The organism is Streptomyces sp. NPDC016851 (assembly GCF_055562795.1).
Genome location: NZ_JBVHEP010000014.1, coordinates 168084 through 223396, shown reverse-complemented (window position 1 = coordinate 223396; position 55313 = coordinate 168084). Strand labels below are relative to the sequence as shown.

Below are 55313 nucleotides of genomic sequence, written 5' to 3'. Positions count from 1 at the left end.
CGGAGGCGCTCTGCGCAGGACGGTGCACAGGGTCGGGCGGTCCAGGGCCCTGCGCTGGTCGATCGCCGGACTGGGGGAGTTGCCGGAAGGCAGAGCGCGGGCGGCCGGAGTGACCGGACCGGCGCTCGCCGCGGACGGGGACGCGTACGACCGGCTGCTGCTGTGGCTGAACGAGGTCGAGCGCGGCCTCGAAGAGCTCGACGACGCACGGCCGTTGGCGCGGGATGACCGGACCGGCCCACGTGGCCGGCTGGACGGACCGCGGCCGCCGTCGCAAGCGTTGCTCGACGTCCTCCCCGAACTCCTGACCGGCGCCGAGTTCGCGTGCGCACGGATCATCGTGGCCAGCCTGGACCCCGACCTCGACGAACTCGCCCTCGGGCCCGTGCCCGGAGCGGCCCATGCCTGACGCAGCGCCCCTGTGGGCGACCGTCGTCCTTCCTGTCGCCCTGGCCGTGGCCGCCGTGGCCACCGCCGGGTTCGACGCGATGCTGTCCGGGTCGGCCGAGCGCGGTCCCGCCGGGAGTGTCCGGGAGGCCGGGCTGAGGGCGACGGCTCCGTTGCGCGAGGCCCTGCGCCTGCTCGTTCAGCAGCCGCGCCGTACGACGGCCGCCGACCGGCTGCTCGGAAGGCTGGGCGTGGTGCTGGTACCGGTGGCCGCTGTGCTCGCGGGTGCCGTCCTGCCGTGGGGCTTCCGTGCCGTGAGCGATCCGTCCGTCGGCATCGTGTGGTTCAACGCGATGGAGGCCCTGGCCTGGGCGGCGGTATGGCTGGCGGGCTGGGGAGCGAACTCGGCGCTGTCACTGATCGGCGGGTACCGGTTCCTCGCGCAGGGTCTGGCATACGAACTTCCGCACATGTTCGCGATCACCACCGCCGCTCTCGGCGCCGAGTCCCTGCGGGTCGGGGACGTGGTCGCGGCCCAGGACGGACTGTGGTTCGCGGTGTGGATGCCGGCCGCGTTCGTCGTCTATCTGCTGAGCGCGCTCGCGATGGCGTTCTGGGGGCCGTTCGGGCATCCGCTGTCGAGGGACGCGGCCGGTGGGGCCGCCGCCGAGCTGGCGGGTGTGGACCGGCTGGTGTTCCTGGGCGGGCGGTGGCTGCTGCTGGTGGTGACCGCCGGTTTCAGCGTGCCGCTGTTCCTCGGCGGAGGGCACGGACCGTTGCTGCCGGGCTGGGCGTGGACGTTGCTGAAGACCGCGGCGGTGCTGGCGCTACTGGTGGCCGGGCGCCGGCTGCTGCCCATGCTGCGGATGGAGCGGTACATGGAGCCGGCGTGGATGGTGCTGGTGCCGCTGACGCTGCTTCAGGTGCTGTTCGTGGCCGTCGTCGTCCTGAACCGATGAGGAGGTGAGGGCCCTGCTCGACGACGTGATCTTCTGGGCGCTGGCCCTGCCGGCGTTGGCCAGTGGCGTCATGGTGTTCCGGTTCGACTCCATGGCCCGGGCGACGTACGCGCTGCTGACCTCGCTGCTGTGCGTGGGCGGTGAAGTGCTGCTGCTCGGGCTGGACTACCTCGGGGTCGTGATCGTGCTGATGATGACCATCGAGATGGCCATCATGGCCGTGTTCATGGTGATGTACATGATGAACCCGGCGGGGCTCATGCCGATGACCATGGTCCACAACAAGAAGGGTGCGGCCGTCATCTGCGCGGCGGTCTTCACCGCACTCGCGGCCGGCATCCTGCTCACCCCGTGGCCCTCCCGGCGCGGCAGGCCGTCGGACGATCCCACCATGGATCTGGGGCTGTCGCTGATGGGTCCTCAGATGCTCACCATGATGACCCTGGGGCTCGCCCTGTTCGCCACCATCGTCGCCACGGTCGTCCTGGCGACCCGCCGGGGCCGCTACGACCGCTTCGGTGACGACCTGAAAGCGCGGAGGGCCGACGACCCGGTTCAGGGAGGGACGGGCCGATGAGCCTGGAACTGTTCCTGCTGCTCGCCGCCGCGCTGTTCTGCATCGGTCTGTTCGGCGCGCTCACCCAGCAGTCGATCGTGATGCTCATGATGGGGCTCGAACTGATGCTGGGCGGCGTCATCGTCGGCGCCGCGGCCATCTGGCACTACATCGCCCCGGCCGCCGCAGACGGGCAGGTACTGGTGGTCCTCGCAGTCACGGTGATGGCGGTGGAGATGGCCATCGGTTTCGCCGTGGTCACGGCGCTCTTCCGGGCTCGTGAGGTCGACATGACCGACATGGCGGCGGAGCTGAAGGAGTGAGCGCGCTGCTGTGGGCGCTCGTCGCGCTGCCGCTGACCGTGGGGACGCTGCTCGCGCTCGCAGGCCGCCCCGTGGACCGGTACGCCCCTGGTGTCGCGGTCGGCACGGCCGTCGGCGCGCTCGGCCTCGCCGTCGCCGTGGCGTTCGGGCACCCGCGGGTCGAGGCGCCGCTGCTCGAAGGGCTTCCCGCCGGGCTCGCGGTCGACGGGTTGTCGGGTCTCATGGTCGTGACCGTCACGGCGGTGATCGCGGCCGTCCTCCTGTTCAGCGTCGCGGACATCGGACCCGGCGAGGCACGCGCCCGCTTCTTCGGGCTGATGCTGCTGTTCGGTGGCGCGATGCTGACCACGGTCACCGCGACCACGCTGCCGGTCCTGCTGATGGCGTGGGAGGTCATGGGCGCTACCTCCTGGGCGCTGATCGGCTACTGGTGGCGCGACCCCGAGCGCGGCGATGCCGCCACCACGGCCTTCCTCACCACCCGCGCCGCCGACCTCGGTCTTTACCTCGCCGCCGGAGCGGCACTGGCGAGCGGGCAGGCCGGTTCCCTCGCCCTCGAGGACCTCACGGCCACGACCGGCGCGTGGTCCGACACCATCACCGCCGGTGTCATCGCGGCCGCCTTCGGCAAGTCGGCCCAACTGCCGTTCAGCTTCTGGCTGTCCAGGGCCATGCAGGGTCCCAGCCCGGTGTCCGCCCTGCTGCACTCGGCGACCATGGTCGTGGCCGGGGCGTATCTGCTGCTCCGGTCGGAGCCGCTGCTCGCGCAGTCCGGCTGGGGCGGACAGGTGGTGGCGTGGACGGGCGCGGTGACGGCGGTGGTGCTCGGCCTGGTCGCCGTGGCGCAGACCGACCTCAAGCAACTCCTCGCCGCCTCCACCTGCGCCCAGATCGGCTTCATGGTGCTCGCCGCCGGGGCCGGTGCGATCACCGGCGGAACGCTGCAGCTCATCGCCCATGCCGCCGCGAAGAGCCTTGCCTTCCTCGTCGCGGGCGCCTGGCTGACGGCCCTCGGCGCCAAGGCGCTGCCCGTCCTGCGCGGCGCGGCCCGGCGACACCGTACGGCCGGGATCACCTTCACCGTCGCGGCCCTGACTCTGGCAGGAGTCCCGCCCCTGTCCCTGTGGGCGGCCAAGGACGTACTCCTCGCCGGTGCTCTGGAGGACAACGCGGCGCTGTACATCGTCGGGTCGGCCGGTGCGGTGATCTCCGCGGTCTACAGCGTGAAGGCCCTGTGGTTCGTCTGGCAGCCCGTTGCCGTACCGGACGCCCGTGAGCAGCCGCTGCCGTATGCGGCTCGGCTGCCGCTCGCCGCTCTGGCCGTCGCCTGCGCCGCGCTGACCGTCACGTCCTTCCCGCCCGTACGGGACGCGGTGGAGCGGGTGCTCGGCGGCGAGGCGCAACCGAGTCCGTACGTATGGGAGTTCGCCCTGTCCGGCGCGCTGGCGGTGGCCGTCTCGGCCGTGGTCTGGATCCGCGGTCCTCAGCTCCTCGCCCTGCCCAGTGCGATCACCGTCCTGGCGTCGGAGTGGCTTCGCCTGGAGACCGCCGCGCGCACGCTCCTCGTGACCCCGGTACTGCGCCTCGCCGACGCGCTCGCCGCCTTCGACGACCGGGTGCTGGATCGCGCCGTCGAAGGCACCGCCCGCGGGTCGGTCCGGCTGGCGCAGTGGACCGATGCCCAGGCGGAGAGGCTGGTCGACGGCACCGTGGAGGGCGTGGCCGGCGGCGCCCGTGCGCTCGGCCGGTGGGCGCGCCGACCGCAGACCGGGCAAGTGCACCAGTACCTCGCTCAGGCGGTCGCCGCCTTCACCGTCCTCGCCGTCGTCCTCGTCCTCGTGAGGTGACCGCCGTGCTCACGGCCATCGTCCTGCTCCCGACCGCCATGGCGACCCTCCTGCTGTGCCTGCCGCGCAGGGCGCCCCGCACCCTGTTCCTGTCGGCCTGGGCGACGACCACCGCCGCCGAACTGGTACTTACGGTGATCGTCTGGGCGGGACACCGGGCCGACGGCGGCATGCAGTACGAGACGCGTGCCCGCTGGATCCCCAGCGCCGGCATCAGCTACCACGTCGGCGTCGACGGCCTGTCCTTGCCGCTGGTGGCCGTCACGTGCGTACTCTTCCTCGCCTGTGCGGCGTACGCGTGGCGCGAGACGCGAAAGGTGCGGGAGTTCGCGGCGCTGTTCCTGTTCCTGCAGACGACGTGCCTCGGCCTGTTCGTGGCCCTGGACCTGATCCTGTTCTTCGTCTTCTTCGACCTGTCCATCGTGGCGATGTACTTCATCATCGCCGGGTGGGGACACCAGGGCGCCGCCCGCGCCGCGCTGAAGTTCTTCCTCTACACCTTCATCGGCTCCCTCGCCCTGCTGCTCGGCTTCATCGGCCTGTACCTGGCCGCCGACCCGCACACCTTCGACATCGTCGAACTGACCGACGCGAACCCCCTCGCCGGACGCTCCGCCTACGGAGCACTGGTCCTCCTCGCCGTCGCCGTCGGGCTGGCGGTGAAGACCCCGACGGTGCCCTTCCACACCTGGCTGCCGCCCGCCCACACCGACGCTCCGGCCGCCGGGTCGGCGATCCTCGCCGGCGTCCTGCTGAAGATGGGCACGTACGGCTTCCTGCGCATCGCGATGCCCGTCCTGCCCGGCGCCTGGCGCGACTACGCCCTGGTGTTCGTGGTCGTCGGCGTGGTCTCCGTGCTCTACGGAGCACTGGTCGCTCTCGCCCAGACCGACTTCAAGCGGATGGTCGCCTACACCTCCGTGAACCACATGGGCTACATCGTCCTGGCGATCGGCGCGGCCGGGGCCGTCGGCGCGGACCAGGAGGAGGCCCGCCGCCTCGCCATCACCGGCTCGGTCTTCCAGATGGTCAGCCACGGCCTGCTGACCGGGGCGCTGTTCCTGCTGTCCGGCGTGCTGTACGAGCGCGGGCGCACGTACGGGATGTCCGCGTACTCGGGTGTGGCCGGGCGGGCGCCCGTCTTCGCCGCGCTGACCGGCGTCGCCGCCTTCGCCTCGCTCGGGCTGCCCGGCTTCTCCGGCTTCATCGCCGAGTTCCAGATCCTCACCGGGAGCCTCGGGCCCGAGCCGGTCGCCACCGGCCTTGCCGTCCTCGGGATCCTGCTCACCGCGGGCCTGTTCCTGCGCGCACTGCAACAGGTCTTCCTCGGGCCGCTGCGGCTGCCCGCCGCCGCGCCCGGTGCCGGCCGGCCGTTCCCCGACATCCGCCGCCACGAAGGGCTCGCGATCGTCCCCCTGCTGGCCCTGGGGGTCGTCCTCGGTCTCGCACCCCGGTTCGTCCTCGACGTCATCGAACCCGCCTCCCGCGCCGTGCTGGAGCTGCTCGCGCGATGAACGAGATGACCGGGATGAACGAGAACCCCCTCGATCTCCTGCCCGAGGTGCTGCTCGCCGCCTCCGCCGTGCTCGGGCTGCTGCTCGGGGCCTGGCTGCCGCGCCGCCGCCAGTGGCTGACCGGTGCCCTGGCGGGCGCGGCCTGCACCGGGGGGATCGTGGCCGCCGCCATCGCCGCGGCCGGCCCGGTGGAGACGGCCTTCGGTGCGTCCTTCGCCATCGATCCGGTCACCGCCACCAGCAGGATCGTCATCCTGTGCGGCACCCTGCTCGTCCTCGCGCTCGCCATGCCGCGCCTGTACGCCCACCCACGCGAAACCGAGTTCTACGTCCTGCTCCAGCTCGCCGCCGTGGGCGCACTCGTACTCGCCGGAGCCCAGGACCTGCTCCTCCTCGCCGCCGGCTACCTGCTGGCCAGTGTGCCCGCCTACGCGCTCGCCGGATTCCGCAAGGACGGTCCCGGCACCGAAGCGGCCTTGAAGTACTACGTCGTCGGCGCGCTCCTCGGCGTCCTGATGCTCACCGGCATCACCGTCCTGCTCGCCGCCGGCCGGGCGACCGCCTACCCCGTGCTGCGCTCCGAGCTCGCCGAGGCGCCGGCCGGACTGGTGGCGGTCGGCACGCTCGCCCTGCTCGCCGGTGTCCTGTTCAAGGCCGGAGGCGTGCCCGGACACTTCTGGGTACCGGACGCCGTCCAGGGCAGCTCGGCCCCGGTCGCCGCCTTCCTCACGACCATCCCGAAGGTCGGCGCCCTGGCGGCCCTCTACCGGCTCGGCGCGGTGCCGCTGGCGGACGCCGACCTGCCCTGGGCCGACCTGGTGGCGGTCCTCTCGGTCGCCTCCATGACCCTGGGCAACCTGGCGGCCTTCTTCCAGCAGGACGTCAAACGGCTGCTCGCGTACTCCACCGTCAGCCAGGTCGGCTACCTCCTGCTCCCGGTGGCCGTCGCAGGACGCACCGACCTCGACCAGGAGGCGCTGCTGTACTACCTGGCCGGGTACGCGCTGACCAACCTCGGGGCCTTCGCCGTCGTCTGCGCACTCCCCGGAGCCCACACCATCGACGACTACCGGGGCTTGGCAGGGGCGCACCCGGCCCTGCTGGGCTCGCTCGTCGTCTGCCTGCTGGGCCTGGTGGGCACGCCTCCGACCGCGGTCTTCCTCGGCAAACTGGAGGCCTTCAGCGCGGCCTTCGACGGCGACTACGCCTGGCTGGCCGTCGTCGCAGCCGTCAACACCGTCGCGTCCCTCTTCTACTACCTGCGCTGGATCGCCCCGGCGTTCCTCGCGCGCGGACCCGCGGGCGACTCCCGTACGACGTCACGGACGGCCGCTGTGATCGCCTACGGTGCGGCGGCCGGATCCGTCGTTCTGGGACTGCTCGGAGGGACCGTCCTCGACGTACTGGGCGGTCCGCTCGCGCCCTGACCGCGCAGGCCGTGTCGCCGCCGCAAGCAGACGATCATGGGCGGTGGAAATCTGATCCGCTAAGCCCTGTCCGCCCGGTCATGTGAGTCGGGTGGTCCTTCCGCGGCGCCGAGGACCCGGAGGACCGTGGTGCGGAGCGCGGTCTCGGCCTCGGTGCTCGTCATGCGGCCGGAACCGACCTCGTCACCGGCCGCATGGCCGAGGGCGACCGTCATGGTCACCAGCCAGCGCGGAGGCAGTCCCGGAGCGAACTCACCCGCGCGCTGGCCACGTTCGACGAGACGGGTCAGCCGCTCGGCGACAGGTTCGTGGCGTGCCTGCTCCCCGTCCCCCGGGGTGCCGGCCGGAGCCGCCTGGAGCAGCGGCGCGTTGTCCTCGAACGACCGCCAGGAGGCGTCGAGAAACCTGAGAAGCGCGGCTCTGGCCGGTCCTTCATCGAGTGCGGCGGCGTCCATCGCGGCGACGGCGTCCTCGGTGATTCGGTCGACGGCGGCCACGAGGAGCGCGTCGCGCGACGAGAAGTGGGCGTAGACCGTCTGCCGGGTCACCCCCGCCGCCGCCGCGATGGCCTCCATGCCCGCATCCGGGCGCTGTCGCAGCAGGCGGACCGCCGCGTCGAGGATGGCGGCTCTGCTGCGCTCGGCATCGGCGCGGCGCCGGCGGCGTGGTTCTCCCGAGGAAGTCATCTCTTACAGCCTTGTCTAAGGTATCGAGGGGCTTATATCTTACAAGCCTGTCAAAGATCGTGATCGGGCTGCGGCCTCTCCGTCATGCCCTTCCTCGCCGGCCTCACCAGATCGGAGCGCCATGGAACCCTTCACCGGCACCACCCCTGAGCGGTTCGTCTCGGAATTCTTCACCTCTCTCACCGAGTCCACGGTCCGGGGGGACACCCCGGAATCGGTGATGGCCCGCCACTTCACGCCGGACATCGTCCAGTTCAGCGATGGGATCCGACTCGAACACGACCGGCTCCTCGCTCATCTGCGACCGGTGCGCAAGAACGTGGTCGGCTGGCGGTTCGAGGTGCACGAGGCCATCGCGGACGGTAACCGGATCGCCGCCCGGCTCACGATCCACGCGCGGACGCGCAAGGGCGGCGCCACCGCGACCGAAGTGCACCTCCTCGGGGAGTTCACCGACGACGGACGCATGCGCCGGGCCCACCAGCTCACCAGAACCCTCCCCCCGGCACCGGCCGATGCGGGCGGGCGAGCCTGATGCCCGCCCGGCCCGAACTCGCCCCTGCGTGCACCCGTCCGCCACAGACCATGCGGGTCCGGCTCATCCAAGGACTCTCCCTGCTGTCCACCGGTCTGCTCGCCGGCGCGTTCGGCTACGGCGCCGCCAACCTCGTCCCGACGTTCAACTCCGTGCCCATCGGCATGCGGCTCGACTTCCACACCGAGTTGATGAGGATGAACGGGATCACCGTGCAGGGCGCGATGGCGGTCTCGACTCTCAGTTCCTTCACCCTTGCCGTGCTGACCCGCGCCCGGGCCCGCGCCCTCGCAGGTGTGGCGTGCACCCTGACCCTCGCGTCTTTCCTGATCACCCGGTTCGGGAACGTCCCGATCAACGGCCGCATCAAGCAGTGGGCCGCCACCGCTCCACCGGCCGACCACATGGAGATCCTGCGCCGCTGGGAGCTGTTCAACAACGCCCGCACGCTCAGCGCCGTCGCCGCCTTCGTGATCCTTGCCGTCCTCGTCCTCGGGCCGACCGCAGCCGGGCGACGACGGGTTCGCTGACGGGGCCACGCCGTGAGAGTAGCGCCAGGAAACCCGCGCTGACCTCCGTGAATGGAACGTTTTCCGCGCACAAAGATGCGTCAGCTCGTCGTTGACCGCCACTCCTCGGCGGGGTCAGGGTGAGGGAGCCGGACCGGATGTCTGACACCCCTTTTCCGGTCCCGCTTTTCCGGTCCTTTTTCCGGTCATCGAACTGAGCGCAGGAGGTCGTGATGCTCCACACGGACACCCGTGAAGCCACCGAGTGCGGGGAGCACGAAGCGGCTGCCGCCACCAACGAGCTGTTCTTCCAGCGGTGCCTCTGGTGCGGCACCCCCGCCTACCGCCGGTCGTTCTGCCGGGCCTGCGGATCCACGGCCTTCCGACGCGAGCGCAGCGCCGGCGCCGGAGCCGTCGTCCGCCGAACCGGCCACGCTCCGCATCACACGTGGTTCGTCGCGATGGACGAAGGCTTCAACCTGCTCTGCCAGGTCACGGGGACGGAGCCGGTCGTAGTCGGGATCGGCGCCAGGGTGAGGGTCCTACGGACGGCCGCCCCTGTCGGTCAGGGCCTGCCCGTCGTCGAGCTCACCCACCCGGCGACGTCTTCGGAGCGCTGGTGGTGAGGGCTGACCGCTCGGACGGAGCGGTGTTCGCAGGCCGGTACGACGAGAGAGGAGGGTGCGTGGGCACCCAGGACGACGCGCCGGACGAACGAGCCGGCACCGGCCGCGAAGGTGCGGGGCGCGGTGCGCTGGAAGGGCTGCGCATCGCCGACTTCTCCCGGGTTCTCGCAGGGCCCTACGCCACGATGCTCCTCGCCGATCTCGGCGCCGAGGTGGTGAAGGTGGAGAGGCCGGGCGCCGGGGACGAGACCAGGGCCTGGCACCCGCCGGCGGACCACGACGGCACCTCCACGTACTTCCTGGGCGTGAACCGGAACAAGAAGTCCGTCGCCCTGGACCTCACGACCGAGGCCGGTCTGGAACAGGCCCGTGCCCTGGTCGCCGAGTCCGACGTGCTGGTGGAGAACTTCCGTCCCGGCACGATGGAGCGGCTGGGGCTCGGTCCTCGCGAACTGCGCGCCCGGCATCCCGGGTTGGTCTACTGCTCGATCAGTGGCTTCGGCAGCGGTGCGGGCGCGGCGATCCCCGGATACGACCTGCTCGTGCAGGCCGTCGGCGGTCTGATGAGCGTGACCGGAGACGCGGCCGGGGAGCCGGTGAAGGCCGGCGTGGCACTCGTCGATGTGATCACCGGCCTGCACGCCTCGCTGGGCATCCTGGCGGCCCTCCGGCACCGGGACGCCACCGGGGAGGGCCAGTTGGTCGAGGTGAACCTGCTCGGCTCGCTGCTGTCGGCCATGGTCAACCAGGCGTCGGCGTTCGCCGTCGCCGGCGTGGTGCCGGGCCGCCTGGGCAACGCGCACCCCAGCATCGCCCCGTACGAGACCTTCCCGGCCGCCGATCGCCCGATCGCGATCGCGGTGGGCAACGACCGGCAGTTCGCGGCGCTCGCCGAGGTCGTCGGTGATCCCGGCCTCGCGCTGGACGACCGCTTCCGCACCAACGCCGACCGCGTCGCCCACCGCGCCGAACTCAGGGACCTGCTGACCGAACGGCTGGGCGTCGCCGACGCCGACCACTGGTCGGCCGTCCTGCTGGCCGCGGGCGTGCCCGCCGGACCGGTCAACACCCTCGACGAGGCATTCGCCTTCGCGGCGGAGCTCGGCCTTCCCGGCATCGTCGACATCCCCGCCGCACCCGCCGACGGGGCGGAGGGCAGGCCCTTCCGTCAGGTCGCGAGCCCCATCGCGCTGAGCGGCACGCCCGCGCAGTACCGCCTGCCGCCGCCACGTCTTGGTCAGCACACCGCGGACGTCCTCGACCGTCTTTCCGACTCCGCCACCGAACCGGAGGGATCGGTCACATGACCGATCCCCGCCCCGACACCAGCCCCCCGGGTCTCACCCACCACCATCACCGCCAGGAGCCCACGATGAGCCGCAAGCCGCTGAAGGACCCGCTCGACCTGCTCGACTTCTCCTCCACTCTCACCGACGAGGAACGGGAGATCCAGTCCACCGTCGCCAAGTTCCTCGCCGACCGGGTGCGCCCGCACCTCGGCGAATGGTTCGAGAACGCGCACTTCGCCCGCGAACTCGCCCCTGAACTCGGCAAGTTGGGCGTACTCGGCATGCATCTGGAGGGCTACGGCTGCGCCGGCACCAACGCCGTCTCCTACGGCCTGGCCTGCCTGGAACTGGAGGCGGCGGACTCCGGTTTCCGGAGCTTCGTCTCCGTGCAGGGATCGCTGTCGATGTTCTCCATCTGGAAGTGGGGTTCTGAGGAGCAGAAGCTTCAGTGGCTGCCCCGGCTCGCCGCCGGTGAGGCGATCGGCTGCTTCGGCCTGACCGAGCCCGACTTCGGCAGCAACCCCGCCGGGATGCGCACTCGCGCCGTCCGCGACGGCGGCGACTGGATCCTGAACGGCTCCAAGATGTGGATCACCAATGGCGGCATCGCCGACGTGGCCACCGTCTGGGCGCAGACCGAGGACGGCGTCCGTGGCTTCCTCGTGCCGCGTGGCACCCCCGGCTTCACCACGCAGGACATCAAGCAGAAGATGTCGCTGCGCGCCTCGGTCACCTCCGAGCTGTACTTCGACAACGTACGGCTGCCGGAATCGGCGCGGCTGCCGCTGGCGGAGGGCCTGCGCGGACCGCTGTCCTGCCTGAACGAGGCCCGCTTCGGCATCCTGTTCGGCGCGGTCGGCGCCGCCCGTGACTCCCTCCAGGCGGCCATCGAGTACGCCGACTCCCGCGTGCAGTTCGACAAGCCGATCAGCGCCTTCCAGCTCACCCAGAAGAAGCTCGCCGACATGAGCGTGTCCCTGGGCAACGCCGCACTGCTCGCCGTCCATCTGGGCCGGCTCAAGGACCAGCACCGCATCCGGCCCGAGCAGATCAGCGTCGGCAAGCTCAACAACGTGCGGGAGGCGATCGCCATCGCGCGCGAATGCCGCACCGTGCTGGGGGCCAACGGCATCTCCCTGGATTACTCGCCGCTGCGCCACGCCAACAACCTGGAGTCGGTGATGACCTACGAAGGCACCAACGAGATGCACACGCTGGTCGTCGGCCAGGCGATCACCGGATTCCCGGCGTTCCGCTGACCGCCCCGGCTGAAGGAGGACGCGTGCGCCGGGGCCCTGCGGCGGATGGCTGTCCCGCCGGAGGCGGCACTGCGATGCGCCGCGGCGTGGGCGGAGGCCACCGGTTCGCTGTTCGGTCTCCACCCCGACCCGCCGCCCCGTGCGGATAGCCAGCGGGAGCCCCTCGGCCTGCGTTGCGTGCATTGAGCAGGCCGGGGTGCCCCCGCGGGCCCGTCAACCGGTCGTCATGCGGCCAGGCGCCGGAAGCGGCTGCCGTGGAAGACCAATGGCGCACGCTCGGGTTCGGCCTTCAGGCCGTGGATCTCCAGCACGACGATGGTGTGGTCCCCTCCGGGGAACTCCGCGTGGAGCGAGCAGTCCAACCAGAGGTTGGCACGGCGGATGTACACGCTGCCGTCCTCGCCGGCCTCCCAGTCGACGTCCGCGAACCGGTCCCCGCCCTTTCCGGCCAGTGAGCGGCAGACCAGGTCCTGCCCCTCGGCCAGCACGCTCAGGCCCAGACGGCTCTGCCTGCGCAACCTCGGCCAGGTCGAGGAGGTGTCCTGGACACAGACCGACACCAGCGGGGGGTCGAGGGAGACCGGGGTGAACGTACTCGCGGCCATGCCCACCGGCGTCCCGGAGTCGAGCGCGCACAGGGCTGTCACTCCGGACGGGAAACAGCCGAACGCCTGGCGCAGCACGGCGGGATCCATCGGTGTCGCGACGAGCGGGCTCATCCGGTGACCTCCTGACCCGACAGGACCGCGCCCAGGCGACGCATCGAGCCGTTGTTCCCTGCCACATGCTGGGAGACACAGCGGACATCGCGCCAGCGACGCTGCAGGGGGCTGGAGCTGTAGAGCCCGGAGCTGCCCGACAGCGTCATGACCTCGTTGAGTATCCGGATGCCCTCGTGATGGATGTGCTGATGGCTGCCGGTGTAGCCGAACCACTCGGCCGGGGTGGGCTCCTCTCCCGCCAGGGTCCGGTCCATGACCGTACGGCCGGTCCGCTCCAGCAGGGCGTTGAGCGCCGCCGTACGCAGGTACAGCTCCGCGAACGCCTCCTGGAACACCGGATCCTCACCGATGACGACCCTCGGGTCGAACGCCGGCCGCTTGGTGGCGGCCAGTTCGGCCAAGTCGCCCAGCGCACCCTCCAGACAGCCGACGATGACGGCGTCGTGCGAGGCGCCCGTGGCCGTGTACGGCAGGTCGTAGAAGGGGGCGGGGATGTTGTTGCCGCCCATCAGAGGGCCCGTGAAGCGCTCCGGCACGAAGACGTCGTCCATGGTGAAGTCGGTGCTCTGCGTGGCACGCAGGCCCACCGCGTCCCACGTGTCGAGGAAGGTCACGTGCTCTGGGCGGATCAGCGCGACGCGCATGTCGGGGCGCCCGTCGGGCAGCGGGGGCGCGCCCTCGACCACGAAGCCCGCGAGCATCCAGTCCGGGCTGAACGAGCCGCTGGCCAGCGGCCAGCGGCCACTGATCCGGTAGCCGCCCGCCACCGGCGTCGCCGTCCCCTTCGGGGCGATCGCCCCACGGAGCATCAGGTCGGCGCCGTCGCCGAAGACCTCTGTCTCGAGCGTCTCCCGCGGCAGCGACCGCACGAAGAACCAGGCCATCGAGGCGGCCTGAACGGTCCAGCCGGTCGAGCCGTCGGCCCGGGAGATCTCCCGGATCACCCGTGCGCTCTCCACCAGGTCGAGCTGCGAGCCGCCCCATGCCGTGGGCAGGCTCATGCGGAACACGCCGGCATGGCGCAGGGCCGTGATGATCTCCGCGGGAACCGACCGGGCCGCCTCGGCCTCGGCCGACCGTGCCGCGATCTCGGACAGGTGCGCGCGGACACGGCCGAGCAGGCTGTCGTCGGTTGCCCGATCGGAGGGTGCGGGGGGCTGGAGCAATGTCGTCATGATGTGTCCTTGTACGTGGCCGCGGTCGGAGACGACCGCCGATGGCTGAAGGGGGAATCCCGGGTGTCGCTGGCTGCGGAACGTTGTGGCGAAGCACCTTCCGGGCCGTGCGGGGCGGTCCGGGAGGTCGGCACTGCCGCTCCCGCGTGAGGCGCAGGGCGGTCCGAGAGCCGCCGACGCGTCCCGTTCGCTGCCCGAATGATGTGGGGCGGAGCACAGGCGCTGCTTGTATGCGGGGGCACAGGTTTTTGCTTGGGTGAGAACAGCTCCCGGCCGGCCACAGCGGCGGAACGTCCCGCACAAATGGCCGGTCGCAGAGCGGGTCGAATATCGCCCGGAGCGTCCTACACTCCGGCCAGGAGGAGGGCCATATGCCCCGGATGACGACGCCGAGCGATGCCACGGCCGGCGAGCGACTGGAATCCTGGCGGGACGCCGTCAGCCGGAGTCTCGTCCCCATGGCGGTCCTGCCACGCGAGTGCTCCGACTTCCGCGCATCGCTGCACGCCGCGCAGGTGGGCCAAGTACAGATGTCGGTCATCACGGCCGAACCGCACAGCGTCGCGCGCACCCGACGCCACATCGCCTCCGACGCGCCCGACCTCCTCCAGCTCACGCTGCAGCTCAGCGGGCAGGGAGTGCTCACCCAGAAAGATCGTCAGGCCCAGGTGCGCCCGGGGGAAATGGTCGTCTACGACACCCGCTCGCCCTTCACCTACGACCTGCGGCAGTCCCACACCGGCCTCGTCCTGATGTTCCCCCGCGCCATGCTGCGCATCACGGAGCGTGATCTGGCGCGGGTGACGGCGAGACCGGTGCCGTGCCGCGACGGGCTCGGCAAAGTCGTACAGCCCCTCCTGTACGGGCTGGCGCGGCAGATGGGACACCTGGAGTCCTCCGGCACGCCCCGGCTCGCCGACCACGTGGTCGGCCTGATCGGAGCCCTGCTCGCGGAGCAGGCAGGGGCGGACCGGACAACCGGGGAGGACGGCCCGGACGTGCTCACCCAGCGCGTCCTCGACTACATGGAGGAGCGGCTCACCGACCCCGGGCTGAGCCCCGAAGGCATCGCGACCGCCCACCGCATCTCCCGCCGCTACCTGTACAAGTTGCTGGCCGCACAGGGACACACCGTCTCGGGCTGGATCCGGGAACAGCGTCTGGAACGGTGCCGCCGCGACCTCGCCGATCCGGCCATGGACCACCTTCCGGTCGGCGCCATCGGCGGACGCTGGGGCTTTTCCGACCCGGCCCACTTCAGCCACGCCTTCAAAGCGGCCTACGGCATGAGCCCACGGGCTGCGCGGGCGGCTGGTCGACGGCGTCAGCGGCCGTAGTGGTTCGGGGCGGCCGGCGCCCTCAGGCCGCCTGGTAGTCGAAGAACCCCTGCCCCGACTTGCGGCCCAGCAGGCCCGATTCGACCATGCGGCGCAGCAGCGGCGGCGGGGCGTACAGCGGTTCGCGGTACTCCTCGTACAGGGCCTCGCCTATCGCCGCCACCGTGTCCAGGCCGATGAGGTCGGCGAGGCGCAGCGGGCCCATGGGATGGGCGCAGCCGGCGGTCATGGCCGTGTCGATGTCCTGGGCCGTCGCGGCGCCGGAACCGACCATGCGCACCGCTGCCAACAGGTAGGGAATCAGCAGGGAGTTGACCACGAATCCTGCGCGGTCCTCGGTGACGATCGTCTTCTTGCCCAGGGTCTCGGCGGCGAAGGCGCGTACGCGCTGTTCCGTGGCCTTGGAGGTGTGCATCGAGGGGATCACCTCGACCAGCGGCATGGCAGGGACCGGGTTGAAGAAGTGCAGGCCCACCACCGCCTGAGGACGTCCGGTCACGGCCGCGAGCCGGGCGATGGGGATCGAGGAGGTGTTGCTGGCCAGCACGGCGGACGGGTTGGTGAGCACCTTGTCCAACTGCTGGAACAGCTCTGTCTTGGCCCGCTCGTCCTCGACGGCGGCTTCGATCACCAGATCGGCGCCGGACAGCCGGGAGAGGTCGGCGGTGACCGAGATTCCTGCGAGGGCGTGGGCGCGGTCTTCCGGGCCGATGGCGCCGTGCTTCTCCGCCTTGAGCAGTGAGTCGGCGACGCCCGTCAGCCCGGCGCGGGCCCTGTCCTCGGTGACGTCGCACAAGGTGACGTGCAGCCCGGCCCGGGCGCAGACCTCGGTGATGCCCCGGCCCATCTGCCCGGCGCCGACGACGCCCACGTGCTTGATCGATGTCATGTGCTCCTCCGCCTGTTCCCGTGTCCGACGGCGGTTTGCCGACGCCGTGACGGCCTGTGCCGCGGTGTCGAGACTAGGCCGGGAACAACCCCTCTGACCTGCTGCGATGATGCGTTTTCCGCGCACAAACATGCGCCGGCACGGTGTCGGTCAGGCGCGTCGAGAGGAGCCGGTGCCGGAAAGCGGCGGCTTCAGCCGGTGGTGACCGTGGCGGCAGCCGCCTCCCGCAGACGGCGGATCACACCGCGCACCGCGGGCGAGGTCTCGCCCCTGCGGAAGGCGCCGACCAGACTGGTCGTCAGCGCCACGTCGGCCAGCGGACGGTAGGCCACTCCCGGGATCTGGACGCGGCGCAGCGAATCGGGGACCAGGGCGACCGCGAGACCTCCGCCGACCATGGTCAGAGCGGCGATGAAGTCCCGTACCGGGGGAGCACACCGTGGGCTGAAGTCCCCTCGCTCCGCCACTTCGAGGATCTGGTCGCGGCAGCCGTACTCCTCGTCGAAGTGCGGGGCGACGAAGCACTCGTCGCGCAACTGTGCAGCCGGTACCGCCTCGTAGGCCGCCAGCGGGGCGCCGGCCGGCAGGGCCAGGACGACGTCCTCGGTGAGCAGGCGGGTCGCCGTGACCTCGGGCGGGTACTCCGGCCTGAAGCGCAGGAACCCGACGTCGACGTCCCCGCAGACCAGCGCCTCCAGTTGGGCGGGTGTCTCCAGCTCGCGGACCTGGACGGTCAGTTCGGTGCCGGGAGCGGCGCAGCGGGTGAGGACGTCGGTGAGCACCCCGGAGAACGCGGCCGAGGCGACGTAGGCGATCTGTGCGTGACCCAGTTCTCCGCGACCGGCGCGCCGGCCTATGGCCTCGGCCCGGGCGGCCTGGGCGAGGGTCAGCCGAGCCTCCTCGAGGAAGAGCAGCCCGGCGCTGGTGAGCGCGGGGCGGGTACGCCGTCCGCGGTCGATGAGCCGCACACCGAGGTGTGACTCCAGTGCCCTGACCTGGGCGCTGAGAGCCGAGGGGGCCAGGTGCAGACGGTCGGCCGCCCGTGCGAAATGCAGTTCCTCCGCGACGACGACGAACGATTCGAGCCAGCGCAGTTCCATCGGCTCCTCCATCCCGCCGGGCCCGTTCCGAGGAGGGAACGGGCTGGGCGTACGGCCTGTGGTGAGAACACCCCGCGGCGCTCGTCAGGGCAGAACAGGATCGCCGCGGGGTGAGTATGGGGCAGGGGCCGTCGGCAGCATGGCCGGTGGCGGTTCAGGGGATGACGACGTAGTTGCTGAATCCGCCGTCGCGGTCCTCGAGTCCCGAGATCGCCTCGTTGACCCTGGCCAGTGGGAAGGGCTTGGTCTGCAGGTACGACAGGTCCAGGGCACCGGTGGCCACCATGTCGGCGAGTTCCTGCCCCTGTGCGGTGGAGAACCAGTTGGAGCCGATCAACTGCACCTGTTCGTCCATGAGCCACTTCACGTCCACGGGCAGCCGGTCGGCGACGCCGCCGACGTTGACGACCCTGCCGCCGCGGCGGACGCCCTGCATGGAGTCGAGCATCGTCTCCACCGGGGCCTTGGCGCCCAGCGCGCTGATCACGTAGTCGGCGCCCTCGCCGCCGGTGCGGGACTTGGCCCATTCACCGGTGGAGCCGTCGCCGAGCCGCATGACCTCGATCCGCCCCGGGGCCAGTTCCTCGACGCGCTTGAGGAGTTCCTCGTTGCGGCCGGTCCCGAGGACCCGGGAGGCGCCGGAGGCGAGCGCGAGCAGGGTCGACGCGACACCGAGGGTGCCCGTGATCCCGTCGATGAGGGCGACCTGGCCGGGGCCGGCGGCGGCGTTCCTGAGGGCGCCGTAGGACGTGCCGATGTAGCCGAGCTTGCCGGCCTGCTCGAACGTCATGTTGTCGGGAAGGTTGACGATCGAGGACTGGGGGGCGGTCATGTACTGCGAGAACCCGCCGTACGGATACAGGTCGAAGATCCGCTGGCCGTCGCGGGAGGTGCTGAAGTAGCCGTTCAGCGTGAAGTAGCGGCAGCGGCTCAGTTCACCGCCCCGGCACACCTGGCAACTGCCGCACCCGCGCAGCGGGTTGACGTACACCCGGTCGCCGGGCTTGGTGTGCAGCACCGCCTCGCCGACCGCCTCGACCACACCCGCGGCGTCCAGACCGAAGATCGCGGGGAACTCGGGCAGTGGCTGGTGCGGGAACCAGGTGGGCCAGTTGTTGATCACGTTGGCCATGTTCGGCACGATCCCGCACGCCTTGACCCGTACCAGCACGTCGGTCGCCCGCGGGGTGGGCACGTCGATGCTGTCGATCGACATCGGCTCACCGAGCGCGTGCAGTCGTGCAGCGAGCATTTTCGCCATCGAAATACTCCTTGGAAATACTCCGTCCCGACGGTCGGGGGGCGGAGGAAACTTTTCGGCGACCGAGGCGGCGTCCCGGCGGCTCGGCAGTCACTTCTCACGTTCTGAGGGGCCTTTACGGCGCCGAGTTCTACGATTTCGGGAAGGGATTCGGGTAATTTACCTCGAGGTCGATGTCCAGCAGCCCCATGATGCGGACGCCGGAGTTGTACCAGGCGATGGACAAGGACAGTTCGACCATCTGCCGGTCCGTCAGCAGGTCGGCGGCGGCACGCCAGGTCTGCTCGGAGACGTCGACCTGGAGCGTGGACTCCTTGGCGAGGCGCATCACCGCCTTCTCCGTGTCGTCGAACAGGTCCGAAGACTCGAAGTCGGCCACCGCCGCGAGCTGTTCCTCGGTGAGTCCGGCCTTGAGCCCGTGCGACTGGTGGTGCGCGACCTCGTACGCGGACCGGGTCGCGTATCCGACGGTCAGGATCGCCAGTTCCCGCAAGCGGGCGCTGAGATCGGCGGCGCGCAGCGAGTTGGCGTAGGTCAGGAAGGCGTCGAGCTGGGCCGGCGCGTTGGCCAGGGCGAGGAAGATGTTCGCCGTCGGTACCTTGCGTTCGGCTTCCAGCCGGTCGTACAGGGGTTTCTGTGCCGGGTCCGCGTCCTCGCGGTTCAGGTAGGGCACGCGTGCCATGGTGTCTCCTCGGGTGACGCAGGGGTGAAAGGGCCGGACCGGGCAGGGGTGAAAAGGCCGGACCGGGTCACGGGGCGGACTGCTCCAGCAGGAAGCGTTCGAGTGACATCGGCTTCGGCAGCTCGGCCGGCGGGATCAGCGGCGCGCCGAGGAAGGGCGACGCCTCGAAGTACCACTTCTCCAGGGCCGGCAGACCCCAGCGGGCGTTGGTGCTCAGTGACGCTGCGTCCCAGCGGACGGGCTCGATCTCGGTGTCGATCGTCTGGTAGTGGCTGTTGAAGACCTCCACCCGGTGCCCGTCGGGGTCGCGGAGGTAGACGAAGAGCATCCCGCCCGGCCCGTGCCGGCCGGGGCCGCGCTCCACACCGTCGCCATAGCCGAGGATGCCCGCCCAGTCGCAGGCGGTGAAGATGTCGCGGCTCTCGGAGACGGTGTAGGCGAAGTGATGCAGGGCCGGCCCGGTGTTCTCGACGATCGCCAGGTCCAGACAGGTGCCCTTGCGGTACATGAAGGCGCCCAGCAGTTTGTCGCCGTGCTCCAGGTACTCCGAGTTGCGGAAGCCGAGCTCGCTGTAGAACGCGCACAGCTCGTAGGTGTCGGGCGCGAAGATCTGGTAGTGGTCCAGCCGCTGCGCGTGGGCGCCCTTGTAGGAGGCGAAGTCGATGTGCAGCCGAGGCCGGGTCTCCATGTGCGCGCACAGTTCGAGCGGGGTGCCGATGGGATCGCTGACGTGCAGGGTGCGGCCCTGGTAGGGGGCGTCGACCCACTCGGCTGGCAGCCCCCGCTCACGGAACCAGGCGTACGCGAGATCCAGATCCTCGTCGAAGAAGACCCGGTAGCCGACCCGCCTGCACGATCCGGCCCCCTCCTCGTCCAGCTCCAGCACGAGGCTGTGGTGGCACGCCTCGGCCAGGCCGCGGAGGTAGCAGGTGCGTTCGTCCTCGTCGCTGACGACGAGACCCAGCGCGTTCACGTAGAAGTTCCGGCTCTCGGCGAGATCGGCGACCGTGAGACGGACGTGACTGGAGCGGGTGATGTTGAAACTCGGGCGCAGATTGACGGGTGGCAGCATGCTGGTCTCCGTGCTCGGATCGGCTTTGGAATTCGAATGACCTTAATGCTCCGAAGCCGATTCATGGCCTGGGGGCAAAGGACGTGGGGTCGGCGAACGGGAAAGCGGACCAGCCGCTGAATTCTGCGGAATCACCGAGGGACTCCTCGATGCGCAGAACCTCGTTCCACTTCGCCATGCGCTCGGAGCGGGTGAAGGATCCGACCTTCAGCTGGCCGGCGTCCCAGCCGACGCTCAGATGGGCGATGGTGATGTCCTCGGTCTCCCCGGAACGGGCCGAGACGATCGTGCCGAAGCCGGCCTCCTTTCCGGCCCGCAGGGCCTGGAACGCCTCCGTGACCGTGCCGGCCTGGTTCGGCTTGATGAGGACGGCGTTCACCGCTCCGCCGGTGGCCGCGGCCTCCACCCGCTTGGCGTTCGTGACGAGGTAGTCGTCGCCGATCACCTGGCAGTGGCGGCCGTGGCGCCGGGTGAACTCCAGCATTCCGTCGTGGTCGTCCTCACCCACCGGATCCTCGACGGACAGGATCGGGTACTGCCGGATCCAGCCGCCCAGCATGTCGATCAGCGCCTCGGTGTCCAGTGTGCGGTCGTCCAGGGCCAGGGTGTACTTGCCGGCACTGCCGAACTGCGAGGCCGCGACGTCCAGGGAGATGCCGACCTGGGTGGCGGGGGCGAACCCCGCGCTTTCGATGGCGAGGCTCAGCGTCTCCAGCGCTTCCTCGTTGGTGTCGAAGGCGGGCCAGAAGCCGCCCTCGTCGGCGACGCCCTGGGCCTTGCCGGCGGCGCGCATCAGGCTCCCGGCCGCCCGGTAGATCTCCGCCGTCCAGTCCAGTGCCTCGGAGAAGCTCCGTGCCGCGGGACAGACCACCATGAAGTCCTGGACGTCGACGCGGCGGTCCGCGTGGGCGCCGCCGCCGAAGATCTGGATCTCCGGCAGCGGGATGTGGACCGGCCGCCCGCCCGCCAGGTGCTGCCACAGTGGTACGTCCGCCGAAGCGGCGCCGGCGTGCAGGACCGCCATGGACGTGGCCACGATCGCGTTGCCGCCGAGACGGCCGCGGTCGGGGGTTCCGTCCAGGTCCACCAGAAGGCGGTCGACGGCCTCCTGGTCCGCCGCGTCGAGGTCCAGCAGAGCGGGCGCGATCTCACGGTTGACCGACGCCACCGCGCGCCGGACGTCGAGCCCGCCGAATCGGTTGCCGCCGTCGCGCAGGTCGAGCGCCTCGCCCTGCCCCGTCGAGGCCCCCGCGGGTGCGATGGCACGCCCGATCGCGCCGTCCGCGAGGTGGACCTCGACCTCGACGGTCGGCCGGCCGCGTGAGTCCCACACCCTGCGACCGTGGAGCTTGGCGATCCGCGTGTCTGTCATGACAGTGCGACCTTTCGGAGTGGGGAGCGATGAGCGCGGGCCGGTGCCGCCGTTGCCGGCGTCCGTGCCTGGCGTGGCGGGACGGATCGCGGGAGAGGGCGGACCCGACGGTGCGACACCCCGGACCAGTACCGCGACGCCGGGCGCGGGAGAAGGGCCGTACAGCTCTCTTCGTGGTCCCGGCGCGGCCGGCGATGGAATCCGGGGCACAGGGAGATCACGGGGTTGCCCGACCATCGCGCCCGAAGAATGCTAACGATAGCGCAATCCTGCGAAGAGCTGGCGGTCCTGTCAAGGGGCAGGCAACCCCAGGATCGGTGCGGCCGTTGATCGTCTCGCGGCGTTGGCGCGCCTGGGCGTGAGTGCTATCGTTCGCACAATCTGGTCGCACCCCCGGCAGGGTCCGCCGGCTCCGGTCGTTGCCGACGTCGAAAGTGAGCCCCCTATGGCATCCGAACCCTTGGCGACGCCGATGACCCTCACCACGGTTGTCGCCAGCACGCGCCCCGGACGCGTCGGCAGATCCGTCGCGGACTGGTTCACCGCCAGGGCCGCGGAACACGACGGGTTCGAGTCGCACCTCGTCGATCTGCGCGAACTCGCTCTGCCCTTCTACGACGAGCCGCACCCGCCGGCGCTGCGGCAGTACACCAAGAGCCACACCGTGGAGTGGAGCCGGATCGTGGACGCGTCGGACGCGTTCGTCTTCGTCACCCCGGAGTACAACGGCGGCTTCCCGGCCCCGCTGAAAAACGCTTGGGACTACCTCGTCGTGGAGTGGCAGCACAAGCCGGCCGCGTTCGTCAGCTATGGAGGGGTGTCGGCGGGCACCCGGGCGGTGCAGATGGCCAAGCAGGTGGTGGCGAACCTCAGGATGCTGCCGATCGGTCCTACCGTGAGCATTCCGTTCGTCAACGAAGTCGTCGCGGAGGGCGTCTTCCGGCCCGGCAAGATGCACGAGACCGCCGCCGAGCAGGTGCTCGATGAACTCGCCCGTACCGCCGGCGTCATGCGCGGGTTGCGTGGCGGAACGCACTGAAGACGTACCGACGTGAACCGGCTTGACCGAAGTGACCGGGCAAGTCGGGTGGGGGCCCCGCCCCGAACCGAGGGCCCGGCAGCGCCTCAGCCCCGCCCGGAGGCCGTCGTCACCGCGCCAGGGGGTGCCGTGCTGCCCCGCAGGACAAGCGACCCGAGGGAGACCGACGTGTACGGCCCGTCGTTGTCCGGCTTGGTCTTGAGGCGGCGCATCAGCCACAGTGCGCAGCCGGTGGCCATCTCCTGGATCGGCAGGCCGGTCGTGGTGAGGCCCGGCCCCCACCAGGAGAAACCCGGTTCGTCCCCGAACCCGACCACGGACAGCTCCCCGGGTACTTTCACGCCCTGTTCGGACAACTCCTCCAGCACGCCCAGGGTGAGCTGAGTCGATCCCAGGACGAGTGCCGTGGGCCGGTCCGGGCCGTCCAGCAGCCGGCGCGTCGCCCGGCGGCCGTGGTCCACGGACGAGGGGGGCCACAGCTCTGTGCGCCCGGCGTCGTCCGGCAGGCCGCCTTCGCGCAGGGCGCTGCGGAATCCGCGCAGCCGCTCGGCGCCCGTGGGAAGCTCCTCGGGACCACCCATATAGGCGATGCGAGTGTGGCCCAGCTCCACCAGGTGGGCGGTGGCCTGACGCAGGGCCTCGTGATCGTCCACGCCGAACCACTGGGAGCCGAGGGCGGGGTGACGGCGCAGTAGTTGCAGGTGCGGCAGGGTGCGCAGGAGCTTGACGGAGTCGCCGTGCGGGCGCGCGGTGGGCACGATGATGACGCCCGCGACGCGGTTGGCGGACAGTTCCCGCAGGTGGCGCAGCTCCACCAGCCGGTCGTCGTCGGTCTCCGAGAGCATCAGCTGGAAGCCCTCGGCCTGCATGTTCTTCGACAGTTGATGCGCGATGGTCGAGTAGAAGCTGTTGCGGATGTCCGGGATCACCAACGCGACCACGTTGCTCGACGCTCCCCGCATCATCCGCGCCGCACGGTTCCCCACGTAACCCATCTCGGACGCGGCCTGGCGGACCCGGAACTTGGTCTCCTCGCTGATGCGGGGATCGTCGGAGAGCGCCCGGCCGACCGTCGAGACGGAAACCCCGAGGCGTTCGGCGATGTCCCTGGTCGTGATCACGTAAGCGACTCCCTCGGGCGACTGGTCCGGTGCCACTGCTTCCCGCGTGCCAACGATAGCAATCCCCTCGCGCTCCGCGGTCGGAATGCGGGGACGTCGGAGTCGATCACTGCTTTATGCTAACGTTAGCACTCCTGGAGGGGCCCTTGCAGCCGTCTGCGGCTGCCTAGTTGCGGAGGTTTCCGTGAGGATCGTCAGGTATGCCGTCGACGGGGCGCGCCATTACGGGGAATTCGAAGAGGGTGACGCCAGGATCGTGCGATGCGAAGGCGATCCCTTTACCGGGATGTTCCCCACGGGGCAGGTCGACGAAGTCGGTGACGTGGTCGTTCTCCCGCCTCTCGAAAGGCCGCGGATCTTCGGGTTCGCCTACAACTACGCCGCACACGTCGACGAAACCGACCGGGACGTCCCGGAAGTTCCCGTGTGTTTCATGAAGCCGAGCACCGCTGTCGTTGGACCCGGCGATGCCATCGTCTATCCGGCGGACGGTGAACTCATTCATTTCGAAGGCGAGTTGGTGGCCGTCATCGGAAAGGAAGCCCGCCATGTGAACGCTTCCGAGGCCCATGAGTACATCCTCGGCTACACATGCGGCAATGATGTCAGCGACCGTATCGTCCAGCGCAGGGAAAGCGCCTTCGGAACACTGCTGATCGGGAAGGGCCAGGACACGTTCGCTCCTCTCGGACCGCTCATCGCCACCGGACTCGACCCCTCGGACCTGGCACTGACGACCCGGGTGAACGGCGCCGTGGCACAGTCGGCGAGCACGGCCGACCTGCTGCTCGCCGTGCCCGACCTCGTCGCCTATCTGAGCCGCTACCTGACGCTGCTGCCCGGAGACGCGATCATGACCGGAACGCCGTCCGGTGTCGGGCCGATCCGTCCCGGGGACGAGGTCGAGGTGGAGATCGAGGGCATCGGCGTCCTGCGCAACCCGGTCGTGGCCGAGAGCCGCTGAACCGCGGATGCCCGCCAAGTGACCGCTCGCCAGGGCCTGTTCCACCGCTCGGTGGTGGAACAGGCCCTGCGGTGTGTCGGCGCAGGGACCTCGCCCTGTCACCGGAGAACCCGTGTCGCACCAGCAGATCGGCTGGTGCGACACGGGTTCTCCGGTGACAGGGAAGCCGGCCCGTCAGCGGACCGCGTTGTTGAACAGCGAGGTGCGGACGAAGGCCAGGGCGGCGACGCCCACCAACGGCAGGGCCGTGACCTGCAGCAACCCGGCCCGGCTCCAGCCGAAGGAGTCCACCAGGGCGGCGAAGAACAGGCCCGAGAAGGCTGCCGTTCCGTAATAGCTGGTGACGAAGAGGCCGGAGGCGCGTCCGATCTGCGCGGGACGGACGGCCCGCTGCATCGCGTTGTTGGTGTTCGGATAGATGAAGCCGAGACCGAAGGCGCCCATGAGGAAGGCGAACACGCACTGCAGGCCGACTCCGGCTTGTGTCGTGTAGATGCACACGCTGACGGCGGATACGGCCAGCAGGCTCACGATCAGCAGAGTGCGCTGGTTGACGCGGTCACCGAGCCAGCCGCCGAAGAGGGCCGTCATGCCCCCGAAGCCGAGGAGGCTCATGGCCAGTGCGGCCTGTTCGGGGGAGTAGTGCAGCGAGGTGATGAGGTACGTCGGGTAGAGGCCGAGGAACCCGTAGATGGCCACACCGCTGACGATCGAGTGGACGACCAGCGCGATGGTGTTGCGGTTGTAGGGGGAGGCCGGCATGTACTCGTAGGTCCTGGTCGAGACGGTCTTCTCCACGGAGTGCTCGGTCAGGCCGGCCTTCACGAGGAACAGGGAGGCGGCGGCGATCAGCAGCCCGGCCGCGCCGAAGAGATAGAAGGGCGAGTGCCAGGTGCCGTGCGCGTTCATCAGGCGGACGCCGATGAGCGGGGCGATGAACACGCCGAGGGAGTAGCCCACCCCGATGATGCCGAAGGCGAGGCCGCGGCGGTGGGCGAAGAAGGCGCCGATCGCCGCGAAGATGGCGGCGGACTGCATGCCCTCGCCGAAGCCGGAGACGACCCGGTACAGGGTCATGTCGGCGAATCCGGTCGCCAGCGGGGTGGCCATCGTGCCCAGGGAGTAGATCACGATGCTGGCCAGCAGCACGGTCTTGCGGCGGAAGCGGTCCAGCAGGTAGCCGGCGGGCAGGCCCGCCAGGGCCATGCCGAGAGTGAAGTTCGTCGCCAGCAGCCCGCCTTGCTCGAGGGAGAACCCGTACTCCGCGCGGATGGCGGGCAGCAGCGGGGGAAAGACCTGGCGGTCCATCGCGTTGACCATGTAGGAGAGGACCACCAGAAGGAAGCCGACCCCGATCATGACGCGTGAAATGGGGGGACGGCTGCTTTCCTGTGCGTCGCCGACGGGCACTGCACTGGTGTCGACTTGCGCTGCGTGAGTCATAGCGGCTCCTGAGAGGAAATGGGCCGCGGCGTGCCGCGGCGGAGCTACCACCGGTACGGGGCGCGTACGGGCGGTGACGAGAAGCGGTGAGCTGAACACGGACTCGTGCCGGCGAGGGCGAAATGCTGCCGACAACCGGCGGATCGGGGGGCGGTGGGCTGCCGCGCGGTCGGACACCGTCAGCGGAATACAGCCCGACTTCGCCCGTCGGGGACGTCCGTGGCTATGGCGTCTTCGACGGCCGGACATCGTGCGGACACTTGGCGGTCACACGGTCGGCGCTGGCAGAAACCATGGAGGCAAGTACCCGGCGAGTCAAGACGTGAGGGGAGGATTTCTTCGCCGGTATTCGCTTTCACCAGGAGTATCGGCATTCGGGCTGCGGCAGAGGCCCGCCGGAGGATGTCGTCCCAGGAGCACATGCCGAAACCTTGACGTCCCGCAAGTCCTCGGTGCTATCGTTAGCACCGCGTGGCTATGACAGAGTGATGCGACGTGCCCCGGCTTCTCGTGACCCGTTCCAGGGACGTACCGCGACGCCCGGACCGACCACAAGTCGGCGAGCGCCGGCATCGAACCGAGTCCAGCGACTCAATTCCCTCTCCGCTCCACCCGGGGTGGCCGGCAGTCCCGTCGGACAGGCTGCCGGCCACTCGCGGGTGGCGATCACACCGATCACCGGTCGCGACCGGGCCTGACGCTCGCCGCCTGCCGCGGCCGTACGAGTTCTGCGAGGACGACCTGCCATGACTTCACCGAGCCGTCTGGGCACCGTGCTGCTCACCGACTACGCCTGGCCCGACGACTCCGTCGAGCGATCCGTCATCGAGAAGGCGGGCCACACCCTGGTGACCGGCCCCGCCGAACCCGCCTCCGCCGAGGCGATCGAGGAACTGGTCGCCGAGCACCGGCCCGCCGGAATCCTCACCTGCTGGGCCCCCGTCTCCGCCACCGCGATCGGGGCCGCACCCGACCTGCGCATCGTGGCCAGACTCGGCGTCGGCCTGGACAACATCGCAGTGGAAGCCGCCACCGAGCGGGGGGCGTGGGTCACCAACGTCCCGGACTACTGCGTCGAGGAGGTCTCCGACCACGCCGTCGGCATGGTGCTCGCCTGGACGCGGGGCCTGGCGGTGTTCGACCGCGAGGTCAGAGCCGGACGATGGAACCCCGCGAGCGCCCGGCTGCGCCGGTTGTCCACGCTGACCTGCGGCATCGTCGGCTACGGACGCATCGGACGGGCCACCGCGGCCAAGCTCGGCGCGTTCGGCTGCCGGATCCTGGCCCACGACCCCCACCCGCCGAAGGACGCCCCCGGCGTGGAGCAGGCGGGCCTGGAGGAACTGCTGCGCCGCAGTGACGTGGTGATCCTCCACGTGCCGCTCACCCCCGGCACGCACCACATCATCGGCGCCGAGCAGCTGGCGCTCATGAAACCGGGCGGCCTGCTGGTCAACGTCAGCAGGGGCCCTCTGGTGGACACCGACGCGGTCGTCAAGGCGCTCGACAGCGGGCACCTCGACTCGGCCGCGTTCGACGTACTGGAGTCCGAACCGCACGTGCCCGCCGCGCTGCTGGACCAGCCGGGCGCGCTGATCACCCCCCACGTCGCCTTCTCCTCCGACGCCTCGGTGACGGAGCTGCGCCGCCGCGCTGCCGAAGAAGTCGTACGAATCCTGGCGGGCGAGCCGCCGGCCCACGCCTGCAACAGCCCCCGTGGCCTGACCACCGGCGCGGGTGAGCGGCGATGAGTCCCGCCTCCGCGCAGGCATGTCCGGACTCCGTGCTGTCCGGCTTCCTGACCGCCCATGGACTCGCCCGCCCTGGTGAGAGCGCACGCTGGACCCCGCTCGCCGGCGGTGTCTCGTCCGACCTGTGGCGGGTGGACCTGCCGGGACGCTCCCTCTGCGTCAAGCGCGCCCTGGCCCGGCTCAAGGTGGCCGCCGACTGGCAGGCACCGGTGTCGCGCAACGCCTACGAGTGGGCGTGGATGCGGTTCGCGTCCCGGCACCGACCGGAGACCGTGCCGGAGCTCCTGGCCCACGACCCCGGAGCCGGCCTCTTCGCCATGGCGTATCTGCCCCCCGAGCGGTACCCGATGTGGAAGGCGCAACTGCTCCACGGAGAGGTGGACGTGACGACCGCGGCGGCCGTCGGAGAGGCGCTCGGCATGCTGCACGCGGCGAGCGCGGGCGACGCGTCCCTGGCCGCCGAGTTCGCCACCGACGACAACTTCCACGCACTGCGCATCGAGCCGTACCTGCTCGCCACCGCGGCAGCCCACCCGGCCCTGAGCGACATCCTGCACGGTCTCGCCGAGCGCACGACCGCCACCCACCTGGCCCTGGTCCACGGTGACGTCAGCCCGAAGAACATCCTCGTCGGCCCGTCGGGGCCCGTGCTGCTGGACGCCGAGTGCGCCTGGTACGGAGACCCGGCCTTCGACCTCGCCTTCTGCGTCAACCACCTGCTCCTCAAGAGCCTGGTACTGCCCGGGCACCGGACCGGCCTCCTGCGGTCCGCGCGCACATTGGCCGAGGCATACGTGCGGTGCGTCGACTGGGAGCCCCGGCCTGCCGTCGAGGCACGAGCCGCCGCCCTGTTGCCCGCGCTGCTGCTCGCCCGCGTGGACGGCAAGTCCCCGGTGGAGTACCTGACGGAGGACCGGCACCGGCTGTTCGTCCGCACGGCGGCATCCGCCCTGCTCCGGGCACCGGCCTCGACGGTGGACGACGTGCTGGACGCCTGGACCACCGCGCTGACGACCCTGACCGAGCCCGGCGCCGACCGGCCCGACTGACCGACGGGTTCGACGCGTCCGGCGGACCCGACCGAGGAGAGACACATGCGCAGAGTCGTCACCGGCCACGACGAGGACGGAAGGTCGGTCGTCGTCAGCGACGGCCCCGTCCCGCGCAGCCGCGAATTCAGCAGCCTGCCGGGCTGGGTGTCCCGCCTGCCCTGGGCCACCGACCCCGGCGAACCGGTCGGCCGGGCGGGGGAGGACCCCACGCCGAAGGTGACCAGCCTGCTCCCGGCCCCAGGAGGCACACGGTTCATCGTGCTGACCTTCCCACCGGACACCGCGATGGCCGACCCGGCCTTCGACCCCGTCGCCTTCGACCGGGAGCAGCGGGCCGACTCGCCCGGTATCGCGGAACTCATCGGGCCCGACGGCATGCACACCACGCCGACTGTCGACTACGGCATCGTGCTGCAGGGCGAGATCGTCCTCGAACTCGACGACGGCCACCGCACCCGGCTCTCGGCAGGGGACATCGTGATCCAGAACGGGACCCGCCACGCCTGGCGCAACCACGGCGACCGACCGGCCACGGTGGCCTTCGTGCTCATCGGCGTCCCGCACGACGGCGAACGAATCTGAGCGGGGCTCGTGCGGTCACACCGTGGCATCCGGCTCGGGGTCGGGGACCGCCTGAGCCCAGGTGGCCATGGCCTCGAGGACGTCGCGCAGCTCCTCACCGAGAGGGGTGAGGCGGTACTCCACGCGCGGGGGGACCTCCGCGTAGGTGGTACGGGTGACGATGCCGTGGGTCTCGAACTGGCGCAGCCGGCTGGTCAGGGTGTGCGGACTGATACCGGGCAGGGCATCGCGCAGTTCGGTGAAGCGGTGGGGGCCGTGCAGGAGTTCGCGCACGATGAGGGTGGCCCAGGGGCCGTTGAGGAGGGTGAGGAACCGGGCGACACCGCACTCAGGAAGGCAGGGATTGGTCACTTTTCGAGAGTAGCCCATTAGTGCAGTTGATGTAACTGGTGCAGTGTGTGCACTAATGACTCCATGACCTACGTGATCCATGGCGCCACCGGCGCCCAGGGTGCCCCTGTCGTCTCCGCTCTCGCCGCCGCGGGAAGGCCCGTGACCGCTGTGACCCGCAACGCCGACGCCGCGGTGGACGGCGCGCGTGTCGTGGCCGCCGCCTACTCCTCCTCCGCCGACCTGACCGACGCCTACCGTGGCGCCGACGGAGTGTTCGTCCACCTGCCGGTGGCCGCGGAAGAGGACCGCCAGGTCTTCGCGGGCAACATCCTCACCGCCGTCCGCGCGGCCCGGCCGGCCCGCGTGGTGTTCTCCACCAGCGGCTTCTCGATCGATCCGGCCACCGGCGGTGCCGCCGCGACGCTGGCTTCCGGCCTGGCCGACAGCGGCGTGTCCCATGCGGTGATCGCGCCCGAGCTGTACCTGGAGAACCTGCTCATGCCCTACGTCATCGACTCGGTCCGGGAGCGCGGTGTTCTGCCTTACCCCATCCGGGCCGACTTCCCCGTCTCCTGGGCGTCCCACCTGGACATCGCCGACACCGCCGTCGCCCTGTTCGAGCGCCCGGACGTCACCGGTGTGGTCTCTGTCGGGCAGTACCCGGCGATCACGGGGCCGGATCTGGCCGAGGCGTTCGGCGCCAGGCTGGGGCGGGACGTGGTCTTCGAGCCGATCACCCCTGAGGAGTTCCGTACTTCGGTCGCGCCCCTGATCGGCGAGGGCGCGGCTGCCGACGTCGCGGGGGCCTACGAGGCGATGAGTGCCATGCCGGGCCGCTCGATCGCGCCGGAGACCTCGGCCCAGAAGCTGCTGGACGTCACTCCTCGGACCACGAGCCAGTGGCTGGCCGACGTCGGGCTGTGATCACCTGACCACCTTCGCGCGGGGTGGATAACCCCGCATCCAAGCCAGGCGCTGGGCTCCATGAGGTGCCCGGCGCTGCGGCGTCCCCGGAATCGCCTTCGATTCAGAGTGGAACGATCCCCAATCGGATGCCGAGCCCGATGAGTGCGGAGCCCATGACCCTGTCCAACACTGCCGCGAGTCCGGGGCTCGCGAGTCGGCGGCCCACTCGGGTCAGCAGATAACTCATTCCCGGATACCACGTCATGAGCACCGCGGTGTGCGCGGCGAGCAGTGCAGTGGCCGCCGGGACGACCGCATCGTCCGGCCCGATGAACTGGGGGAACACGGTGGTGTAGAAGATCCCCACCTTGGGGTTGAGCACGTCGCCGATGAGACCGCGGCGGAATCCGCCGAGCGTGGACAGCTCGGGCGCGAGCCTGTCGGGCCGCTGGACCGCCGGCCGGCGCCGGGCCGAGCGCAGGGCCTGCACGCCCAGCCAGATCAGGTACGCCGCGCCCGCGAGCCGGAGCACGTCGTATGCCACGCGCGAGGTCGCCAGCAGCGTGGCGAGCCCGAGGACGGAGGCCGCTGCCCAGAAGACCTTGCCGAGCGTCAAGCCGACCGTGGCGGCGACCGCGGCACGCTGACCGCCCTGTCGCGCGCAGCCGAGCACGACCGTGAGATTGGCGCCCGGAGTTGCCGCAAGGACAAGGCAGAGCAAAACGAAGGAGCCCAGTTGGGCCCAACTGGGGCCTAGCACGCCGGTTCACCGCAGTCGGCTGCCCGCCCGACCACCCGCACCGGCTCTTCGGGTGACGGTTCGCGTGGCGGCGCAGGCCCGTCCTTGAGGAGGTCCCCGGCCAGCAGCACGCGGAGGCGGCCGCACGCGCACCGCTGGTAGCGCACCCAGCCCAGGGAGGTCGAGTGCTTCGACAGTGTGAGGAAGAGGCATGGAGTCATGCCGTGAGCGTGATGCAATGAGTAAATGCATTTCAACGCTTACGGCGGCAATGCGGCCCTGCTGGCGGCGGCCCTGGCCAACCTCGACGACGGGTGCGATGCCCGCACGGTCGAGACACTGCTGGCCGAGCACTGGGTGGCACGCCCCGATCTGACCGCCCAGCAGTTGCAACTGCTGCTGGCCTGGCGCCTGCGCCTGTGGGAGGCGTTCGCGGCCCCCACCAGGCCGGAGCAGGTCGATGCCGTCAACAGGCTGCTGACCGAAGCGGCGGCCCGCCCGTACGTGTCCACACACGACGGTCAGCCGCCGCACCTGCACTACGCCGACGAGAACGCCGACGTCGTCACGCGCGTGCGGGCCGCCACCGCGGCCGGACTCGCCCTGGTCCTCACCGAGACGGATCCTTGCCGTCTCGGGAGGTGCTCGGCACCGGACTGCCGCGCCGTCTTCGTCGACACCTCCCGCAACGGCCGCCGCGCGTACTGCTCACGCCAGTGCGCCACCCGGGTCCACGTGTCCGCGCACCGCGACCGCAAGCGGCGGCGGTAGGGCCCCGCCTGACGGAGAGGACGGTCCGGGACCGGGTCGGGGAACTTCAAAAGGGGTGGTTTTGATCCGTGAGTTCGACGTCTCACTGGTGGATGTTTGCATATCCGGGAGCGCGGTGGTGAAGAAATCCGGACCAACCGACTCCGCCAAAATTTCGGCGTGGTGCGAATGCCTCGGCGGAGTCGGTCGAACGGACATCAGATCACGCGGAAGGTGCTCCGGTGAGTACTTCCACCCGGCCGGAGTCGAGTGAGTAATAGGCGCTGACCACCGCCAGGGAGCCCTTCTTCACGAGCGGGCCGAGATCCCTGTTGGACCGCAGGGCGGCAGAGGTCTGCTTGACGTGGATGCGGGTCATGGCATCCACCGGGTCGTCATGCTTTTCCTTGACGGTCTCCTCGTACGCCGGGCGCAGCGCGTCGGCGATCGACTGGAGGTTGCCGGGGAGCTTCTTTCCGTCGCGCATGGCCTCGTACGACGCCTTGACGGCGCCACAGCGCTGGTGGCCGAGGACGACGATCAGGGGAGTTCCGGAGGTCATGGGCCCGTACTCGACGGAACCGGTGACCACCGAGTCGACGACCTGGCCGCCGGTGCGCATGACGAACAGATCGCCGAGTCCGGTGTCGAAGAGCAGCTCCGGCGGCACCCGGGAATCGATGCACGAGAGGATCACCCCGAAAGGATCCTGCTCCGCGGCCACGAATTCCCGGCGCTTGGGATCCCGGTCGGGATGCTTGAGGTCGCCCTCCTGCCAGCGCTTGTTGCCGTCCATCAGCCGTGAGAACGCCCCCCACGGGGAGGACGGGCGGGCACCCGCGGCCGGCGGGGTGGCCGTTGCCGCTGCGTTTGCCGCCTTGTCTGTTTCCTTTGCCTCCGTCTTCGAGGAACAGCCGGAGAGGACGGCAGCGGTGGCTGCCAACCCCCCGGTGAGGATGGTTCTGCGGAGTGGATGTCCAGCTATAGACATTGGTCGTTCTTTCTTTCACTCTCACGCCGGATTCCCCCCGAGCGCATTGAGACACCTCGTTATATCAGGGGATAGGCATCGCGATGTAAAAGGCCGATGGGCGGCTCGGTGCTGGACTGATGGAAGGTGAGTGGAAAATGTGCATGCCTTGTGGGATCTGCCGTGAACAGGGGGATCCCTCCCGGTTATGGCACGCACTCCCATTGGTTACCTTGAGGTAACTGATTACGGATCGTGATTATGGGCGGCGCCCCCTGAACTGTCGCCCGGAGTCCGATCCCCCCGAGTGCCCGGGCGACAGCAGAGCCCCGGCGGTCCGTGACACCGGCCGCCGGGGCCGCTTCCCGAGCGTCAGGACGGGATGATCCGCCATTGCTGCCGCGTCTGTGACGTGTATGGCTGCTGCTCGATGTTGGCTCCATCGGCGGTGCTGCCCTCGTCGACGCCGAGGCAGAGCCCGCTGTAGCGGTTGATGAGGAAGTAGTGCCCGTCACCGGTGGGCGTGACGGCCCAGTGCTGTTGGGGGGCCCGGGCGTCTGCCCAGATGCCGACGTTGCCGCCGTCGGTGCGAGACAGGCCCGCGACCTCCAGGAGCTTGCCGCTGCCCACACCCTTGACCGTGTAGTAGCCGTCGCCGGTGTTGGTGAAGGTCCACTTCTGGTTCGCCCGGTTGAGCCATGGCCACTGATGGACGTTGGTGCCGTTGGCGGTGCGCGCACCCTCCACGTCGGCGATCTTGCCGCTGTGCCGGGCGATCAGCCGGTAGACGGTGCCGTCGCCGGGGAGTGTGGTGGACACCAGCGTGGGCTTGACCGAGCGGCCGCCGATCCTGATGCCGCTGATGTTGGCGTAGTCGCCGGTGGCCGCGTCGACCTGGATCCGTACGAAGCCCACGTTCCGGTTGGGCCACTCGACCAGCTTGGTTTTGCGGTTGCCGGCCCAGGTGCCGGTGGCGACCTGAGTGAAGGTGACGCCGTCGGTGCTGGTGAGGATGGTGTACGAGGTGATGTCGCCGTCGGTGGAGTCGGTGCGGTTCCATTGCTTGGGCAGGTACTCCAGGGTGGAGACGTTGCTCCACACGCCGCCCAGGTCGATGGTGATGGAGTGTGGCAGCGGCAGACTCCAGGTCGACCAGCAGGTTTCGTAGCGGACATCGCTGAGTCCGTCGATGGCGTGGAGCGGTCCCTCGCCGGTGTGGAAACCGGTGGCGTACGCGCTGACCGGTGTGACGGGGTGCTCGGCGCGCAGCAGCTGGGCGGGGAGCGGCGGCCGGGAGGTGTTCGGGCTCCAGGCGGCACCCACTTCGGCGAGCCGGTTGACGATGTTGGCGTCCAGCAGGCCGTTGCGGTTGGGCGGGCAGTTGAGGATGAACGAGGTGTACTTCGGCTCCAGGTCGGCCAGGTGCGACAGGATCGCGGCTTTGCTCATGAGGCCCTCGGTCGGAGTGGAGGGGTGCCAGAACCAGCCGTTGCTGATCGTCTGCCCCTGCATTCCGGCATAGATGTTGCCCGCCGGCGCCGTGACTCCCAACGGCTCCTCGAAGAAGATCGCGTCGCTGAGGAAGGGCTCCGAGAGTCCGCCGATGTCGATCATGACGCAGTCCGGCTGCAGCTGCTTCACCAGCGAACGGATCCTCTGGTAGGAGACGGCCTGCTGCCCCATCTGCCATGCGTAACCGTCGGTCATAAACATGTCGATGGTGCCGTAGTTGGTGAGCAGCTCGCGAATCTGACCGAGGATGAAGGTCATGTGGTCGGGCTTGATGGCATCGGTGACTTCGAGCCCGGTCACCTTGTGCCGGCTCTCCCATGCTTCGACACCGAAGGTGCGGTCCCAGATCGAGTAGTAGAACCCGACCTTCAGCCCCTTCGCCCGGAAGGCATCGCAGTACGCCTTCACGACGTCGTGCTTGTAGGGGCTGTTCGCGACGTTCTGGGTGCCATGGGCGCTCGGCCACAGGGCGAAGCCGTCGTGGTGCTTGGTGGTCAGGATGCCGTAGCTCATCTTCGCGGCGACCGCCGCGTCGGCCCACTGTGCGCAGTTGACGCTCGGGGGAGCGAAGAGGGTGGGGCTCTGGTTGGGTTCGGCCCACTCCTGGTTGGTGAAGGTGCCCAGGCTGAAGTGGTTGAACATGCCGAACCGCATGTCGACCATCTTGCTCAGGGTGCTCTGTGCGTCCGCGGCGGCCGCCTGCGGCAGAAGGCCGGAGAAGCCGGGGACGATCGGTAGGGCGGTCGCGGCGGTCGCGGCACCCGCGGCGCCGAGAAACGTGCGGCGATTCATTCCTGATGAGGACATGGCTCACTCCTGTGGATCGATGGCATTGATCACGGTGACGACGTCCCAGGTGCAGTCGACGTCGGCCTGGGGGCCGGGACATGCGCGGATCGTCAAAGTGGCCGTGCGGCCGTCGTGGGTCCGCTGTCCCTGGCCGGCGAACCAGCGAGCGGGAGAGCGACCGCCCGCACGGTGTGCGCTTCGCCGCAGGGACATCGGATCTATTAAGGAGCTTCAGCGTGGAGTCTGTCCAGAGGATCGACGGAAACTCCGCGATCACAGCTGATGACGTGCTCAAGGCGCAGGATCAGCTGTCGAAGCGCAGCATGCGAAAGGTCCGATAGATCGGGTGAATCGGGGTGCTGGGCCTTTATGAACGCGCCTTTGGACGCTTGTGTGCGACCGGCACCAGGACCGCCGCCGGGATCCTTCGCCATCGACACGATCCACGCCCTCATGGGCAACGGTGACGTGGCCGAGGACGCCTTCTGGGGGCGGTAGGCCGCCCGTATCCCGCCCAGGCAAAAGCCGTGGTCACGGTCGTTCGCGGGCGTCGTAGCTCTCGCGTGCCGCGAGGACCTCGGTGAAGTGTTCCTGGGCCCACAGGGCCAGTGCCTGAAGCGGGGCATGCAGAGTGCGTCCCAGTGCGGTCAACTCGTACTCGACCCGGGGCGGGACCTCGCCGTACACGTGCCGGGTGACGAGTCCGTCGCGTTCCAGGTCCCGGAGCGTCTCGGTGAGGACCTTGGCGCTGATGCCGTCGACGCTGGTGCGCAGGTCGCGGAAGCGCATGGGGCCGACGCTGAGCGCGATGACCACCATGGCCGTCCACTTGTTGGCGATGCGGGCGAGCGAGGTACGGGACGGGCAGGTCGCCGTCATGACATCGAAGGCCGGAAACTGTGGCACGTCACACGCCCTCATCGGTTGTGTCGAGGCGGCTGTTACCGGTGGTAAGCATAAGGGGTCGGCGGGCAATGGGCGTGCCAAGGGTGTTGTCTGGCGCCGGCCGGGGTCCATTCCCTTCAACCGGGCCGGAAAACCCAGGTGCCGGCCGCATTGCCATTGCCCGACGGCGTACCGAAGCCGGTCCCGGGGGCCTCTGCAGGTCAGACGGGGGTGTTCTCGTCGGGTATGAAGGGGTCTCCGTGGCCGGGGACGACCAGGGCGGGCTTGAGAGCGAGGATCTTGCGGCGGGAGGCGCGCAGGCCCTCATGGTCGTCGGAGGTGGGGTCTTCGGCCGGGCCGTGGACGCTCCACCAGGCGTGGGTGAGGACGACGGTCCCTTCGGCGGTTTCCGCGACGGTGGAGATGTCCTGGGGCGTGTGGCCGGGTGTTTCGAGCAGGCGGATCGAGGGGGAGAGCCGGTACCCGTCGGCGGGCCGGTCGTACCAGAGGTCGTTGTGGTAGGCGGCCCAGATGTCGTGGGCGCGTGCGTGGGGGAAGAGGGCCGCGTTGAGGGTGTGGTCGGGGTGGTGGTGGCTGAAGACCATGTCGGTCACCTGCTCGGGGCGGATTCCGGCGGCGGCGAGCGGGTCGAGGATGAGTTTGCGGTCCTCGACCATGCCGGGGTCGACGACGACGATCGTGTCGCCCTCGCGCAGGAGGGAGACGGTTGAGGCGACGTACCACGGCTTCTCACGGCCGTCGCGGTGGGCGTTGCGTGTGTCGAGGCTGTCGTAGCCGGTGGTCAGCAGGGTGAATGTGGCCGTCATGAGGGGTGATGGTCCTTCGTTGACTGTGGGGAAATGGCCGGATGGAAGGCGTGGTGGGCCATCCATGCCGGGGACTTGGGGGTGTGCGAAGCCGCGCCCCGGCGCGGGCCTCGTGAACCGTCGGCGGGGCGGGGCGGCCGAGTTCAGTCGGCGGTGGACTGGGTGCGGCGGGCGTAGGCGCGGGCAGCGCGGGCGCGGCCGCCACAGCGCACCGAGCACCAGTGGCGGCGCCCGGCGCGCAGTAGGTAGCGGTTGCAGGGGGTGGAGGGGCAGGCCGTCAGCCGTTAGTAGTGCTCGGCGCCCGGTGCCGGCGGCAGCCCGGGATCGACGGTGCCGTCGTTCGCGGCGGTATCGGTCTCACTCTCGGTTCTCACGTTACAGCTTTCTTTCATCCGTGACAAACGCCTATGGTCATGGATGTCAGTCAAACCGAGGGCCGCGAGCAACTCGTGGACGCCTTCACCGCCGCCGGACTGATCGACCGCGTGGAACTCGCCTGACTCCGTACGCCCCGGCCGCTGCGGTGCGCCACCAGAGCACCGCCGGCGGCCCATTCCCCGGCCCGGCCACCGCCACCCGCACCGGGTCGGCGCACCGCACAAGGCCCCCCGTGAACGACCCGGTCAAGGGCAAGACCCGCGGATCTGCTCCCGCGCCGCTGTCCGTCCTCGACACCGCCCTGGGCGACCGTGATCGTGCCCCGAACCGCTGCGTCAGCTGACGGAGAACTGACTGAAGCTCGCGGTGCCGATGCTTCCGGCGTGGGCCGTGGAGAACATGCCCGCGTCCAGGGTGCTGTTCGCCCCGGTCAGTGTCGCGGTGCCGACAGTGGTCCAGGTGGTGCCGTCGGCGGAGTAGGAGCCGGTGACCGACGTGCCGTTCCTGACCAGGCGGAGCCAGACCGGGGCGACGGTGGCGCTTCCGGTCTTGATGGTGTTGGTGTCGAGGTAGCCGTCACCGTTGGAGTCCGAGGACAGGGCGATTCCGTTGCCGGGGGTGGTGGCGAGGACGAGGTACCCGGTGGACGAGCCGGCGGAGGCGATGTTGTTTCGCAGCATCAGGCCGGCTTTGGCCCAGCTGTTGGTCTTGTCCTGACTGGCGACGCGGACGGTGACGGTCGAGGACGTTCCGGCGGCCCCCGTCCGGTAGGCGGCGGAATACTCGTCGTCGTATGCCGTGCCGGAGCGCCATACGTCGATGCCCGCGCCGGTCAGGGAGGTCACTCCGCCGCTTTGGCTGACGGCGGCCGGAATCGAACTGTATGCCTTGAAGGGAGAGGTGACGATGCGCAGGTTGCTGAATGTCGCGCCGCCGGCGGTGGTGCTGTGGGCGGTGTGGATGACACCGGCATCCTGGGTGGTCGCCATGGACGGCAGGGTCACTGTCGAGCCGACCTGAGTGAAGGTGGATCCGTCGGTGGAGTAGGAGGCGGACACCTGGGTGGCAGTGCGGGTGAGCCGCAGCCAGACCGGTGCCTTGACGGTGGCAGCGCTGGACGTGAGCTTGTCGAGGTAGCCGTCGGCGTCGGAGTCCCGCTGGAAGCTGACGCCGTTGTCCGGGGTCACCACCACAGCCGCGTATCCGGCGGAGGAGCCGTCGTCCGTGAGGTCGTTGCGCAGGACGACGCCGGCCTTGGCCCAGGCGTTGGTGTCGTCCAGGCTGTCGACCCGGGCGGTCACCGACGTGCCGTCGACAGCCGCCCCGTTTCGGAAGACGGTGCCGTACTCGTCGTCGTGCTGTCCGCCGGCACCCCAGATGTCCTTGCCCGCGTCAGTGATCGTGAAGTGGCCGCCGCTCTGGCCGGTGTCGGCGGGGGTGGAGGAGTAGGCGCTGTAGGGGGAGCTGACGGGGTCGGTGGTCAGCGGACGGTAGAGGGGCTGGATACCGGCGTTGTCCATGACCGTCTTGGCGGCTGACGGCCAGTTGCCGTCGCTGACGACGACGGTGCCGCTGACCACGTCACCGCGGCCGTTGGTGTTGGTGATGTTCGCGTGACTGTTGGTCGTCCAGTTGTCCGTCAGGGTCAGGGCGCCGGTGTTGTTGGTGGCACTGCTGTTCTCATGGCCCCATTCGCCGGTGTTCCGGAAGACGTTGTTGGTGTCCGTGAAGTCCCGGGAGCCCTCATCGTGGTAGAAGCCGAACCAACCGCTGTTGCTGTGGCAGTAGTTGCGTTCGAAGGTGCTGCCCGGTGACGCCGACAGGGTGTACAGGCAGCCGCCGTCGGTCATCTGCTGCATGAGGTCGTGGATGTAGTTGTCGGTGACGTGGTTGTTCGCAGCGGTGGTCGCGGTCGTGTAGACGGGCTGGTAGTTGTACAGGCCCCGGTTGGTGTAGTCCTGGCTGCCGCCGATGTCGTTGGCGCCCCAGCCGTAGCCGATCGTGAGGCCGGAGTAGGGCAGGTTGTACACCTCGTTGTGCGAGATGGTCGCGCCGTTCACGTAAGTGACGAGGATGGCCGACATGTCACGGTATTCCAGCGCCACGTCATGGATGAGATTGTTGGTCAGCGTGATGTCCCGGTTGGTCATCCGCCTGTCACGGGGGTGGTGCGCGTCCGCCCGGACGCCGCCGACGGCGATGCCGCCGCCCGCGTTCTGGGTGAAGACGTTGCCGGCCGCCGTGATGCTGCGGGCGCCGAGTCCGACGCCGGTGGTGTGGGCGTTGGCGTCGTTGCCGATGCCGAGGCCGTTCTGTCCGAGCTGGGTGAACCGGTTGCCGGTGAACGTGATGTGGTCGGCGGCCGAGACCTGGACGGCGGAGGGCATCTGCTTCCAGTGAGGGCGTGCCGCCTCGAAGAGCCGGCAGCCGCTCTGACACGAGGTCAGCGCGTCCGACGGGCGGTCCCACGTGCCGGAGAGGTACGCGCCGGTCTGCTGGCTGGCGTAGCCGTGGTCGGTGGGGTCCAGCCAACTGGTGCCCGAGAACTGCAGCCCTGAGAAGGCGATGTGGGTGGCGGGGGAGGAGTACGTCCCCCCGACGCTGATGAGCGACTCCAGCTTCGGCACCTCGACGTCGGCCTCACTCATGTCCTGCCCGGTGAGCGGCTTGTAGTACAGGGTGCCGGCAGCGGTGTCGAGGTACCACTCGCCGGCCGTGTCGAGGAACTCGTAGGCGTTCTCGATGTAGAGGGGACCGGCCCGGAAGGGGCTCGTCAGGGTGTCGTAGCCGAACGTGTTGTTGTCCCACGAGGGCTGGGTCATGGTGATGGTGCCGTTGCTGATGCCGGTCACCTGGGCGTAGCGGTCGGTGAAGGACCCGACGCCGTGGATCTCGGTCCGTCCGGGCTGCGCGAGGCTGTTGAGGTAGCTCAGCGAGCTGTTGGTGAACGTGTAGCCGTTGGTCGTCGCGGTCAGGTGCGAGCGGTTGACCTCGGTGCGGGCCCTGGTGGCCATGACGCCGTCGACGGACAGATGGCGCGTGTCGAAGCCGGTGCCGACGTCGCTCTTCCAGATGTTCTTGGCCGAGTCCTGCACGGTCCAGCCGGTGGCCTTCCGCGCTCCGGTGATGACGGGATGGGCGCCCAGCGCGGCCTTCCAGTTCACCGTGTGGCCGCCTGTGCCGGAGTCCGCCGAGGTGAAGACGAGCGGCGCGGAGAGCCGGTAGGTGCCGTCGGCGAGCTCGACGGTGATATCGCGTGTCATGGAGTTGTTGATCGCCCGCACCTTGGTCTTGGCCTGGGTGACGGAGCACGGCCGGCTCAACGAGCAGGCGGTGCCGGAGCCGTTGGGTGCGGCGTAGAGCGTCGTTCCGGCCGCGAAGGCGGGGCCGGCCTGGGTGAGGACTGCCGCGGTCGAGGCAGTGAGGACGGCGGCCGTGGCCAGCCATGACCTGAGACGGCCAGGAACCGTGGGACGTATGCGGGTTGTTCGCATGTGACACCTTCCGGGAGGTTCAGGGGGCCCGTGGTGTGCTTCGGGGGGGCAGGGGAGAGCCCAGCGGCAAGAGGGGGAAGGGGTAAGAGCGATGTAACATTAGACGTCATATGAATTTCGTCAATAGGTCGCGCGCTGCGGCTCGGCGGATGTCGCGCGCTGCCGGCTCGGCCGGACCTGGACATGCGAACGCCCCCAACCTGCTTGGCTCGGGGGCGAGTCGGTGGGAGTGCTTGCTCTCAGGAGGCGGGGGAGCCGACGTTCGGCACGCGGCGGCGGCTCCAAGCGGTCGTGATGTGTGCCGCCATGGCTTGCGCGGCCCCCTCGGAGTCCCGGGCGAGCAGCCGCTCGGCGACTGCGCGGTGCTCCACGTTGGCCCGCTCGCACGCGGTCGCGTCCGGAGTGCCGTTGTACAGGAACGTCGTGCGCGCCTGGGCGTGGAGGATCCGGATGATGGAACGCCCGAGCCTGTTGTGGGATGCCTGCATGATCCGGTCGTGGAAGGCCACATCGGTCTCGATGAATTGCGCCGGGACGGCGGTCTCCTCGTCGAGCCGGGCGAGCAGCCGCTCGATGGCCCGCAGGTCGTCGTCGGTGGCCAGCTTCGCGGCCTGGGCTGTCATCTGGGCTTCCAGCGTCGACCGGATGTCGACCAACTGGTCGAGGACGACGAGCTGGTCGTCATGCTGGACAGTGGCGGCGAGCACGACGGGGTCGAGGAGGTTCCATTCCTCGGGCGGGGTGACGGTGGTGCCGTAGCCCTGCCGGGCGAGGACAAGCCCCTTGGCCTCCAGGGACTTGACCGCCTCGCGGACGGTGATGCGGCTGACGCCGAACGTCTCGCAGAGCTCGGGTTCGACCGGCAGGGTCGATCCGGGAGGGATGGCACCCGACACGATCGAGTCGGTGAGGCTCTCCGTGACGGCTTGCGCCAGTCGGGCCGGACGCTTGGGCCAGGGCTTGAGAACGGGAGGCTCTCCTGTCCTGCCGGTGCTGTCCTTGGCCATGCGGGTCCCCTTTGCTGATGCGGATGGCGGCGAGTCTACTGCGCGGGACTTCTTGACAGCATTCGTATGACGACTTACGTTACACGAAAATTTCGCCGCATTACTTTCCCGTGCGAGGGGTGCAAGCCGTGCGCATTGCCGAGGTCGAGTGCCATCCCGTGCGGGTGCCGGGAGTCAGTCCGCCCTTCGTCTGGCGGGACGGACTCCTGGGCAGTCCGTCCGAGGGCGAGGCCGCGGTCCTGCGCATCTGCACGGACGAAGGGGTCGAGGGGGTGGCGATGTCCCCCCGGCGGGGCAGCGGTGTCATCCTGGCGGACCTGCTGGACCGCGTACTGCGCAGGGAGTTGGTGGGGCAGGACCCCCTGCAGCGGGAATGGCTCTGGCACCGCATGTGGGAGCTGGACCGCACGGAGGAACTGCCGCTCTACCTGCTGGGTCTGGTCGACACCGCGCTGTGGGACCTGGCCGGACGACTCGCCGACCGGCCCACCTGGCAGATGCTCGGTGGTTACCGCACCTCGATACCCGCCTACGCCTCCACCGTCACCTACTCCTCGGTCGAGGAGTACCTGGACATCGCCGACCAGGCCCTGGAGCTCGGCTACCCCGCCATCAAGCTCCACGCCTGGGGTGACGCCCGCCGCGACGCCCGTCTGTCGGTGGCATTGCGCGAGCACGTGGGGGATGACGTCCCACTGATGTTCGACGGGTCGGCGGGCTTCGACCTCCCCGACGCGATCCATCTCGGGCACGCCCTCTCGGACGCCGGCTACCTCTGGTACGAGGAGCCGATGAGGGAGTTCAGTGTCACCGCGTACAAGCGCCTCGCCGACGCGGTGGCCGTTCCGCTCCTCGTGGCCGAGACCTCCGACGGGGCGCACATGAACTCGGCCGATTTCATCCAGGCGGGCGCCGCCACCTTCGGAGTCCGCGCCTCCACCCAACTGCGCGGCGGCTTCACCGGCGCGATGCGCACCGCCCACCTCGCCGACGCCTACCGGCTGCGCGCCGAGGTGCACGGGCCGGAGATCCCCAACCGGCACCTGTGCATGGCCATCTCGAACACCACCTACTACGAGTCACTGGTCATGGGCAATCCCATCAGCCGTGAGAGTGGCATCGACGCCCACGGCCTCGTTCATGCCCCCACCGGTCCGGGCGTCGCCCTTCCGGCGGGCCTGGATTACCCTCCTGCGCTTCAGGCATTTGTCGACAAGGAGACCGTTACCCCGCCTCGGGCCTGATGACGGGAGCCCCAGGCCCGACGGCCTGTCTCGAACACCCCGAGCGCGGTGCCTCTCACCGCTGTGCGTCATTTCCCAAGATCTGAGGTCAGTCATGAACGACGACGTTCCGGTTTCCTCCCGCCGCCAGCTCAGGCGCACGGCCGTCGCTGTCCTGGGCACCGTCTCCCTGCTCGTGCTCGCTGCCTGCGGCAGCGCGGACCCCACACCGACGACGGCTTCCTCCCCCGACGCCTTCAAGCCTGTCGCTCAGAAGGAAGGCAGCGAGATCACGGTCTGGGCGGACGCCACCCGCGTTCCCGGCGTGCAGGCATACCAGAAGGCGCACCCGGACGTGAAGATCAAGATCGTCACGTACAGCGGGGACGCCAACGGCGCCAACGACCTGCAGACCAAGGTCCAGCTGTTCGACCGGGCCGGCAGCGGGTGGCCCGACGTCGCCTTCAGCGCCAATGTCAACGACGCCAGCTGGGCATCTCAGGGCAAGAGCCCCTATGCCGCGCCCGTCAACCAGGGCGTGGTCTCCCAGTCCACGTTGAAAGGCTTCGCGGACGGCGCGCTGAATCCCTGCACCTTCAACGGCAACACCTACTGCCTCCGGAACGACCTGGCCCAGAACGTGCTCTGGTACAACAAGTCCCTCATGGAGAAGTTCGGGTACTCCGTCCCGACCACCTGGGAGGAGTACCAGGCACTCGGCGAGAAGGTCGCCAAGGAGCACCCCGGCTACCTGGTCGGCACCGCCGGGGACGCCTGGAGCCCCGAGGTGTACTTCTGGGCGAGCCAGTGCCCTGCCAGCACGGCGACCGGTGCCAAGAAGGTGAAGGTGGACCTGCAGGACGCCAAGTGCACCCGGATGGCCAAGCTGCTCGACACCCTGATCGCCAAGGGCTCGGTCTCCAAGGACACCGTCTTCAGCGCCGGCTTCATCAAGAACCAGGCGAGCAAGGTCCTGATGCTCCCCGGCCCCTCCTGGTTCGGCCAGGTGCTCTTCAACTCCACCTTCAAGACCCCCAAGGGACAGATCGCCGCCGCATCCCCGCTGAAGTTCGAGGGCGACGCCAAGAACTACACCGGCAACGTCGGCGGCGGACTGTGGTTCGTCTCCTCCCACAGCAAGAACCTCAAGGCGTCCGCCGACCTGGTCACCTGGATGACGACCTCAGACGCCTACCAGGGCACCGCGGGCACCTACCCCGCGTACAAGAAGGCCGCGGTCACCTGGCTCGCCAACCAGAAGAAGACCGGCTACTTCGCCGAGGACGTCGGTCCCGTCTTCAAGGAATCCGCGGAACTGATCTGGCCCGGCTGGGCCGCCACCCAGTACAGCCAGGAAGCGATCTATTCCTCCACCGTGATCCCGGCCCTGAACTCCGGCAAGACCCTCACCGGCACCTTGGGCACCTGGGAGACGGCCATCACCGACAAGGCCAAGTCCCTCGGATACACCGTCAACTAGCGAAGCGGACCGATGACCACCCACCTCGCAAGGGAGCGGAGCGGCCGCCGCGGCGGCCGCTCGGCCCGCAACCCGGTCGGACGCGCCGGTTACGTCTTCGTCTCCGGCTATGTCCTCCTCCTGCTCGCCTTCGGCGTCCTGCCCACCGGCTACGCGGTGTGGCTGTCGCTGTCCAACTCCCGCAACCAGCTCGTCGGACTCGGCAACTTCACCCGGACGTTCGCCGACTACCGCTTCGGACCGGCCTTCCTCCACATCGGCCTGTACCTGGTGGTGTGGCTGGCCAGCCTGATGATCCTGGTGGTGCTGCTCTCCCTGATGCTGCACGGCCGCATGCGCAGGGCCTCCACCACCTTGCGGTTCCTGTTCTACCTGCCGGGAGCCCTGGCCGGAGTGGCGAGCGTGCTGCTCTTCCTGATCCTCCTCGACCCGGCCGCCAGTCCCGTCGGCTGGCTGCTGAAGAGCTTCGGCTGGAACACCCTCGCCCAGGTCAACGCCCCCGGCCACCTGCCGGTGCTCTTCACCGTCATCGCCTTCTGGACGGGGGCCGGCGGCTGGATCGTGGTCATGTACGGCGCGCTCAACAGCATCCCCGACGAAATCCTGGAGGCCGCCCGCATCGACGGCGCCAGCACGCTCCAGATCGCGCTGCGCATCCAGATCCCGATGATCACCAAGTGGATCGCGTACATGCTGATCCTGGCCTTCGCGGCCGGCACCCAGCTCTTCGTCGAGCCGCAACTGGTCTCCCTCGCCAGCTGGGGCATGATCCCCGACAGCTGGTCACCGAACCAGCTCTCCTACCAGTACGCCTTCCAGGCAGGCGACTTCAACGGCGCGGCGGCGCTCTCCGTCGACCTCCTCATCTTGGGCCTCGCCTGCGCGGCGCTCGTCGTCTTCCGTACCGGCCTGTTCGACAGGGAGGAAGGATGACCACAGCGCCCACGACCACAGCCCGCCGAACCCGGCCGCCCCGTACCGCCGGCGCCCGCACCCGCCCGAGGAAGCCCATGCGCCGGAAGCGCCGCCCAAGCTCACTGGCAGCCCGGCTGACCTGGCTCATCGTCATGGGCCTGTCCGCGCTGTTCTTCTGTGTGCCGGTGGCGTGGCTCCTGCTGGCCCCGACCAAGACCGACAGCCAGATCGTGCGGGACAACCCGTTCTCCTTCGGCTCCCTCGGTGCGGTCACCGACGCCTGGCACCACCTCTACGCGTTCCAGGACGGCGCCATCCTCACCTGGCTGCTGAACTCGGCGCTCTACACGTTCGGCGCGCTGGCCCTGACCCTGGTGACGTCGATCCCCGCCGGGTACGCGCTGGCTCTCACCCAGTTCATCGGGCGACGGATGCTGCTGACCATCACCATGCTCGTGATGCTCATGCCGACGGCCGCGATGGTGCTGCCCCTGTACCTGGGGATGAACGCCGTGCACCTGGACGGCACGATCTGGTCGGTCATCCTGCCCTTCTCCTTCTTTCCGTTCGGGGTCTACCTCACCTACATCTACTTCTCCTCCAACGTCCCCTCCGACCTGCTGTCCGCCGCACGGATCGACGGGTGCTCGGAGTGGCAGGTCTTCCGTCTCATCGCGATGCCGCTGGCCAAGCCCGTGATCGCACTGGTCGGCTTCTTCAACTTCGTCGGCAACTGGAACAACTTCTTCCTGCCGTTCGTGATGCTGCCCGACAGCTCGCAGTATCCGGCGCAGGTGGGGTTGAACAACCTGCTCGCCGCCTCGCCGCTGTTCAACACCGCCGGCGGCGCGGGCAACCAGATCATGCGGCCCGAACTGGCCCTGGCCACCCTGGTGACCGTCGTCCCTGTTCTGATCGTTTTCCTCTTCTCCCAACGCGCTCTCGTGTCCGGCATGCTCGCCGGCGCGACAAAGGAGTGAGGCGGCAGCCGCCCGGCAGCCGCCCCCTTGGCGCCGCCGCCGTATTCCACCGGCGTTCCGTGACGTCGGCGTCTTCCGGCAACGTCGCCCCACACTCACCGGAAAGGACCCCTGTGAAACGGGTTGCCCAGACGATCCGCCTGCGGCCCGAGCACCGTGAGCAGTATCTGCGCCTGCACTCCGCGGTCTGGCCGGGCGTCGAGGCCGCGCTGCGGGCCGCGAACATCCGCAACTACAGCATTTTTCTGCGCGAGGACACGCTGTTCGGCTACTTCGAGTACCACGGCGACGACTTCGAGGCCGACATGGCCGCGATCTGCGCCGACGCGGCCACGCAGGCCTGGTGGAAGCTCACCGACACCTGCCAGGAGCCCTGGGCCGATACGGGCGCCGGGGGCAACTGGTCGGACCTGACCGAGATCTGGCATGGCCCTTGAACCGGGCAACGTGATCAACACCGGTACTCCCGCGGGCGTGGCCCTCGGCCCTCCCGGCAGCCCCTACCTCCGCCCCGGCGACACCGTCGAGCTCGCCGTCGACGGCCTCGGCGCCCAGCGCCAGACCTTCGCCCAAGCGTGAAAGGCACCCCTTTGAGCAGCGTGAACGGCCTGTCAGGGCTGAAGGCCCTCGTCACCGGCGGCGCGTCCGGTATCGGACTGGCCACGTCCCGGATGCTGGCCGAGCACGGCGCCACGGTGGCCGTCCTCGACCTCGACCCCTCCGGCGCCCACGAGCCGCTGATCGCCATCAAGGCCGACCTCGGCGACGACGCCTCGGTACGCGTCGCCGTGGAGACCGCCGCCGGGCAACTCGGCGGCCTGGACATCCTGGTCAACAACGCGGGCATCGGCGCCGTCGGTACCGTCGAGGACAACCCGGACGAGGAGTGGCACCGCGTCCTCGATGTCAACGTCCTGGGGACGGTGCGCACCACCCGGGCCGCCCTGCCGTATCTACGGCGCTCGTCGCACGCGGCGGTCGTCAACACCTGCTCCGTCGCGGCCACCGCGGGCCTCCCGCAACGCGCCCTGTACTCCGCCGGCAAGGGTGCGGTGCTGGCGCTGACCCTGGCGATGGCCGCGGACCATGTCCGTGAGGGCATCCGCGTCAACTGCGTCAACCCCGGCACCGCCGACACACCCTGGGTGACCCGGCTCCTGGGCGCCGCGGACGACCCGGAGGCGGAACGCGCCGCCCTCGACGCACGCCAGCCCCTGGGGCGCCTGGTCACCGCGGACGAGGTGGCGGCGGCCGTGATCTACCTGGCGAGCCCGGCCGCGGCCTCGGTCACCGGCATCGCCCTCGCCGTCGACGGTGGCATGCAGGGGCTCCGGCTGCGCCCGGCGGTCGGCGCATGAGAGCGACGACACTGGAGGGCACCGGTGTCGAGGTCACCGAGCTGTCGTTCGGGGCCGCCGGCATCGGCAATCTCTTCCGCCCGGTCACCGACGAGGCCGCGTCCGCCGCGGTGGAGGCGGCCTGGGACGCGGGCGTACGCACCTTCGACACCGCCCCGCACTACGGACTCGGGCTGTCCGAGCGACGCCTGGGCGCCGCGCTGCGCGGACGCGATCGAGGCGCGTACACCGTCTCCACCAAGGTCGGGCGACTGCTCGAACCCCACCCTGGAGGCGGCCGCGGCGACGATCTCGCCCACGGCTTCGCCGTGCCCGACACCCACCGCCGCGTCTGGGACTTCAGCTCCGACGGCGTCCTGCGCTCCCTGGAAGCGAGCCTGGAACGCCTCGGCCTGGACCGTGTGGACATCGCCCTGCTGCACGACCCGGACCACCACGCCGAGCAGGCCCTCACCGAGGCGTACCCGGCGCTGGAACGGCTGCGCGGCGAAGGCGTCGTCAAGGCGGTCGGCATCGGAGTGAACCAGTGCGCGCTCCCCGCCCGCTTCCTTCGCGAGACCGACATCGACGTGGTGCTGCTCGCCGGCCGCTACACCCTGCTGGAACAGGAGGGGCTTGCGGAGGTACTGCCGGAGGCCGCCGCCCGCGGCAGGAGTGTCATCGTCGGCGGGGTGTTCAACTCGGGTCTGCTCACCGACCCGACGCCCGGGGCCATGTACGACTACGCGCCCACCCCACCCGATGTGCTCGACCGGGCCGTGCGCATGAAAGCGGTCACCGAACGCCACGGCGTACCGCTGCGCGCGGCCGCTCTGCGCTTCCCGTTCGGCCATCCGGCGGTCGCGAGCGTACTGTCCGGCGCGCGTTCCGCCGAGGAGGTCCGCGACACGGTGGACCAGCTGGGGCGAACGGTACCGACCGCGGTCTGGGACGGACTGCGCGCCGAGGGGCTGCTGCCCCCGCACGTCCCCGTCCCTGCTGCGATGCCGGTCGACGAAGCCAATCGGCGGAAGAAGGAGTCGACGAGCCGCGGGGGTGACCGCGATGGAGGGGAACACCGCTGAGGGAGTCATCGACGCGCACCACCACGGCGCGGGACCTCTCCGCCCGCGACCAGGATTGGATCACCGGACCGGAACTCGCCCCGCTGCGCCGCGACTTCCTGCTCGCCCGTCACCAGGTGCAGGGCGAAACCGATCCTCGCTGGCTGGTGCGGCCGGACGTGCTGCGTGGGCTCGCCGCAGTGGCCGAGGCAGGGCTCGTGTACGACCTCGTCGTCCGGCACCACCAGCTCGCGGCCGCGCAGGAGGCCGCCCGACTGCTCGTAGTCCCGTTTCTCGGGCGTGTCCGGGATACGGGCGGTGAGCCGGGCTGCACCGCGCGACCACCATCTGCGTACACCCTGTCCCATACACAAGTCGAAGGTGAAGTTGATGAGTAAACACAGACTGGCCGCGGGCGCCATGGCGGCGATCACGCTGGCTGCCGGGCTGATGGTCAGTGGTACGGCGGAGGCGGCAGCAGCGTGCACCTTCTACGTCTCCGCGTCGGGCAGCGACGGTAACGCCGGAACCTCACCGGATCGCCCCTGGGCGACCTTAGAACGGGCGCGGGACCACATCCGACAGCACGGGCTCAACAAGGACATGCGGGCCGACCTCCGCGTCTGCTTGCGCGGGGGCCGGCATACCCGGACGGCCACCTTCAACCTGGCCGAGGCGGACTCGGGTTCCAACGGGTTCAAGGTCGTCTACCAGGCGTATCCGGGTGAGACGCCCATCGTTGACGGTGGTAAGGCCGTCACGGGCTGGAAGCGGGTAACCGACCAGCCTTACTTCGTGGCCGACGTGCCGGAGTCTGCGGGCTACGCCGACTACTTCCGGCAGCTCTACGTCGGCGGTCGGCGGGCTCAGCTGGCGATGGGCAAGGGCATCGTGGGCAGCAGCTTCTTCGATGAAGCATCGATCCCCAACCCGCCGGCCAACCCGGAGCGGCCGACCCGCTCCTACGACGGCGTGCAGTTCCCGGCGGCCGGCGTTCCGGCGTACACCAACGTCCGTGACATTCGGCTGCTGCACATCGCGATCGGCTTCAAGATCGACTACTTCCCCGTCGTGGACATCAGCGCGAGCGGCGCCAACAAGCGGGTGCGCCTGGCACAGCCGCACTTCCAGGCGCGGCTGAACCGCGACGACGGCTTCTCGCTGGACTACGACGACACGTTCTACGTGCTCAACGCGTTCGAGGAGCTGGACTCCCCCGGCGAGTGGTACCTGAACCGGGCGACGAACAAGGTGTACTACTACCCGCGGGCCGGAGAGGACGTCAACCAGGCCGGGGCGTACGTGCCGGTGGTGGAGACGCTGGTGAACGTGGCCGGGTCCAGCCCGTCCGCGAAGGCGAGCGCGATCGCGTTCGACGGCATCACGTTCGAGCACGGCAACTGGCTGCTGCCTCGCGACCGGTTCATCGGCGGCTCGCAAGCGGAGGCACAGTACGCGGACGACCCCTTCAAGGATCCGAACTACGACGGCTACGGCGGCGAGGTGCCCGGTCAGATCAAGCTGACCAACGCCCGCGGCATCACCTTCACCAACAACACCGTGCGCAAGACGGGCAGCGGCGGACTGCAGTTGCTGACCGGAGCCGAAGACGTCACCGTCACCGGCAACCTCTTCCACAACCTGACCGCCGCCGGGGTCATCGCCGGCCGGTGGATGGACGTGCACGTCGACGGCGCCCAGCGCACCAGGAACGTGACGATCAGCAACAACGTCGTGACCGACATCGGTGACGACTTCTTCCCGGCGACCGGGATCAGCCTGATGAACACCTACAACGTGGCGGTCACCCACAACCTCGTCTACGACACCGCATACATGGGCTTTCATCAGCGCAAGGCGGAGGAGTACAGCCTCCTCGACGGGGTGGACGGGATCGGCAAGACGACGTTCAGCCACAACGAGGTGTACAACGCCACGTCCAAGGTGTCCTGGGGGGTGCACGACTCGGGGGCTGTCTACTCGTTCGGGTCGTGGCCGGGCAGCGTGGTCAGCCACAACTACGTGCACCACTCGACGTCGACCGCGAACTACTACAGCGACAACCAAAGTCACCAGACCCGCTGGGACTACAACGTCGGAAAGGGCGGGCGGTTCGACTTCTCCCCGCGTTACCGCCGGCCCCTGTCGGTGTACGCGTCGCACAACTACACCGACTTCGCCGACAACTGGCTCAGCGGGGCCATCTACGACGGCGACGGGCGACCGCACGTGGTGACAGATGGTGCGTGGCCGGCCGAGGCGCGGACCATCATGAACCAGGCGGGCCTGGAACCGGAGTACGCCGCGCTGCGGCGGAAGGTGCCCAGGGAGAACCTGGCAGACCACTCCACCGTGTCGCAGCGCAGTGCCTGGGACAGCGGCCTCGGCAAGCTTTGGGACGGCGTCACCGAGACCGGCGAGGCCAGCTCCAACGTGAACGAGTCCTGGGTGCAGTTCGATCTCGGTGCCGACTACGAGCGGTTCGCCTTCACCATCCAGCAGGACAACTGCTGCACCTGGATGACCACCCACTGGAAGGTGCAGCGGTGGAGCGCCGGCCAGAACGCCTGGATCGACATCATGCCCTACCAGGCGATCAACACGGCGGCGCCGGTCGTCTACCGACCGTCGGCCAACGTCGCCACCACCAACATCCGGCTCTACGTGCGCAACAGTAACCAGAACGGAAAGGTCGGCGTACAGGAGTTCAGCGCGACCGGCGTGCGGAAGTAGCGGCCTCGACATCACGCGGCGGTCGTGGCGCAGCGGGCGGGTGCACCGGGTCGTGCGCCTGCCCAGCCGCCTTCTGTGGAATCACCACATTGACCGGTGTGCAGGAGGACGGCGACATCGAGACAGCCCATGCTCGACAGGATCACTGCGTTGAGCGAGAGACACAGAGCAAGAGTCGCAACCGGCAGGCGCAACTTCCTTGCTGAATCGCGATCCATACTGGGTGACTCTTTGCCGCTCCGAAGGCGGATAGCACAAGAAAGGCAAACAATGCGCGCGACATGCGGTCTATTTTCGCTTCATGGATGACGCATTGAAGGACCTCACTGGAACTCTTGGCGTGAACCCACTGCGGCAGCTGTCTCTGGAGCAGCTACGGCAGCGCACGAGTATGAAGTGGACGACCTACCAGGACGACGTATTGCCACTGTGGGTGGCGGAGATGGACGTGCCGGTCGCCGAGCCCGTAGCACGAGCCATCCACAGTGCGGTGGAGCGCGGAGATACCGGGTATCCGGCCGGAACCGCCTATGCCGAGGCATTCGCGGACTTCGCCGCGCGACGTTGGGACTGGGACGACCTGGCTGTTGAGCGGACGGCGATCGTCCCTGACGTGATGCTGGGCATCGTCGAGATGCTCAAGTTGGTCTCCGGTCACGGGGACCCCGTCGTGGTCAACTGCCCTGTGTATCCGCCCTTCTATCAGTTCATCCGCAACGACGGCCGGCCGGTTGTCGAGGCGCCGCTGACCGAGGAAGGACGGATCGACCTGACCACCCTGGAGGTCGCATTCCAGAAAGCCACCGGTCGCGGCGGCCGGCCGGTGTATCTGCTGTGCAGTCCGCACAATCCGACCGGCACCGTACACACCGCCACTGAACTGACCGATGTTGCCGAGCTTGCGCGCAGGTACGCCGTGCGCGTCGTGGCGGACGAGATCCACGCTCCCATCGTGGCTGCCGGAACCTCCTTCGTTCCTTACCTGAGCGTGCCGGGCGCGGAGAACAGCCTGTCGGTGATGTCCGCCTCCAAGGCATGGAACCTGGCCGGTCTCAAAGCCGCCCTCGCCATCGCCGGCCCCGAGGCCGCCGACGACCTGGCCCGCCTCCCCGAGGAAGTCAGTCACGGCCCCAGCCACCTCGGCGTCATCGCCCACACCGCGGCCCTACGGGAGGGCGGTGCCTGGCTCGACAGCCTGCTGGCCGGACTGGACGAAAACCGTCATCTGCTCGGCGATCTACTGTCCACTCACCTGCCCGCCGTGCGCTGCCGCCCAGGCCAGGCCACCTACTTGGCCTGGCTGGACTGCCGGAAACTGGCCCTCGGCAACGACCCGGCGGCCGTCTTCCTGGAGCGAGGCCGGATCGCCCTCAACTCCGGGGTGGCCTTCGGGCCGGGTGGAGCGGGGTTTGTCCGTATGAACCTGGCCACCTCCCCGGAAATCCTCGCCGAAGGGGTCCGCAGGATGGCCTCCGTACTGTGAGTTCGTCGACTCGAAAGGGACGTGATGGGTACCCTCTGCGGTCCGCTCGGCAGGACTGCGTAGGTAGCCGCCCGTCCTGTGCGCCGCCGCAGAGCCGTGCCGCGTCTCAGAGGCCGGCCCATGCGATCCGACTTCGGCCACTCTTGGTCTCATTGACGAGCTCCCGATACCCCAGGAGGCCATCCAGGCGGGGCGAGAAGCGGGCCTGCGGATGCCCACCCTGGATGACACCGGCGCACGTGGCTGACCCGCCGTCCGATGCCGCTTTCGGGCGGATGCGGGCAGCGGGTCGTGCGCCGCGACTGTCCTTTACAGTTCGGGCGTCCGGGCTGTCGCGTGCTCAGACAAGCGTGGTGACGACGTCGACCGGGTTGACGAGGGTGTCGCGGATGGGCGAACGGCTCTCGACGAGGGAGATCAGCTCTTCGAGCTGCTCGCGGGTGGCATCAGGGGCCTCGATGTGGACGCGAACGCGCAGCTGCTGCACGCCCGGACGGATTGCGGTGTCGATACCGAGGAACCCGCGCAGGTCGATGTCGCCTTCGAGCTCCAGCCGGAAGCTCTTGAGCTCGATGCCGCGCGAGGCGGCGTTGGCGGTGAGTGTGACGGTGTAGCAGCCTGCCAGCGCCTGCAGAACGTACTCCGCGGGCGAGACCGAGGTGTCGGTGCCCAGCAGCGCGGTCGGCTCGTCGCTGGTCATCGTGTACTTCGCCACACGCTGCTCGTCGCGCTCACCGCCCTGCGTCAGGGCGCCGGTCTGCGCCTTGATCCGGAAACCGCCCTGCCACGTACCGTCGACAGCGAAGGTGACCTGGCCGAGCTTGGGAGTGGCCCGAACGGCGTCGATGGTCTCCCGCAGAGCCTTTACGTCGATCTCGTTGACTACGGACATCAGTACTGGTTCCTCCGATTGGCGTGGGGCACGTCAGGGGTGAGCGATGGCCGCGGCCATCGGACCGCCCCTCAGGGCTGAGAAATGTGTTGCGGCGCGGCGCACACTTCGCCCCTGAAGAAGCAGTCGACCGCGCCAACTCTCAAAGACGAGGCTAGGCGGGATCGACCGCTATATTTTTGCCATCTTTGCTAGCAGCCAGACGGATTGGGGAGAGAGTTGCCCATTGACCGGGTGGATCGCGAAATTCTTGCGGAGCTACAGAAGGACGGTCGCCAGACGATCACGGAACTGTCGGAGAAGGTCCGGCTGAGCATCTCGCGTTGCCAGCGGCGGCTGCGCGAGCTCGAGCGCGCAGGCGTGATTCGCGGATACAAGGCAGTGCTGGATCCGGAGGCGATGGGACTCGGCTTCGAAGCGCTGGTCTTCGTGACGCTGCAGCGGGAGGATCAGTCGACGCTGGCGGCCTTCGACGAGGCCGTCGCCGCAATTCCCAACGTTCTGCAGGCACAACGCCTTTTCGGCGATCCCGATTGCCTCCTGCACGTCGTGGCCGTCGACCTCGCCGACTACCGGAAGCTCTACGAAGGGCAACTGACCAGGCTGCCAGGTGTACAGAAACTGACCTCCACCATCGTCATGAAAAAGATCGTCGAGGCGCGCCCACTTCCCACCTGAGACGACGCCCCACCACCCCGCTCGGCACTGGGCCCAATGCCGGACCGAGGATGTCGAGCAGGTGGAGCTGGATGCCGCAGGTGATGGCGATGACGGGTGGGTCTGTGGCGCTGCCGACCCGTAGTCGCAGGTCGGACAGGTGGTAGAGGATCATCCTGCCGGTGGGTCGTACTTTCCTGTTGCCGGGATAGATGCCGACGCGTTCGTTGTCCTGCACGAAGACGGGGGTGACGGCCAGAGGTCCCTTGAAGTCGCTGTATCGGCAGGGAGGCCAAAGATTCGGATAGGCCTATCCGAATTGCTGATTCGGATAGGTGCTTCCGGTTCCGTGTCGCCACCGCACCACGGAACTGGATAAGGCTATCCGGTTGTGTGTGGTGTAGCGGGTGATCACCGCCGGGCCGGTGTCCGGACCGGCATCGTCAAGACCGATTGCGGGCGAATGTGCGCGGGGCGAGC

Annotated in this window: 52 protein-coding genes and 3 pseudogenes (2 of these 55 cut by a window edge); 32 read left to right on the top strand and 23 right to left on the bottom strand. The window is 69.3% G+C overall.

Annotation, left to right across the window (positions count from 1 at the left end):
* The 7 genes in view from ACZ3I3_RS23500 to ACZ3I3_RS23470 are tightly spaced (at most 13 nt apart) and all read left to right on the top strand, a layout consistent with a single transcriptional unit that may run on beyond the window.
* A protein-coding gene (locus tag ACZ3I3_RS23500) for a hypothetical protein (RefSeq protein WP_467368021.1) crosses the window boundary here: on the top strand, window positions 1–409 show its end. It extends 845 nt beyond the left edge of the window; only the last 409 of its 1254 coding nucleotides appear in the window; its start codon lies off the left edge, out of view; it ends in the stop codon at window positions 407–409.
* The gene (locus tag ACZ3I3_RS23495; RefSeq protein ID WP_467368019.1) at window positions 402–1346 is read left to right on the top strand and encodes an NADH-quinone oxidoreductase subunit H; all 945 of its coding nucleotides are present in this window, start codon (window positions 402–404) and stop codon (window positions 1344–1346) included. The genes ACZ3I3_RS23500 and ACZ3I3_RS23495 overlap by 8 nt, the downstream gene beginning before the upstream one ends.
* A 13-nt stretch (window positions 1347–1359) precedes the next feature.
* Complete coding sequence (locus ACZ3I3_RS23490; protein WP_467368044.1) at window positions 1360–1923, top strand: NADH-quinone oxidoreductase subunit J; 564 nt, start codon at window positions 1360–1362, stop codon at window positions 1921–1923.
* Window positions 1920–2225, top strand: a complete 306-nt coding sequence (gene nuoK / locus ACZ3I3_RS23485; RefSeq protein WP_467368017.1) for an NADH-quinone oxidoreductase subunit NuoK — start codon at window positions 1920–1922, stop codon at window positions 2223–2225. Before ACZ3I3_RS23490 ends, nuoK begins: the two co-directional genes overlap by 4 nt.
* Window positions 2222–4072, top strand: coding sequence for an NADH-quinone oxidoreductase subunit 5 family protein (locus tag ACZ3I3_RS23480; RefSeq protein WP_467368015.1), 1851 nt, complete (start codon window positions 2222–2224; stop codon window positions 4070–4072). The genes nuoK and ACZ3I3_RS23480 overlap by 4 nt, the downstream gene beginning before the upstream one ends.
* Before the next feature lie 5 nt (window positions 4073–4077).
* Complete coding sequence (locus ACZ3I3_RS23475) at window positions 4078–5586, top strand: complex I subunit 4 family protein (protein WP_467368013.1); 1509 nt, start codon at window positions 4078–4080, stop codon at window positions 5584–5586.
* 5 nt (window positions 5587–5591) lie between these two features.
* A complete protein-coding gene (locus ACZ3I3_RS23470) occupies window positions 5592–7013 on the top strand; it encodes an NADH-quinone oxidoreductase subunit N (protein WP_467368042.1) in 1422 nt (473 codons plus the stop codon).
* A 59-nt stretch (window positions 7014–7072) separates the two neighbouring features.
* Here ACZ3I3_RS23470 and ACZ3I3_RS23465 read toward each other — a convergent pair whose 3' ends face one another.
* Window positions 7073–7699, bottom strand: a complete 627-nt coding sequence (locus ACZ3I3_RS23465) for a TetR/AcrR family transcriptional regulator (RefSeq protein WP_467368011.1) — start codon at window positions 7697–7699, stop codon at window positions 7073–7075.
* A 121-nt stretch (window positions 7700–7820) separates the two neighbouring features.
* Between ACZ3I3_RS23465 and ACZ3I3_RS23460 the strand changes: the two genes are divergently transcribed.
* From ACZ3I3_RS23460 to ACZ3I3_RS23440, 5 genes are all read left to right on the top strand, one after another.
* Window positions 7821–8234 carry a nuclear transport factor 2 family protein gene (locus tag ACZ3I3_RS23460; protein ID WP_467368010.1) on the top strand — a complete coding sequence of 138 codons (414 nt, stop codon included), beginning with the start codon at window positions 7821–7823 and terminating at the stop codon, window positions 8232–8234.
* Between the two features lie 50 nt (window positions 8235–8284).
* Window positions 8285–8764 carry an anthrone oxygenase family protein gene (locus tag ACZ3I3_RS23455; RefSeq protein WP_467368009.1) on the top strand — a complete coding sequence of 160 codons (480 nt, stop codon included), beginning with the start codon at window positions 8285–8287 and terminating at the stop codon, window positions 8762–8764.
* 212 nt (window positions 8765–8976) lie between these two features.
* Complete coding sequence (locus ACZ3I3_RS23450) at window positions 8977–9369, top strand: Zn-ribbon domain-containing OB-fold protein (protein ID WP_467368007.1); 393 nt, start codon at window positions 8977–8979, stop codon at window positions 9367–9369.
* A 59-nt stretch (window positions 9370–9428) separates the two neighbouring features.
* Window positions 9429–10676, top strand: a complete 1248-nt coding sequence (locus ACZ3I3_RS23445; protein WP_467368005.1) for a CaiB/BaiF CoA transferase family protein — start codon at window positions 9429–9431, stop codon at window positions 10674–10676.
* 65 nt (window positions 10677–10741) lie between these two features.
* The gene (locus tag ACZ3I3_RS23440; protein WP_467368040.1) at window positions 10742–11917 is read left to right on the top strand and encodes an acyl-CoA dehydrogenase family protein; all 1176 of its coding nucleotides are present in this window, start codon (window positions 10742–10744) and stop codon (window positions 11915–11917) included.
* 224 nt (window positions 11918–12141) lie between these two features.
* Here the strand turns inward: ACZ3I3_RS23440 and ACZ3I3_RS23435 are convergent, their stop codons facing one another.
* Window positions 12142–12636 carry a flavin reductase family protein gene (locus ACZ3I3_RS23435; protein WP_467368003.1) on the bottom strand — a complete coding sequence of 165 codons (495 nt, stop codon included), beginning with the start codon at window positions 12634–12636 and terminating at the stop codon, window positions 12142–12144.
* Entirely contained in the window at window positions 12633–13814 is a 1182-nt protein-coding gene (locus tag ACZ3I3_RS23430; protein WP_467368001.1) for an acyl-CoA dehydrogenase family protein, read from the bottom strand. Before ACZ3I3_RS23430 ends, ACZ3I3_RS23435 begins: the two co-directional genes overlap by 4 nt.
* A 371-nt stretch (window positions 13815–14185) precedes the next feature.
* On the opposite strand from ACZ3I3_RS23430, the gene ACZ3I3_RS23425 reads away from it, so the two are divergent.
* Window positions 14186–15151, top strand: a complete 966-nt coding sequence (locus ACZ3I3_RS23425) for an AraC-like ligand-binding domain-containing protein (protein WP_467367999.1) — start codon at window positions 14186–14188, stop codon at window positions 15149–15151.
* A gap of 22 nt (window positions 15152–15173) precedes the next feature.
* On the opposite strand, the gene ACZ3I3_RS23420 is transcribed toward ACZ3I3_RS23425, so the two are convergent.
* The 6 genes from ACZ3I3_RS23420 to eno form a co-directional block, all read right to left on the bottom strand.
* Window positions 15174–16040 (bottom strand): 3-hydroxybutyryl-CoA dehydrogenase, encoded by an 867-nt coding sequence (locus ACZ3I3_RS23420; RefSeq protein WP_467367997.1) that lies wholly within the window; start codon window positions 16038–16040, stop codon window positions 15174–15176.
* A gap of 191 nt (window positions 16041–16231) precedes the next feature.
* Entirely contained in the window at window positions 16232–17140 is a 909-nt protein-coding gene (locus ACZ3I3_RS23415) for a LysR substrate-binding domain-containing protein (protein ID WP_467367996.1), read from the bottom strand.
* 154 nt (window positions 17141–17294) lie between these two features.
* On the bottom strand, window positions 17295–18401 hold the full coding sequence (locus ACZ3I3_RS23410) for an alcohol dehydrogenase catalytic domain-containing protein (protein WP_467367994.1): 1107 nt from the start codon (window positions 18399–18401) through the stop codon (window positions 17295–17297).
* A 130-nt stretch (window positions 18402–18531) separates the two neighbouring features.
* A complete protein-coding gene (locus ACZ3I3_RS23405) occupies window positions 18532–19083 on the bottom strand; it encodes a carboxymuconolactone decarboxylase family protein (RefSeq protein ID WP_467367992.1) in 552 nt (183 codons plus the stop codon).
* Between the two features lie 67 nt (window positions 19084–19150).
* On the bottom strand, window positions 19151–20155 hold the full coding sequence (locus ACZ3I3_RS23400) for a VOC family protein (RefSeq protein WP_467367990.1): 1005 nt from the start codon (window positions 20153–20155) through the stop codon (window positions 19151–19153).
* 61 nt (window positions 20156–20216) lie between these two features.
* A complete protein-coding gene (gene eno / locus ACZ3I3_RS23395) occupies window positions 20217–21527 on the bottom strand; it encodes a phosphopyruvate hydratase (protein WP_467367988.1) in 1311 nt (436 codons plus the stop codon).
* 445 nt (window positions 21528–21972) lie between these two features.
* Between eno and ACZ3I3_RS23390 the strand changes: the two genes are divergently transcribed.
* Entirely contained in the window at window positions 21973–22566 is a 594-nt protein-coding gene (locus ACZ3I3_RS23390; protein WP_467367986.1) for an NADPH-dependent FMN reductase, read from the top strand.
* A gap of 86 nt (window positions 22567–22652) precedes the next feature.
* On the opposite strand, the gene ACZ3I3_RS23385 is transcribed toward ACZ3I3_RS23390, so the two are convergent.
* On the bottom strand, window positions 22653–23687 hold the full coding sequence (locus ACZ3I3_RS23385; protein WP_467367984.1) for a LacI family DNA-binding transcriptional regulator: 1035 nt from the start codon (window positions 23685–23687) through the stop codon (window positions 22653–22655).
* A gap of 184 nt (window positions 23688–23871) precedes the next feature.
* On the opposite strand from ACZ3I3_RS23385, the gene ACZ3I3_RS23380 reads away from it, so the two are divergent.
* The gene (locus ACZ3I3_RS23380) at window positions 23872–24651 is read left to right on the top strand and encodes a fumarylacetoacetate hydrolase family protein (protein WP_467367982.1); all 780 of its coding nucleotides are present in this window, start codon (window positions 23872–23874) and stop codon (window positions 24649–24651) included.
* Window positions 24652–24825: 174 nt separating this feature from the next.
* On the opposite strand, the gene ACZ3I3_RS23375 is transcribed toward ACZ3I3_RS23380, so the two are convergent.
* On the bottom strand, window positions 24826–26010 hold the full coding sequence (locus tag ACZ3I3_RS23375) for an MFS transporter (RefSeq protein WP_467367981.1): 1185 nt from the start codon (window positions 26008–26010) through the stop codon (window positions 24826–24828).
* 830 nt (window positions 26011–26840) lie between these two features.
* Between ACZ3I3_RS23375 and ACZ3I3_RS23370 the strand changes: the two genes are divergently transcribed.
* From ACZ3I3_RS23370 to ACZ3I3_RS23360, 3 genes are read left to right on the top strand one after another with little or no spacing between them, the layout of a single operon-like run.
* On the top strand, window positions 26841–27845 hold the full coding sequence (locus tag ACZ3I3_RS23370; protein ID WP_467367979.1) for a C-terminal binding protein: 1005 nt from the start codon (window positions 26841–26843) through the stop codon (window positions 27843–27845).
* On the top strand, window positions 27842–28894 hold the full coding sequence (locus ACZ3I3_RS23365; RefSeq protein WP_467367977.1) for a phosphotransferase family protein: 1053 nt from the start codon (window positions 27842–27844) through the stop codon (window positions 28892–28894). The genes ACZ3I3_RS23370 and ACZ3I3_RS23365 overlap by 4 nt, the downstream gene beginning before the upstream one ends.
* A 45-nt stretch (window positions 28895–28939) precedes the next feature.
* Window positions 28940–29479, top strand: coding sequence for a cupin domain-containing protein (locus ACZ3I3_RS23360; RefSeq protein ID WP_467367975.1), 540 nt, complete (start codon window positions 28940–28942; stop codon window positions 29477–29479).
* 15 nt (window positions 29480–29494) lie between these two features.
* Here ACZ3I3_RS23360 and ACZ3I3_RS23355 read toward each other — a convergent pair whose 3' ends face one another.
* Window positions 29495–29830, bottom strand: a complete 336-nt coding sequence (locus ACZ3I3_RS23355) for a winged helix-turn-helix transcriptional regulator (protein WP_467367973.1) — start codon at window positions 29828–29830, stop codon at window positions 29495–29497.
* A gap of 63 nt (window positions 29831–29893) precedes the next feature.
* Here ACZ3I3_RS23355 and ACZ3I3_RS23350 point away from each other — a divergent pair, with 63 nt between their 5' ends.
* Window positions 29894–30736, top strand: coding sequence for an SDR family oxidoreductase (locus tag ACZ3I3_RS23350; protein WP_467367971.1), 843 nt, complete (start codon window positions 29894–29896; stop codon window positions 30734–30736).
* A 103-nt stretch (window positions 30737–30839) separates the two neighbouring features.
* Here the strand turns inward: ACZ3I3_RS23350 and ACZ3I3_RS23345 are convergent, their stop codons facing one another.
* Both ACZ3I3_RS23345 and ACZ3I3_RS23340 read right to left on the bottom strand, forming a co-directional pair.
* Window positions 30840–31478, bottom strand: coding sequence for a LysE family translocator (locus ACZ3I3_RS23345; RefSeq protein ID WP_467367969.1), 639 nt, complete (start codon window positions 31476–31478; stop codon window positions 30840–30842).
* Window positions 31472–31678: a hypothetical protein gene (locus tag ACZ3I3_RS23340; protein ID WP_467367967.1), complete on the bottom strand. Its 207-nt coding sequence runs from the start codon at window positions 31676–31678 to the stop codon at window positions 31472–31474. The genes ACZ3I3_RS23345 and ACZ3I3_RS23340 overlap by 7 nt, the downstream gene beginning before the upstream one ends.
* A 25-nt stretch (window positions 31679–31703) precedes the next feature.
* Here ACZ3I3_RS23340 and ACZ3I3_RS23335 point away from each other — a divergent pair, with 25 nt between their 5' ends.
* On the top strand, window positions 31704–32228 hold the full coding sequence (locus ACZ3I3_RS23335; RefSeq protein ID WP_467367965.1) for a CGNR zinc finger domain-containing protein: 525 nt from the start codon (window positions 31704–31706) through the stop codon (window positions 32226–32228).
* A 202-nt stretch (window positions 32229–32430) separates the two neighbouring features.
* Here ACZ3I3_RS23335 and ACZ3I3_RS23330 read toward each other — a convergent pair whose 3' ends face one another.
* The 7 genes and pseudogenes from ACZ3I3_RS23330 to ACZ3I3_RS23300 all read right to left on the bottom strand — a co-directional run bounded on the left by ACZ3I3_RS23330 (window position 32431) and on the right by ACZ3I3_RS23300 (window position 42069).
* Complete coding sequence (locus ACZ3I3_RS23330) at window positions 32431–33003, bottom strand: carbonic anhydrase (RefSeq protein WP_467367963.1); 573 nt, start codon at window positions 33001–33003, stop codon at window positions 32431–32433.
* A 546-nt stretch (window positions 33004–33549) separates the two neighbouring features.
* On the bottom strand, window positions 33550–35496 hold the full coding sequence (locus tag ACZ3I3_RS23325; RefSeq protein WP_467367961.1) for an alpha-L-fucosidase: 1947 nt from the start codon (window positions 35494–35496) through the stop codon (window positions 33550–33552).
* 513 nt (window positions 35497–36009) lie between these two features.
* Window positions 36010–36399, bottom strand: a complete 390-nt coding sequence (locus ACZ3I3_RS23320; protein ID WP_403879693.1) for a winged helix-turn-helix transcriptional regulator — start codon at window positions 36397–36399, stop codon at window positions 36010–36012.
* A gap of 185 nt (window positions 36400–36584) precedes the next feature.
* Window positions 36585–37190 (bottom strand): MBL fold metallo-hydrolase, encoded by a 606-nt coding sequence (locus ACZ3I3_RS23315; RefSeq protein WP_467367958.1) that lies wholly within the window; start codon window positions 37188–37190, stop codon window positions 36585–36587.
* Between the two features lie 143 nt (window positions 37191–37333).
* Window positions 37334–37474: pseudogene (locus ACZ3I3_RS23310) on the bottom strand (CGNR zinc finger domain-containing protein); the annotation flags it as partial.
* A gap of 429 nt (window positions 37475–37903) precedes the next feature.
* Window positions 37904–41062 carry a DUF1349 domain-containing protein gene (locus ACZ3I3_RS23305; protein WP_467367957.1) on the bottom strand — a complete coding sequence of 1053 codons (3159 nt, stop codon included), beginning with the start codon at window positions 41060–41062 and terminating at the stop codon, window positions 37904–37906.
* Window positions 41063–41301: 239 nt separating this feature from the next.
* Window positions 41302–42069, bottom strand: coding sequence for a FadR/GntR family transcriptional regulator (locus tag ACZ3I3_RS23300; RefSeq protein ID WP_467367955.1), 768 nt, complete (start codon window positions 42067–42069; stop codon window positions 41302–41304).
* Between the two features lie 128 nt (window positions 42070–42197).
* On the opposite strand from ACZ3I3_RS23300, the gene ACZ3I3_RS23295 reads away from it, so the two are divergent.
* From ACZ3I3_RS23295 to ACZ3I3_RS23245, 11 genes and pseudogenes are all read left to right on the top strand, one after another.
* On the top strand, window positions 42198–43313 hold the full coding sequence (locus tag ACZ3I3_RS23295) for an enolase C-terminal domain-like protein (protein WP_467367953.1): 1116 nt from the start codon (window positions 42198–42200) through the stop codon (window positions 43311–43313).
* 94 nt (window positions 43314–43407) lie between these two features.
* Window positions 43408–44772, top strand: a complete 1365-nt coding sequence (locus ACZ3I3_RS23290) for an ABC transporter substrate-binding protein (RefSeq protein ID WP_467367951.1) — start codon at window positions 43408–43410, stop codon at window positions 44770–44772.
* A gap of 12 nt (window positions 44773–44784) precedes the next feature.
* Window positions 44785–45705: a carbohydrate ABC transporter permease gene (locus ACZ3I3_RS23285; protein ID WP_467367949.1), complete on the top strand. Its 921-nt coding sequence runs from the start codon at window positions 44785–44787 to the stop codon at window positions 45703–45705.
* A 77-nt stretch (window positions 45706–45782) separates the two neighbouring features.
* Entirely contained in the window at window positions 45783–46667 is an 885-nt protein-coding gene (locus ACZ3I3_RS23280; protein ID WP_467367947.1) for a carbohydrate ABC transporter permease, read from the top strand.
* A gap of 113 nt (window positions 46668–46780) precedes the next feature.
* Window positions 46781–47104: an L-rhamnose mutarotase gene (locus ACZ3I3_RS23275; protein ID WP_467367945.1), complete on the top strand. Its 324-nt coding sequence runs from the start codon at window positions 46781–46783 to the stop codon at window positions 47102–47104.
* Window positions 47094–47246 (top strand): annotated as a pseudogene (locus tag ACZ3I3_RS23270) (fumarylacetoacetate hydrolase family protein); the annotation flags it as partial. The gene ACZ3I3_RS23275 and the pseudogene ACZ3I3_RS23270, both read left to right, overlap by 11 nt.
* 20 nt (window positions 47247–47266) lie before the next feature.
* Window positions 47267–48025, top strand: a complete 759-nt coding sequence (locus ACZ3I3_RS23265; RefSeq protein ID WP_467368038.1) for an SDR family NAD(P)-dependent oxidoreductase — start codon at window positions 47267–47269, stop codon at window positions 48023–48025.
* Window positions 48022–49089 carry an aldo/keto reductase gene (locus ACZ3I3_RS23260; RefSeq protein ID WP_467367943.1) on the top strand — a complete coding sequence of 356 codons (1068 nt, stop codon included), beginning with the start codon at window positions 48022–48024 and terminating at the stop codon, window positions 49087–49089. The genes ACZ3I3_RS23265 and ACZ3I3_RS23260 overlap by 4 nt, the downstream gene beginning before the upstream one ends.
* A pseudogene (locus ACZ3I3_RS23255) lies at window positions 49070–49394 on the top strand (hypothetical protein); the annotation flags it as partial. The gene ACZ3I3_RS23260 and the pseudogene ACZ3I3_RS23255, both read left to right, overlap by 20 nt.
* Before the next feature lie 64 nt (window positions 49395–49458).
* Window positions 49459–51801: a right-handed parallel beta-helix repeat-containing protein gene (locus tag ACZ3I3_RS23250; RefSeq protein ID WP_467367941.1), complete on the top strand. Its 2343-nt coding sequence runs from the start codon at window positions 49459–49461 to the stop codon at window positions 51799–51801.
* 301 nt (window positions 51802–52102) lie between these two features.
* On the top strand, window positions 52103–53284 hold the full coding sequence (locus ACZ3I3_RS23245; RefSeq protein WP_467367939.1) for a MalY/PatB family protein: 1182 nt from the start codon (window positions 52103–52105) through the stop codon (window positions 53282–53284).
* Window positions 53285–53624: 340 nt separating this feature from the next.
* On the opposite strand, the gene ACZ3I3_RS23240 is transcribed toward ACZ3I3_RS23245, so the two are convergent.
* Window positions 53625–54176 (bottom strand): OsmC family protein, encoded by a 552-nt coding sequence (locus ACZ3I3_RS23240; RefSeq protein WP_467367937.1) that lies wholly within the window; start codon window positions 54174–54176, stop codon window positions 53625–53627.
* A 225-nt stretch (window positions 54177–54401) separates the two neighbouring features.
* Between ACZ3I3_RS23240 and ACZ3I3_RS23235 the strand changes: the two genes are divergently transcribed.
* Window positions 54402–54854, top strand: coding sequence for an Lrp/AsnC family transcriptional regulator (locus ACZ3I3_RS23235; RefSeq protein ID WP_107449296.1), 453 nt, complete (start codon window positions 54402–54404; stop codon window positions 54852–54854).
* 422 nt (window positions 54855–55276) lie between these two features.
* On the opposite strand, the gene ACZ3I3_RS23230 is transcribed toward ACZ3I3_RS23235, so the two are convergent.
* Window positions 55277–55313 carry the end of a glycosyltransferase family 2 protein gene (locus ACZ3I3_RS23230; protein WP_467367935.1) on the bottom strand. The gene runs 2006 nt beyond the window's last position, so the window shows 37 of its 2043 coding nt (coding positions 2007–2043); its start codon lies off the right edge, out of view — the gene reads right to left on this strand; it ends in the stop codon at window positions 55277–55279.

Bases quoted from the DNA above. Each gene is read 5' to 3' on its own strand.
- ACZ3I3_RS23495 (WP_467368019.1), top strand. From the start codon at position 402: ATGCCTGACGCAGCGCCCCTGTGGGCGACCGTCGTCCTTCCTGTCGCC.
- nuoK (WP_467368017.1), top strand. From the start codon at position 1,920: ATGAGCCTGGAACTGTTCCTGCTGCTCGCCGCCGCGCTGTTCTGCATC.
- ACZ3I3_RS23470 (WP_467368042.1), top strand. From the start codon at position 5,592: ATGACCGGGATGAACGAGAACCCCCTCGATCTCCTGCCCGAGGTGCTG.
- ACZ3I3_RS23465 (WP_467368011.1), bottom strand. From the start codon at position 7,699: ATGACTTCCTCGGGAGAACCACGCCGCCGGCGCCGCGCCGATGCCGAG.
- ACZ3I3_RS23460 (WP_467368010.1), top strand. From the start codon at position 7,821: ATGGAACCCTTCACCGGCACCACCCCTGAGCGGTTCGTCTCGGAATTC.
- ACZ3I3_RS23455 (WP_467368009.1), top strand. From the start codon at position 8,285: ATGCGGGTCCGGCTCATCCAAGGACTCTCCCTGCTGTCCACCGGTCTG.
- ACZ3I3_RS23450 (WP_467368007.1), top strand. From the start codon at position 8,977: ATGCTCCACACGGACACCCGTGAAGCCACCGAGTGCGGGGAGCACGAA.
- ACZ3I3_RS23440 (WP_467368040.1), top strand. From the start codon at position 10,742: ATGAGCCGCAAGCCGCTGAAGGACCCGCTCGACCTGCTCGACTTCTCC.
- ACZ3I3_RS23435 (WP_467368003.1), bottom strand. From the start codon at position 12,636: ATGAGCCCGCTCGTCGCGACACCGATGGATCCCGCCGTGCTGCGCCAG.
- ACZ3I3_RS23430 (WP_467368001.1), bottom strand. From the start codon at position 13,814: ATGACGACATTGCTCCAGCCCCCCGCACCCTCCGATCGGGCAACCGAC.
- ACZ3I3_RS23425 (WP_467367999.1), top strand. From the start codon at position 14,186: ATGCCCCGGATGACGACGCCGAGCGATGCCACGGCCGGCGAGCGACTG.
- ACZ3I3_RS23420 (WP_467367997.1), bottom strand. From the start codon at position 16,040: ATGACATCGATCAAGCACGTGGGCGTCGTCGGCGCCGGGCAGATGGGC.
- ACZ3I3_RS23415 (WP_467367996.1), bottom strand. From the start codon at position 17,140: ATGGAACTGCGCTGGCTCGAATCGTTCGTCGTCGTCGCGGAGGAACTG.
- ACZ3I3_RS23410 (WP_467367994.1), bottom strand. From the start codon at position 18,401: ATGGCGAAAATGCTCGCTGCACGACTGCACGCGCTCGGTGAGCCGATG.
- ACZ3I3_RS23405 (WP_467367992.1), bottom strand. From the start codon at position 19,083: ATGGCACGCGTGCCCTACCTGAACCGCGAGGACGCGGACCCGGCACAG.
- ACZ3I3_RS23400 (WP_467367990.1), bottom strand. From the start codon at position 20,155: ATGCTGCCACCCGTCAATCTGCGCCCGAGTTTCAACATCACCCGCTCC.
- eno (WP_467367988.1), bottom strand. From the start codon at position 21,527: ATGACAGACACGCGGATCGCCAAGCTCCACGGTCGCAGGGTGTGGGAC.
- ACZ3I3_RS23390 (WP_467367986.1), top strand. From the start codon at position 21,973: ATGGCATCCGAACCCTTGGCGACGCCGATGACCCTCACCACGGTTGTC.
- ACZ3I3_RS23375 (WP_467367981.1), bottom strand. From the start codon at position 26,010: ATGATCGGGGTCGGCTTCCTTCTGGTGGTCCTCTCCTACATGGTCAAC.
- ACZ3I3_RS23370 (WP_467367979.1), top strand. From the start codon at position 26,841: ATGACTTCACCGAGCCGTCTGGGCACCGTGCTGCTCACCGACTACGCC.
- ACZ3I3_RS23365 (WP_467367977.1), top strand. From the start codon at position 27,842: ATGAGTCCCGCCTCCGCGCAGGCATGTCCGGACTCCGTGCTGTCCGGC.
- ACZ3I3_RS23360 (WP_467367975.1), top strand. From the start codon at position 28,940: ATGCGCAGAGTCGTCACCGGCCACGACGAGGACGGAAGGTCGGTCGTC.
- ACZ3I3_RS23350 (WP_467367971.1), top strand. From the start codon at position 29,894: ATGACCTACGTGATCCATGGCGCCACCGGCGCCCAGGGTGCCCCTGTC.
- ACZ3I3_RS23340 (WP_467367967.1), bottom strand. From the start codon at position 31,678: ATGACTCCATGCCTCTTCCTCACACTGTCGAAGCACTCGACCTCCCTG.
- ACZ3I3_RS23335 (WP_467367965.1), top strand. From the start codon at position 31,704: ATGCATTTCAACGCTTACGGCGGCAATGCGGCCCTGCTGGCGGCGGCC.
- ACZ3I3_RS23330 (WP_467367963.1), bottom strand. From the start codon at position 33,003: ATGGACGGCAACAAGCGCTGGCAGGAGGGCGACCTCAAGCATCCCGAC.
- ACZ3I3_RS23325 (WP_467367961.1), bottom strand. From the start codon at position 35,496: ATGTCCTCATCAGGAATGAATCGCCGCACGTTTCTCGGCGCCGCGGGT.
- ACZ3I3_RS23320 (WP_403879693.1), bottom strand. From the start codon at position 36,399: ATGAGGGCGTGTGACGTGCCACAGTTTCCGGCCTTCGATGTCATGACG.
- ACZ3I3_RS23315 (WP_467367958.1), bottom strand. From the start codon at position 37,190: ATGACGGCCACATTCACCCTGCTGACCACCGGCTACGACAGCCTCGAC.
- ACZ3I3_RS23305 (WP_467367957.1), bottom strand. From the start codon at position 41,062: ATGCGAACAACCCGCATACGTCCCACGGTTCCTGGCCGTCTCAGGTCA.
- ACZ3I3_RS23300 (WP_467367955.1), bottom strand. From the start codon at position 42,069: ATGGCCAAGGACAGCACCGGCAGGACAGGAGAGCCTCCCGTTCTCAAG.
- ACZ3I3_RS23290 (WP_467367951.1), top strand. From the start codon at position 43,408: ATGAACGACGACGTTCCGGTTTCCTCCCGCCGCCAGCTCAGGCGCACG.
- ACZ3I3_RS23285 (WP_467367949.1), top strand. From the start codon at position 44,785: ATGACCACCCACCTCGCAAGGGAGCGGAGCGGCCGCCGCGGCGGCCGC.
- ACZ3I3_RS23280 (WP_467367947.1), top strand. From the start codon at position 45,783: ATGCGCCGGAAGCGCCGCCCAAGCTCACTGGCAGCCCGGCTGACCTGG.
- ACZ3I3_RS23260 (WP_467367943.1), top strand. From the start codon at position 48,022: ATGAGAGCGACGACACTGGAGGGCACCGGTGTCGAGGTCACCGAGCTG.
- ACZ3I3_RS23250 (WP_467367941.1), top strand. From the start codon at position 49,459: ATGAGTAAACACAGACTGGCCGCGGGCGCCATGGCGGCGATCACGCTG.
- ACZ3I3_RS23245 (WP_467367939.1), top strand. From the start codon at position 52,103: ATGGATGACGCATTGAAGGACCTCACTGGAACTCTTGGCGTGAACCCA.
- ACZ3I3_RS23240 (WP_467367937.1), bottom strand. From the start codon at position 54,176: ATGTCCGTAGTCAACGAGATCGACGTAAAGGCTCTGCGGGAGACCATC.